Below are 57,493 nucleotides of genomic sequence, written 5' to 3'. Positions count from 1 at the left end.
GCCGTGGCAGTTCGCGCACGGATCGGGGATGTAGCTGCCGCTGCCGTGACACTTCGGGCACGTCTGCTGGATGCTGAAAAACCCTTGCGACATGCGTACCTGGCCCTGACCATGACAGGTCGGGCAGGTTTCGGGCTTCGTGCCCGGCTTCGCACCGGAGCCGTGGCAGACGTTGCAGTTCACCCAGCTCGGCACGCGAATCTGCGTGTCGTAGCCGTGCGCCGCCTGCTCCAGCGTGATTTCCATGCTGTAGCGCAAGTCCGCGCCGCGATACACCTGCGGACCGCTGCGGCCGCGCGCGCCGGCGCCACCCGCCGTCTGTCCGAAGATGTCGCCGAAGATATCGCCGAAGGCATCGGCGAAACCGCCGAAACCTTGCGCGCCCGCGCCCGCCATGTTCGGATCCACGCCCGCGTGGCCGTACTGATCGTAGGCGGCCCGCTTCTGCTGGTCGGAGAGCATTTCGTAGGCTTCCTTCGCCTCCTTGAAATTCTCTTCCGCCTTCTTGTTGTCCGGGTTGCGGTCAGGGTGATACTTCATCGCGAGCTTGCGATACGCCTTCTTGATCTCGTCGTCGCTCGCATTTTTCGCGACGCCCAGAACGTCGTAGTAATCCCGTTTCGCCATGTCGGTTCGATGCCGCCGCGCTTGAGCGCCGCGGTTCCTGTCAGATGCTGCGAGATGCTGCGGATGTCGCTCGCAACCCGCGCGTAAAACTTTTTGCGCCTCGCCAGAAGCAACGCGCCTCTAAAAACAACGTGCCCGGAGAGCCGAAAGGCTCGCCAGGCGCGCTCCACGTCAGACGCCAACGCGTCCCGGTGATACCACCGAAAAGCGCGTGAATGTCGCCACTCACGCGCCCGATTCGGCGTTAGTCCTTCTTCACTTCCTTGAAGTCGGCGTCGACGACGTCATCGTGATGCTGGCTCGCGCCCGCATCCGCCGACGCGCCCGCGCCTGCCGCACCCGCGGCCGCGCTCGCCGCGCCTTGCTGCGCCTGCATGTCGGCGTACATCTTTTCGCCGAGCTTCTGCGAAGCCTGAGCCAGCGCCTCGACCTTTGCTTCGATCGTGGCCTTGTCGCTCGAGCTGCTCTTCAGCGCCTCTTCGAGGTCCTTCAGCGCCGCTTCGATCTTTTCCTTCTCCGAAGCGTCGACCTTGTCACCGTACTCCGCGACCGCCTTCTTCGTGCTGTGAACCAGCGCATCGCCCTGGTTGCGCGCGTCGGCCAGCTCACGCAGCTTGTGATCTTCCTCGGCGTTGGCTTCGGCGTCCTTCACCATCTTGTCGATTTCCGCGTCCGTCAGACCCGAGTTCGCCTTGATGGTGATCTTGTTTTCCTTGCCCGTCGCCTTGTCCTTCGCGCCAACGTGCAGAATGCCGTTCGCGTCGATGTCGAAGGTCACTTCGATCTGCGGCACGCCGCGCGGTGCGGGCGGAATGCCTTCGAGGTTGAACTCGCCGAGCAGCTTGTTGCCGACGGCCATTTCGCGCTCGCCCTGGAACACCTTGATCGTCACGGCGCCCTGGTTGTCGTCCGCCGTCGAATACACTTGCGAGTGCTTCGTCGGGATGGTCGTGTTCTTGTTGATCATCTTCGTCATCACACCGCCGAGCGTCTCGATGCCGAGCGACAGCGGCGTCACGTCGAGCAGCAGCACGTCCTTGCGGTCGCCCGACAGAACCTGGCCTTGAATCGCGGCGCCCACGGCGACGGCTTCGTCCGGGTTCACGTCACGGCGCGGATCCTTGCCGAAGAATTCCTTCACCTTCTCCTGCACCTTCGGCATACGCGTCATGCCGCCGACGAGAATCACGTCGTCGATGTCGCCGACCTTCACGCCCGCATCCTTGATCGCGATGCGGCACGGTTCGATCGTGCGCTCGATCAGATCTTCGACGAGCGCTTCGAGCTTGGCACGCGTGAACTTGAGGTTCAGGTGCTTCGGACCGGACGCGTCCGCCGTGATGTACGGCAGGTTGATGTCGGTCTGAGCCGTCGACGACAGTTCGATCTTCGCCTTTTCAGCGGCTTCCTTCAGGCGTTGCAGCGCGAGCACGTCCTTGGACAGGTCGACGCCCTGCTCTTTCTTGAACTCGCCGATGATGTAATCGATGATGCGCTGGTCGAAGTCTTCACCGCCGAGGAACGTATCGCCGTTCGTCGACAGCACTTCGAACTGCATTTCGCCGTCCACGTCCGCGATCTCGATGATCGAGATGTCGAACGTGCCGCCGCCCAAGTCGAACACGGCGATCTTGCGGTCGCCCTTTTCGGCCTTGTCGAGACCGAACGCGAGCGCGGCCGCGGTCGGCTCGTTGATGATGCGCTTCACTTCCAGACCGGCGATGCGGCCCGCGTCCTTCGTTGCCTGACGCTGGCTGTCGTTGAAGTACGCCGGAACCGTGATGACGGCTTCCGTCACCGGCTCGCCGAGGTAGTCTTCAGCGGTCTTCTTCATCTTGCGCAGGACTTCAGCCGAAACCTGCGACGGCGCGAGGTTCTTGCCGTGCGCTTCGACCCATGCATCGCCGTTGTCGTGCTTGACGATCTTGTAGGGCATCAGGTTGATGTCCTTCTGCACTTCCTTCTCGTCGAAGCGGCGGCCGATCAGGCGCTTGACCGCGTACAGCGTGTTCTTCGGATTGGTGACCGACTGGCGCTTCGCAGGCGCGCCGACGAGGATCTCGTTGTCATCCATGTACGCGATGATCGACGGCGTGGTGCGCGCGCCTTCCGAGTTCTCGATGACCTTGACCTGATTGCCTTCCATCAGCGCCACGCACGAGTTCGTGGTGCCGAGGTCGATACCGATGATTCTGCCCATTTTTTATCCTCTCCTAGCTTTGATCGCAGTGGCGTTGCGGCCGGCCTTTCGATGCCGGCTTTTGCCGATTTACCGGGCCGAACGCCCAAAATTCATACCTGTACGCAAGATAAGAGCGTCAGTTTCGATTTCAAGACCCTGCAAACGATGCGGTCTATAAGTTTTTTTTGTGCGGCGACCGACACGGCCGGCACGTACGCCGCGAGACCGATTACTTCGGCGCGGCGACGGTCACGAGCGCCGGACGCAGCACGCGGTCGGCGATGACGTAGCCCTTCTGCAGCACCGTGACGACAGTATTCGGGTCTTGTTCCGCCGGAACCATCGAGATGGCCTGATGGCGATGCGGATCGAATTTTTCGCCGACCGGGTTCACCGCGATCACGCGGCCTTTCTCCAACGCGCCCGTCAGTTGACGCAGCGTCAGTTCGACGCCTTCGCGAACCTTGGCGACATCCGTCGACTGGTCGGCGAGCGCGGCTTCCAGGCTGTCGAGCACCGGAAGCAGGTTCTCCGCAAAATTTTCGATGGCGAATTTATGCGCCTTCGCGACATCTTCCTGACTGCGGCGGCGCACGTTCTCGGTTTCGGCCTTCGCGCGCAGGAAGTCTTCCTTGAGCGCGGCGATGGTGGCCTGCGCTTCGGCGAGCGCAGCTTCGGCCTCATTCGGCGCGGCTTGCGGCGCGGCGGCGGCATCAGCCGGTGCGCCTTGGGACGCGGGAGCCGCCGCGCTGGTCGGGTCGGCGGACTGGCGCGCGTTATCGTCGGCGGGCGTTGCGTTCTGGCTCGCTGGATTCTCTTGCGTGTTTTCCATGTCGCTGAATATGTATTGCAGTGAGTTGAATCGGCTGCGAAAGCGGCCAGACCGAAAGTCGGACGCATTTTTCGCACTAACGGCCGAAATGAGGGCGCCGAAAGCTTTTTCAAGCCTTCGAAACGGTTTTTCGGACAAATCTCGACAGCAAGGTGGCGCCGCAATGGCTCGTAATACACACTTCGCCGCGGCGCGCGATTTTCGGATTGAGGGAAAGCCCTGAGTCGCCTACACTTCAAAAAAGCAGCGCAGGACGCACGTTAACCCTAATCCTACGAATTGCTTCAAACCGCTTTCAGCCCTTGCCCGTTTCCTGATCCGGCCGCCTTCTGACCGGGCAACCCGCTTCCCGGGGATACCATGAAACTGACCTTTGCTATCGCGGTGGTCGCCCTGGTACTCGTCGCGGGAACGACCACCATCTGCATGTCCGGCGTCGTGACCGAACGTACCACCGAGTACGGCGGCGTTCACGCGACCATCGAAAGCTACTTCAATCCGAACGAGAAAATTTGTCGATAGTGCGCCGGTCGCGCTTCGTCGGCCTTCCCTGCAGTTCCGCTGCGGGCTCGCGGAAATTCTTGCGGCGCTCGGCCTCGGCCATGCGTTTCGCACGGCCTTCCCCGGTTTCGGCATAGAGCGTCTGGGCGACCGGCGCCGGGCCGCGCACATCGCATATCCCGAGCACTTCGACCTGCCACACCAGCCGTTCGATATCGATCTCGACGATATCGCCAACGCGCACGTCCTTAGACGGCTTCACATTCGCCCCGCCGATCTTCACGCGGCCTTTCTCGACCGCATCGCTCGCGAGCGAACGCGTCTTGAAGAAACGCGCTGCCCAAAGCCACTTATCGATGCGCAAACGCGCGCCAGGTTCCGTCGAAATCTTGTAGTTCATGGGTGAATGCCTGAAAAAGCCGCGCTCAGGCCACTGCGGTGAGCGGCTGCACAGTCTGCACGGGCCATCCCTGAAGATGTTGCGCGGCGATCTCGCCCAGTGCCTTGATCCACGCGGGCGCTGAGTTCAGGCAGGCAATCCGGTGAAAATGCTTGCCGCCCGCCTTCAGAAATTCGTCGCGCACCTCGATGCCGATTTCCTCGATCGTCTCGAGACAATCCGCCGTGAAGCCGGGACAGAACACGTCCACACGAGAAACGCCGCCCGCGCCGAGCTCCGCGACCGTCGGCGCGGTGTACGGCTGAAGCCACTCCGCCCGCCCAAAGCGCGACTGGAACGTCACGCGGCATTCGACCGGCGTAAGCCCGAGCGCGGCCATGAGCAACGAACCGGTCAGCTGGCACTGGTCGTGATACGGATCGCCGAGATCCATCGTGCGCTTCGGCACGCCGTGGAAGCTCAGCACAAGCTTGTCGCCCGCGGCGAAATCCGGCTGGCCGTGATGCCGCCAATAGTCGCGCACCTGCTCCGCGAGCGCCGCGATATACGCCGGATGATCGGCGTAATGGCGGATCGTGCGGATTTCCGGCTGATTGCGCACGCGCTTGAGCGCGGCGAACGCGTCGTCGAACGCGGTGGCCGTCGTGGACGACGAGTATTGCGGATACATCGGCAACAGGAGAATGCGGTCGGCGCCTTCGAGCTTCAGCTGATTGAGCATCGCGCCGATGCCCGGCGTGCCGTAGCGCATCGCATAGTCGACGATGACGTGATAGTCGTTCGCCGCGAAGAGCCGCCGCAAGCCGTCGACCTGCTTTTCCGTATGCACGCGCAGCGGCGAGCCTTCGGGCATCCACACTTGCGCGTACTTCTTCGCCGATGCGCGCCCGCGAAACGGCAGGATCAGGCCGCGCAGAATGAATTGCCACACGAATGACGGAATTTCGACGACGCGCGGATCGGACAGGAATTGCGCCAGATACTTGCGCACCGCCCGCGGCGTGGGCGCGTCCGGCGTGCCGAGATTGATCAGCAGCACCGCGACGCGATGCGAAGCGCTGGGCTGCGAGGGCAACTCGAGGTCGAAACGCATAAGGGAAGCGAGCCTGAAGATGGTCGTCGGAAAAGTTGAGGACCATTATAGCGGCGCGTTTCCGGACGCATCATTGGCCGAACGGCCTAGTGGCGCGCTCTTTCGCGGCGCGCCAAGATGGCGTCACTGATGACTGAGCGACATCGACAGCAAACGCGCGGTGATATCGACGATCGGAATCACGCGGTTGTACGCCATGCGCGTCGGGCCGATCACGCCGAGCGTGCCGACGATCTTCCCGTTGACCTCGTATGGCGCCGTCACGACGCTCATTTCCTCGATCGGCACGAGATTGCTTTCTCCGCCGATGAAAATCTGCACGCCTTGCGCGTGACTCGATACATCCAGCAATTGCAGGAGGCTCGTCTTTTGGTCGAACAAATCGAAAAGCTTGCGCAGCCGCGCCATGTCGGACGAAAGGTCCGCCACTTCGAGCAGGTTGCGCTCGCCGGAAATCAGCACGGTGTCAGTGGGGTCCGTCTCGGCGGTGCTCGCGACCACGGCCGCCTGCATGAGCGCGGTCATGTCGCCGCGCAACTGGTCGATTTCCTCGCGCAAACGGCGGCGTACTTCGTCGAAGGACAGGCCCGCGAAATGCGCGTTGATGTAATTGGAGGCTTCTACGAGTTGCGAAGGCGAATAGTCGCGTTGCGTGGCCATCATGCGGTTCTGCACGTCGCCTTCGGGCGTCACGATGATGAGCAGAATGCGCTTGTCCGACAGCCGCATGAACTCGATCTGCTTGAACATGTGGCTCCGGCGCGGCGTGAGCACGACGCCCGCGAACGAAGACAGATTGGACAGCACGCTCGCCGCCGCCGCGACGATCTTCTGCGGCTCCTCGCCTTGCAGGCGAGTCTTGACCGCGGTGGTCATGGCCTCGTCTTGCGGTGCTTCTACAGTCAGCATCGTGTCGACGAAGAGCCGGTAGCCGCGCGGCGTGGGAATGCGTCCCGCCGACGTATGCGGGCTCGCGACCAGCCCGAGGTCTTCGAGATCCGACATGACGTTGCGGATGGTCGCGGGGCTCAGTTCGAGGCCGGAATGACGTGATAACGTGCGCGAACCGACCGGCTGACCTTCGGCGATGTAGCGCTCGATCAACGTTTTGAGGAGGGTTTGTGCACGTGGGTCTAGCATGGGGAAATTTTAGCTCAACGTGTCGGATAGCGGCGAGCCGCGCCGGGTGGTCGGCATTCAACGTCCGCTCCATTCTAGCGACAAACGGCGAGCCTGCCCGCGTCATGCCGCACGGTCTCGTCGCGGCGCGCCCGGCGGCCATCGCCCACGGTTCTTTTCGCTCTCTGACTATGGTGTAATGCCGGCATGGAAATTGGCCAATTCAAGACCGTCGCCCTCGTGGGGCGCACCAACACGCCGGGCATCGAGGCGCCGCTGAGATCGCTCGCCGATCTCCTCAGAAGCCAGGGCTTCGAGGTCGTCTTCGAGGCGGGCACCGCGAAGGACGTCGGCGTGACGGAGTTCCCGGCGCTCTCCATCGCGGAGATGGGCGCGCGCGCGGACGTTGCAATCGTGCTCGGCGGCGACGGCACGATGCTTGGCATCGGACGGCAGCTCGCGCCGTATAAAACACCGCTCATCGGCGTGAATCATGGCCGGCTCGGCTTCATCACCGACATTCCGCTCAAGGCGATGCAGGAAATCGTCCCGCAAATGCTCGCCGGCCAGTTCGAGCGCGAGGAGCGCAGCCTGCTCGAAGCGCGCATCGTGCGCAACGACAAGCCGATCTACCACGCGCTCGCGTTCAACGACGTCGTGGTGAATCGCAGCGGCTTCTCCGGCATGGCGGAGCTGCGCGTGTCGGTGGACGGCCACTTCATGTACAACCAGCGTTCCGACGGACTGATCGTCGCGACGCCGACCGGCTCGACCGCCTACGCGCTGTCGTCGGCGGGGCCGATCCTGCATCCGCAATTGCAGGGCTTCGTGCTCGTGCCGATCGCGCCGCATTCGCTGTCGAACCGGCCGATCGTGCTGCCCGACGATTCGAAAGTGACCATTCAGATCATCGGCGGTCGCGACGTCAACGTGAACTTCGACATGCAGTCGTTCACCGCCGTCGAACTGAACGACGCGATTGAAGTGCGGCGCTCGAAGCATACGGTGCCGGTGCTGCATCCGGTCGGCTACAGCACGTACGCCACGCTGCGCAAGAAGCTGCACTGGAACGAGCATCCGTCGCAGGATTCGTCCGCTCTCTGATCTGCCAGAACTTCCTTCCCCGAAGCGTCCATGCTCCGTCATCTTTCCATTCGAGATTTCGTCATCGTCGCCACGCTGGATATCGATTTCGATCCAGGCTTCACGGTCTTTTCGGGTGAAACCGGCGCGGGCAAGTCGATCCTCATCGACGCCCTCGCGCTCACGCTCGGCGCGCGCGGCGACGCGAGCGTCGTGCGCGCCGGTCAGGCGCGCGCCGACATCACCGCCGAATTTTCGACGCATCCGCTCGTCGTGCGCTGGCTGGACGAACACGCGCTCACGCAGGACGCCGATTCGGTCATGCTGCGGCGGGTGATCGATTCGGGCGGCCGCTCGCGAGCGTTCATCAACGGCACGCCCGCGACGCTCGCGCAGTTGCGCGAAGTCGGCGAAATGCTCGTCGATATCCACGGCCAGCACGCGCATCAATTGTTGATGCGACCGGACGCGCAACGCGAACTCTTCGACACGCACGCGCAGTTGCTCGACACGGCCGGCGCGGTGAATCGTGCGTGGCGAGCGATGCGCGACGCGCAGCAAGCCGTCGAGACCGCCCAGAATCGCGACCGCGAGCTGCAACTGGAACGCGAGCGTCTCGCGTGGCAACTGAGCGAGTTCGACAAGCTCGCGCCGCAGCCCGGCGAATGGGAAGAAGTGAGCGCGGAGCATCATCGGCTGTCGCATTCGGCGAGTCTCATCGACGGCGTGCAGGGTGCGCTCGGCGCGCTCTCCGAATCCGACGAAGCGATGATCTCGCAGCTCGGCGCCATCATCTCGAAGCTGCGCGGCCTGGCCGATATCGATCCCGCGTTGAACGACGTGCTCGCGTCGCTCGAACCGGCGGAAATCCAGTTGCAGGAAGCGTCGTATTCGCTATCGCACTACGCGCAGCGGCTGGAGCTCGATCCTGACCGGCTCGCGCAAGTCGAAAGACGCATGGAGCAACTGCACTCGACCGCGCGCAAGTTCCGCCTTCAACCCGAAACGCTGCCGGAAGAACACGACGCGCGCCGCCGCCAGCTCGCCGAACTCGATGCCGCCGCCGATCTCGATGCGCTCAACGCCGCCGCCGAGAAAGCGAAGAGCGAATATCTCGCGCAAGCCAAGGTGCTGTCCAAGGCGCGCGCGAAGGCCGCGAAAAATCTGTCGAAAGCGGTCACGGAAGGCATGCAGGAGCTGTCGATGGCAGGCGGCAGCTTCGAGGTCGCGCTCGTGCCGCTCGCCGAAGGCGGCGCGAACGGGCTGGAGCAGATCGAATTCCGCGTCGCGGGACACGCGGGCGTCGCGCTGCGGCCGCTCGCGAAAGTCGCGTCGGGCGGCGAACTGGCGCGCATCAGTCTTGCGCTCGCCGTCATCGCGAGCACGGCGAGTCCGACGCCCACGCTCATCTTCGACGAAGTGGACACGGGCATCGGCGGCGGCGTCGCGGAAGTGGTCGGGCGTCTGTTGCATCAGCTCGGCCGCGACCGTCAGGTGCTGTGCGTCACGCACTTGCCGCAAGTGGCCGCGCGTGGCGATCAGCATTTCCAGGTCGCGAAATCGTCGGACGATGCGGGCGGCACGGTGAGCACGGTAAAGCAACTCGATCGCGCAAAACGCGTGGAAGAAGTCGCGCGCATGCTCGGCGGTCTCGAAATCACCGCGACCACCCGCAAGCACGCGAAGGAAATGCTGGCGGCTTAAGCATCCGCGTCAGCCCGCCGACGCCACTGCGAACACACGGTCCCACAGCGCCGTCACCGCGTCGCGTTCGGTCTGAACCGTGGCCGGATCGACGCGCGCCTTTTCCATACCGTCGAGCCGCAGCGTGTGCTGCAGCTTGCGGTACTGGCGATACGCCGCGCCGATCGCATCGGCTTCTGCTTCGGCGATCAATCCGCTTTTCGCGGCGATCTTCAACAGCGTGATATTCCCCGCGTTGCGCAGAAACTCGCGATGCTCGCGCGCGTGCAGCAACACCCAGTACTGAACGATGAACTCGATATCGACCATGCCGCCGCGATCGTGCTTCAGATCGAAAAGGTCGCTGCGATTCGGATGGCCATCGGCGACGCGCTGGCGCATCGACACGATCTCGCGCGCGAGCGCGGCCGCGTCGCGTTCCATGACGAGCACGTCGGCGCGAATCTGCTCGAACTCCGCGCCGATTTCGGCATCGCCCGCGCTGTAGCGTGCGCGCGAAAGCGCCTGATGCTCCCAGACCCACGCCGTGTTCGCCGCGTCGCCCTCGCGAATCTGATAGCGGCGAAACGATGCGAGGTCGGTCACGAGCAGGCCCGATTCGCCATTCGGCCGCAGACGCAAGTCGACGTCGAAGAGCGTGCCCGCGCCCGTCGCCGACGTGAGCCACGTAATGAGGCGGCGCGTGAACATCGCGTAGATGTCGGAGGCCGCGTCGTCGGGATCGTCGTACAGAAAGATGAGGTCGAGGTCCGACGCGTAGCCCAGTTCCTTGCCGCCGAGCTTTCCGTACGCGATGACCGCAAAGCGCGGCGTCTCGCGATGCCGCTTCGGGAACTGCTTCCACACGGTCTGCACGGTGACGTCGAGCACGGCGTCGGCGAGTTCGGAGAGACGGTCGCTCACGTGCTCGACGCTCAGATGCCCGGCGAGATCGATCAGCAGAATGCGAAATACTTCGGCCTGATGCGCGTGACGCAGCAGATCCATTTGATGTTCCGCGTCCTCGGCGGCATCGAGCCGTGCAATCAGCGAGCGTTTGAACGCGGCCCAGTCGAACGGGCTGGCGATGGCTTCGTCGTCGAGCAATTCATCGAGCAATTGCGGATGGCGGATCAGATAGCCCGCCGCCCAGCGCGACCCCGACAGCACCGAGAGCACGCGCGCGAGCGCCGCCGGATATTCGGTCAGCAGCGCGAGATACGCGCCGCGCTTGGCCGTCGCTTCGAGCAGATCGAAAAGCCGCATGATGGTGTCGGCGCGGCGCGGCGCATCGATCGACTGCACGGCTTCTATCGAGCGTTGCGCGACGATATCGAAGCGTTCGCGGCTCTGCGACGGCAAGCCGGCGTAACGCGCCGAATTCCACACGCCCGTCAGACGTGCGAGCACCGGCGCCGGGTCCGCGAAGCCGAGTTCCATGAGGCGCGCGGCGAGCTCTTCCTGCGCGGAATCGTCGGCGAGCGCGCCGCTCCAGATCCACGACGCCACCGAATCCTCCGCGACGCCGCAGCCGCCCTGCCCGCTCACCTTGTCGGCGAAGATCGCGTCGAACTGCTGCTCGACGAGCTCGCGATGCGCGTCGAGCGTTTCCATCAGCGCGGCGTAGTCCGCGAAGCCGAGCGATTTCGCGAGCAACGCGCGCTCGTCGTCGGCGACGGGCATCGCGTGCGTCTGTGCATCGTTGCGGTATTGCAGCCGGTGCTCGACCGTGCGCAAAAAGAGATAAGCGTCGGACAGCGCCTTGCACACCTGTGGCGCGAGCAGGCCATGCGCAGCGGCGCGTTCGAGCACCGCGAACGTCGGACGAATGCGGAAATCCGCTGCCTGTCCGCCGCGAATCAACTGAAATACTTGCGCGCTGAATTCGATCTCACGAATGCCGCCGCGCCCGAGCTTGATGTCGTCGGCCTTGTCGGGGCGCATCGACGCGCGCCGCCGCGCTTCCTGCCGAATCTGCTGATGCAGCGAGCGGATCGCGGCGATCACGCCGTAATCGAGATAGCGCCGGTAGATGAAGGGCGTCGCGATGGCTTCGAGCTGCTTCGCGAGACGCTTCGCCGAATCGCTCTTCGTCTCCGAGATGAGCCGGCCCTTGATCCACGCGTAGCGCTCCCATTCGCGGCCCTGCACGTAGAAATACTCTTCGAGCATGCCGAGACTGCACACGAGCGGGCCGGAGTCGCCGTTGGGACGCAGCCGCATGTCGACGCGAAAGACGTAGCCGTCTTGCGTCATTTCCGCGAGCGCGCCGATCAGCCGCCGGCCGAGCCGTGTGAAGAATTCCTGCGTCGGGAGCGCCGAGCGCGTGCCGCCCGAGGTTTCGCCGTCCTCTTCGTAGACGAAGATCAGATCGATATCCGACGATGCGTTCAGCTCGCGCCCGCCCAGCTTGCCCATGCCGACGACGCCGAGCGTGAGCCGCTCGCCGTCCGGTCCGCGCGGCTCGCCGAAGAGCGCTTCGAGATCGGCCGACAGCACCGCCAGCGCGCGCTGCACCGTGACTTCGGCGAGATCGGTCATCGCGCCGGTGACTTCGGCGACATCGGCGGTGCCCGCGAGATCGCGCTCCATCACCGTGCAGAAGACTTCGGTCCGCAAGCGGCGCAACGCGGTCTTGAGCGCGGCTTCATCGAGCACGCCGCTTTCGGTGCAAGGCGTGCAGTGCGCGTCCAGCCGCGCTTCGATCCACCCACGCGTGATGCGCGTCTGCGCCCATTGCGCGACATTCGACGCCAGTTCGGGACGCGCCGAGTACGCGCGCGCCGCATAGTTGGAATAATCGGAACTGAGAAGAGTTGCGTCGGTCATGAAAGGTTAGGTTCGCTCATTGCTTCCGGAAAGGCATCGCGGTATAACACCGCGCCGCAAGTCTTGCCGGGCGCGGCTCAGCGAGCCTCCACGAGTGCGCAGGCAGCGGCCGTCGCCGCAATGCCCGTGTTACATTTCAGCGTCAAACACGCAAAACTACCATATCGCCGAACAGCAGCAGCATGTCCGACAGCAGACGATCCGTCGACCCGACCGAAGTTGGACAAGCCAGGCCCAGCGGCAACGCCGAGCGCGTGCTTGCGCGCGTCTTCAAATTCCTTCTCGTCATTGCGGCCATCGCGTATTTCGCGGTGGCGGGCGTGTATGTCGGCCTGCGCTATATCGTCATGCCGCAGGTCGATTCGTTCCGGCCGCGGATCGAGCAACTCGTCTCATCGCAGATTCACGCCCAGTTGCGCATCGGCAGGATTTCCGCGCGATGGTCCGGGCTCTCGCCGACGATCGATATTGACAACCTGCGCATCGACGCCGCCGATGGCTCGCCGGGCCTCGCCGTGCCGCACGCGAGCGCGAGCATCGCGTGGGGATCGCTGCTGCATCTGCGGCCCAAGCTCGCCGATCTGACCGTCGACGGACCCGATGTCATCATCGCGCGCAACGCCGATGGCGCGGTTACTGTCGCGGGCGTGCCGATTCCCACGCATCGCACCGGTTCGAACGCATTCACGACCTGGCTGCTCGGCCAGGACCGCATTCTTCTGCGCGATGGCACGCTGCGCTGGCGCGACGCGCAGCGCGCCGCGCCCGAGATCGCGTTCAAGCGCCTGCACCTCGCGATCGTCAACGACGGCGCGCGTCATCGGCTTGCGCTCAAGGCGCCCGCCGATGGCGACGTGCTGCACGGCCCGCTCGATTTCCGCGCGGACTTCCGTCATCAACCCTTCTCGGCGATGGGCGCGCCCGCGAACTGGACCGGCCGTCTCTACGTTTCGACCGGTCCCGTCGATCTGCCGACGCTCGCGCGCTACGTGAAGCTGCCGTTCCAGATGTACAGCGGCCGCATCAACAACCAGATCTGGCTGAACTTCGCGGGCGGCCAATTGCAGAACGCGACCGGCGACCTGACCGGCGCGAACGTCGCGCTGCGCACGCGCCCGACGCAGCCGCGCCTCGATCTTCCGATCGCCAGCTTCAACTGGAACATCGACAAAAGCGACAACGCGTACACGCTCGATCTGCGCGACCTGCACGCGGAGTTCGGCCAGTTGCCGCTCGACGACGGCACGCCGGTCGCGCGTCTGCTCGTGTCGCGCGCGCTGACGGCCACGTACCGGCTGCCTTCGGTCGGCAAGGGGCAATTGCTGCGGCTGACGGGCGATAGCGTCGATATCGGCATCCTCGCGGAATTCGCGCGCGCACTGCCGCTGCCGGCGAAGATCCTCAACGAGCTCGTGCGCTTCAATCCGCGCGGCCAGGTGTCCGATTACACGATCTACACCGAGCGCGCCGCGCCGAAGACCGAGGAAGAAGCGCAGCAGCAGCGCAAGAAGGGCGACGCGCCGCTTCTGCACTACGCGTTCAAGGGCGATCTCAACGGCCTGAGCGTGCAGGCGCAGGAGCCGCCGCCCGGGCTCACGATCAACAACCATCCGCGCGCCGGCATTCCGGGCGTCGAGAATCTGTGGGGCAGCGTCGACGCGAACGAGAAAGGCGGCCACATCACGATCGACACGAAGAACGTCGCCGTCACCGTTCCCGGCGCGTTCGACGATCCGCGCCTCGTCTTCGATTCGCTGCAAGGCCGCGCGCGCTGGACCGTCGCCGATGCGATCGCGCCCGGCGAACTGCGCCGCGCGTTCACGCTGCATCTGGAGACGCTGCGCGTGAAGAACGCGGATGCCGAAGGCGAGGCCACCGCGGACTACTGGAATCAGGGCCACGGGCGCGGCAATCTCGATCTGAAGGCGAAGGTCTCGCATCTGAAAGTGACGAGTCTCGTGCGCTATCTGCCGACGAGCCTCAACGAGCGCGTGCGCGTCTATCTCGGCCATGCGCTGCAGGCGGGCGTCGCGAAGAACGGGACGATCGAAGTGCACGGCGATCTCACGCGCTTTCCGTACGCGAAATTTCCCGATGCGGGCATCTTCCGCATCGAGGCGCCGTTCACCGGTGGCAAGTTCGATCCCACGCCCTTCCCGCCGCGCAAGATGGCCAACGGCCTGCCGAACTTCTGGCCGGCGTTCGAGGGTATCGACGGGACGTTCACGCTCGCGCAGAACAAGCTCGGCTTCGATATCGGCCGCGGGCATTATCGTGGCGTGAAGGTCTCGAAGGTCGTCGGGCGCATCGACGATACGGGCAATCGCGAAACCAAGCTGTGGATCGACGGCAAGGCGCGCGGCCCGCTCGCCGACATGCTGAAGTACGTCGACGACAGCTCGCTCGGCCTGATGGCGAAGCACGCGACCCGCAAGATCGACGCAAAAGGCAACGCGGATCTCGCGCTCACGCTCGGCATTCCGCGCTATCGGCCGCCCGCGCCGCAGCCGCCGATCAAGCCGGAGTACAAAGGCTCGCTCACCTTCGCCGACAACGAAGTCAGGTACGCCAATCTGCCGCCGCTCTCGCATCTGCGCGGCCGTGCCGATTTCGCCGCGAAAACCGTCACGCTCAATGGCCTCTCGGCGCAATTGCTCGGCGGCGATGTGCGCGCCAAGGGCGGCGTGCAGGCGGACGGCAGCTATGCGTTCGACGTGAACGGACGCATCGGCGCGGATGCCGCGGGCCGCCTCAACAAGCCGATGACGCCGCAAGTCGCGGCTTTCATGAAGCGCATCGACGGCGCCGCGCCTTACGAGATGCACGTTCACGGCGTCAAGAACGCGCTGCCGGTCGTGCAGGCGAGTTCGGATCTGACCGGACTCGGCATCGATCTGCCCGCGCCGTTCGGCAAGGCGAAAGGCGCGCCGATGCCGCTCACCTTCAGCTTCCAGCCATCATCGGGCGGCGCGCCGGATCTGCATGACGCGCAGTTGAACGTCGGCCCGGTGGCCGCGCATTACGTGTTTCAGCAGATCGGCAAGGCTCAGGTCAAGATCGATCCGCAGAACGTCGCCGAGCCGATGAACATGCGCGCGCGCGTGAAGGTCGTGCGCGGCGCGATCGGCCTGAACAAGCCGGCGGATTTGCCGGCCGAAGGCGTGAGCGCGACCGCCGATCTGAACGAATTCGATGCCGATGCCTGGCGCAAGACTTTCGCCGAACTCAGCGCCGCGATGCCTGACTCGCCCGCCGACTCGCCCGCCGACGCGAACGCGCCGCGCGCACCGATGAGCGAGAACGTGAAGCAATTCATCCCAACGCGCGCCGCCATCCATTTCACGACGCTCAATCTGCTCGACCGGCGCTGGGAGAACGTCGCGATTGCCGCGAGTGAAAGCGAGACCGATCGCACATGGCAAGCGAACATCGCGTCGAATCAGATTTTGGGCGATGTCTCGTGGACGCCCGGCGCGAAGAAGGAAAGCCCCGGCGCGTTGCAGGCGCGCTTCGCGAAGATCGTGATTCCGGAGAAGAAGGAGCACGATGCCGCCGGCAAGCTCGTGATGAAGCCGCCGCGCAACATGCCGACGATCGATCTCATCGTGAACGAGATCGTGTTCCGCGACCACGACCTCGGCCGGCTCGAAGTCGACGCACATAACGAAGTCATCGCCGATGAGCCGATCTGGACGCTCGACAAACTCGAACTCGCGAACCCCGACGCGACGCTCACCGCGAACGCGACGTGGCGCACGCTGCCGGGCGGCGTCGTGCAGGCCGCCGCGCAACCGGACGCGATGCGCAGTCAGGCCGATGACGTCACTCCGCGCCGCACGTCGCTCAACTTCAAGCTCGACGTGAAGAACGGCGGCCAGTTGATCGACCGTTTCGGCGCGCCGCACGTGGTCGGTTCGGGCAGCGGAACCGTGTCGGGTCACGCGGCGTGGAACGGCGGGCCGACGGCCGTCGACGTGAACACGCTCGATGGCAACGTCGCCGTCGATCTGCGTCACGGGCAGATTCTGCGTGCGCCGGGCTCGGCGAAGTGGCTCGGCGTCTTCAGCCTGCGCAGTCTCGCGAGCCTGTTGACGCTGCATTTCGAGGATGTCGTCGGCAAGGGCCTGCCGTTCGAGAAGATCACCGGCAACGCGACGATCGTCGATGGCATCAGCCGCACGGACGACTTCCTGATGGTCACGTCGCCGGCGCGCGTGCAGATGCAGGGCATCGTCGATATGCCGAAGCAGACGCAAGACCTCCACGTCAAGGTGATTCCGACCGTCGGCGCCGGCGCGGTCGCACTGGGCGCGGCGGTCATCAATCCGCTGCTCGGCCTCGGCGCGCTCGCCGCCGATCTCGCGCTGTCGGCGTCGATTCAGAAAGCGTTCGCGCTCGACTATTCGATCACCGGCTCGTGGAGCAAACCCGTCGTTAAGCGGCTCACTGGCGATCAGGGTAAGATCGAAACACCCCCCGCCGCCGTGGCTCCGGCCGCTGCCCGCTGAAAACGGGCGTTCGGCGGCGCGGTTTTCGTCCCCTTTTTAGACAGCGCACCCAAGACATGAGCGAAAGATCGAGCGAAAGCGCGGCCCCGTTTCAGGTCGCCGCGCTGCAGATGGTCAGCGCGCCGGACCGCGACCGGAATCTCGCGGACGCCGGACGGCTTATCGCCCAGGCTGCGCGAAGCGGCGCGCAACTGGTGCTCCTGCCCGAATATTTCTGCTACATGGGTTTCAAGGACACCGATAAGCTCGCGATACGCGAAACGCCGGGCGACGGGCCGATCCAGCGGTTCCTTTCCGACGCGGCGCGCGAACACGGCGTATGGATCATCGGCGGGACGTTGCCGTTGCAGTCGCCGGAACCGGATCGCGTGATGAACACGACGCTCGTCTTCGATCCGCGCGGCCAGCAGGTCGCGCGCTACGACAAGATTCATCTGTTCAATTTCGAAAAGGGCGAGGAATCGTTCGACGAAGCGCGCACGATCTGTCCGGGGAACGAAGTACGCTCATTCGACGCGCCGTTCGGACGCGTGGGATTGTCGGTGTGCTACGACCTGCGCTTTCCGGAGTTGTATCGAAAGCTCGGCGATTGCGCGCTGATGGTCGTGCCATCCGCGTTCACTTACACGACCGGCCGCGCGCACTGGCAGACGCTGCTCACGGCGCGCGCCGTCGAGAATCAGTGTTACGTGCTCGCGGCGGCGCAAGGCGGCAATCACGAGAACGGACGGCGCACGTGGGGTCACAGCATGCTGATCGATCCGTGGGGCGAAATCGTCGATGTGGAGGATGAAGGACCGGGCGTCGTGATCGGCGGCATCGATCTGAAGCGCATCGCCGCCGTGCGACAGAGTTTGCCGGCTTACCGGCATCGCGTGCTCCGTTGAAGCACGCGCGAACTTGAAGACGCGGGTTTCTCCCCGCACATGATGTGAGCGAATCGGAACGTAGAATAGGCTGCAAATCGTCTGCAAATATCATCGAACTCGTCACAGAACACGCAATAGGCACCGCATGAATATCATCGAACCCGGCATTCGTAACCTGGTCACGGCGAAGGACGTTTTGCTCACGCCCTACGGCCTCGACGAAGGCCTGATCACCCGCACGCTGGCGGAAATCTTCACGCATCGCGTCGATTACGCGGATCTCTATTTCCAGTCCACGCGCAGCGAAGCGTGGAGTCTCGAAGAAGGCATCGTCAAATCGGGCAGTTTCAGCATCGATCAGGGCGTCGGCGTGCGCGCCGTGTCGGGCGAGCGCACCGCGTTCGCGTATTCCGATGACCTCTCGCCCGAATCCATCCGTCAGGCCGCGATCGCCACGCGCGCGATCGCCAAGGCGGGCGGCGGCAAGCACAAGATCAAGCCGGCGAGCACGCTTACGGGCGTGTCGGGCCGCGATCTTTATCTCGCCGCCGATCCGCTGCATTCGCTCGACGCCACCGCCAAGGTGAAATTGCTGGAACGCGTCGAGCAAATGGCGCGGGCGAAAGATCCGCGCATTACGCAAGTGATGGCCGGCATGGCCGGCGAATACGATGTCGTGCTGGTCGCGCGCAGCGACGGCGCGCTCGCGGCGGATGTGCGCCCGCTCGTGCGCGTCTCCGTGACGGTGATCGCCGAGCAGAACGGCCGGCGCGAAATCGGCACCGGCGGCGGCGGCGGGCGTTTCGACTACGGCTATTTCACCGACGCGATCCTCCAGAAGTACGTCGACGATGCCGTGCATGCCGCGCTCGTCAATCTCGAAGCGCGCCCTGCTCCGGCCGGCGCGATGACCGTCGTGCTCGGGCCGGGCTGGCCCGGCGTGTTGCTGCACGAGGCGGTCGGACACGGCCTGGAGGGCGATTTCAACCGCAAGGGCTCGTCGGCGTTCGCGGGACGCATCGGCGAGCAGGTCGCGGCGAAGGGCGTCACCGTCGTCGATGACGGCACGCTGCCGAATCGGCGCGGCTCGCTCAATATCGACGACGAAGGCAATCCGACGCAGTGCACGACGCTGATCGAAGACGGCATTCTCAAGGGCTACATTCAGGATTCGCTGAACGCGCGCCTGATGAAGATGCCGGTGACGGGCAACGCGCGCCGCGAATCGTACGCCGCGCTGCCGATGCCGCGCATGACCAACACGTACATGCTCAACGGCGACAAGGATCCGCAGGAGATTCTGGCGTCGGTGAAGAACGGCCTGTATGCGGTGAACTTCGGCGGCGGTCAGGTCGATATCACCAACGGCAAGTTCGTGTTCTCGGCGTCCGAGGCGTACATGATCGAGAACGGCAAGATCACGTATCCGGTGAAGGGCGCAACGCTGATCGGCAGCGGGCCTGAGTCGCTCAAGTACGTGACGATGATCGGCAACGACATGTCGCTGGATAGCGGCGTCGGCGTCTGCGGCAAGGAAGGACAGAGCGTGCCGGTGGGCGTCGGTCAGCCGACGTTGCGTATCGAGAAGATGACGGTCGGCGGCACGGTCTGATCGCCCACCGCGTGCATGCGGGATTTCCGCATCGATCGGGCGTGGACGTAGCGTCTTCGTTTCGTTCGATGCGGATTGTCCGCGTTTTTGCGTGTGCAGGGTTGTCAGCGCTGCACGTTTGAGGTTATAAAAGCAGTCACAACTTTTTTCGACCGACGTCCGGTTTCTTTTTCGATCCATCATGTCCGCCAAGTTTTATTTTTATTTCTTTTGGCATCTCAGACCGCTGGCGGATCGAGAGGGTGAGTCGTACACAGGTTGAACAAACCGAATTCCCGAAAAAACCGCCAGCGAGTCTGGCGGTTTTTTTTCGTCTCATAGTTTGATTCGCACGCTGCCGCTGGAGAACCGACATGCCCCCGCACAATACCGATGACGTTCGTATCCGTGAACTGAAAGAGCTGACCCCGCCCGCGCATCTGATCCGCGAATTCCCTTGCGCCGAGCCGGTTTCGGAGCTGATCTATAACGCGCGGCAGTCGATGCACCGCATTCTTCATGGGATGGATGACCGGCTGATCGTCATCATCGGGCCTTGCTCGATTCATGATCCCAAGGCCGCTATGGAATACGCGGGGAGGCTGATCGAGCAGCGTCGTCGCTTTGCGGGTGAGCTTGAGATCGTGATGCGCGTGTACTTCGAAAAGCCGCGTACCACCGTTGGATGGAAGGGGCTCATCAACGATCCGTATATGGATAACAGCTTCAAGATCAATGATGGATTGAGGGCTGCGCGGGAATTGCTCATGCATGTCAACGAGCTTGGGCTGCCGGCCGGGACCGAATACCTCGACATGATTAGCCCACAGTACATCGCCGATTTGATTTCGTGGGGGGCGATTGGGGCTAGGACGACGGAATCGCAGGTTCATCGGGAATTGGCTTCGGGGCTGTCCTGTCCTGTTGGGTTCAAGAATGGCACTGACGGAAATGTAAAGATCGCCGTCGATGCGATTAAGGCGGCTTCCCAGCCGCATCATTTTCTTTCAGTGACCAAGGGCGGGCATTCGGCGATCGTTTCTACCGCGGGGAATGAGGATTGCCATATCATTTTGCGCGGAGGGAAAGCGCCTAATTATGATGCTGCGAGTGTGGATGCGGCTTGCTCGGATATCGGGAAGGCGGGGTTGGCGGCGCGGTTAATGATCGATGCGAGTCATGCTAATAGCTCGAAGAAGCATGAAAATCAGGTTCCGGTTTGTGAGGATATTGGTAAGCAGCTTGCGGCTGGAGATGACCGGATCGTCGGCGTGATGGTGGAATCGCATCTCGTTGCCGGGCGGCAGGATTTGAAGGAAGGGTGCGAGTTGACGTACGGGCAGAGTATTACCGATGCCTGTATCGGGTGGGATGAGAGTGTCGGCGTGCTTGAAGGACTGGCGGAAGCGGTGAAGCAGCGGCGGGTTGTGAGGGGTGGAGGAAACTAGTAACTCTACTCTTGCGGAGGTGCGGAAAAAGATAATTCGCACCTCGCCTAAAGATCCTTTTTCAAAACGGGATCTGATGCCTCAATCGCGCCTTAAAGTTAGTTAAATAAATCGCATGATCTTCGTACAGTTTGATTTTTATGCGCGACTCAACTGTCCGGAGAGTTGATTTTCGGCAATCTTGGCAGAGTGCAACATTAATATTTGCCTTCAACGATACAAGGACGAAGAATTTTTCTTGACTGAGCAAGACCCAGCCAATCTGAAAAAACGCTCACTGCCCCGCGAAGCTAACATGCCAAGTATTTCCGCATAGGTGAAGCGCAAATCAGCATGCAGTTGATTCGCCCGCTCCGCTTCATGAATCGATAGATGAACTGGTAACGAGGTACGTACATGCTCAAGACCTAGCGCCGCCACAACGCATCCTCGCCACCGTCAGCACGGTTTAAGATCCTCGCCAGTACGAACATCAAATCCGACAACCGATTCACATACCTCCGCGGCGCCTCATTAACCCCAGCAGTTTCAATGCGCCCCAACGCGACAATAGCCCTCTCTGCCCGACGGCAGACAGTGCGCGCAACATGCGCCAGCGCCGCCGCCCTTGACCCACCCGGCAAAATAAATTCCTTGAGCGGCGGCAATGTCGCGTTGTACTCCTCCAGCCACGCGTCTAATTGAGCAAGATGCGATTCCTGAATCATCGAATGCCCCGGAATCGACAACTCCCCGCCCAAATCAAACAAATCGTTCTGGATCCGAGTTAAAGCATCGCGCACATCTGAAGGCATCGGCTCACACAGAAGGACGCCGATACACGAATTCAACTCATCCACATCCCCGATTGCAGCAATCCTCGCATCGTCCTTGGAAACGCGGCTTCCATCGCCAAGACCCGTCGTTCCATCATCGCCGGTACGCGTGGCGATCTTGCTCAAGCGGTGACCCATCATCGACTCCTGAAAAGCGGACAAAAACCCCGACCCATTATAGGCACGCGCCTCCGCGCGAAGCCCGCGGCGCCGACCGGCTCCTCGACGGCGTAAAATGAGATAGAAAGCCACGCCCAGAACAGAAACCAAAGCCGCACCGCCCGGAGACACGCACGTGAATCACCCCACCGAACATCAGGCGCTTCAGAAACGCCCCTTCGCCGCCGCGCTTCTCGATGCCCTGAAGCAGCAATTCGCCGACCGCGTCTCCACTGCGCAAGCGGTGCGGGAACACCACGGCCGCGACGAATCGCCGTTCGATCCGCAACTTCCCGATGCCGTCGTCTTCGCGCGCAGCACCGACGAAGTGCAAGCCATCGTCAAGCTCTGCGCCGAACACGACGTCCCGATCATCCCCTACGGCAACGGCTCGTCGCTCGAAGGCCATCTCCTCGCGGTGCAAGGCGGCGTCTCCATCGATTTGTCGGAGATGAACCAGGTCGTCTCGATCAACGCCGAAGACCTCACCGTCACCGTGCAGCCCGGCATCTCGCGCAAGCAACTGAACGAAGCGCTCAAAGACACCGGCCTCTTCTTTCCGATCGATCCGGGCGCGGACGCGAGCATCGGCGGCATGTCCGCGACGCGCGCCTCCGGCACCAACGCCGTGCGCTACGGCTCGATGCGCGAGAACGTCCTCGCGCTCACCGTCGTCCTCGCCGATGGCCGCGTCATCAAAACCGGCACGCGCGCGCGCAAATCGTCGGCGGGCTATGACCTCACGCGTCTTTTCGTCGGCTCGGAAGGCACGCTCGGCGTCATCACCGAAATCACCGTGCGCCTCTATCCGCAGCCCGAAGCGATTTCGGCGGCCGTGTGCGCGTTTCCGTCGATGGGCGACGCCGTGCGCGCCGTCATCGAAACCATTCAGATGGGCGTGCCGATCGCGCGCGTCGAATTCGTCGACAAGCTCGCCGTGCGCGCCATCAACAAGCATTCGAATCTGACGCTGCGCGAATCGCCGATGCTGTTCTTCGAATTCCACGGCACCGAATCCGGCGTCGCGGAACAGGCGCAGACGGTGCAGGACATCGTCGCGGAAAACAAAGGCGAGGACTTCGAGTGGGCGACGCGCCCCGAAGATCGCAGCCGTCTCTGGAACGCGCGCCATTCCGCCTACTTCGCGATGCTGCAACTGAAGCCCGGCTGCCGCGCCGTCACGACCGACGTCTGCGTGCCGATCTCGCGCCTCGCCGAATGCGTCGAGGAAACGGAGAAGGACCTGCAAGGCTCGTACTTGCCGAGTCCGATCGTCGGGCATGTGGGCGACGGCAATTTCCACGTCGCGATGCTGCTCGATCCGGCCAAGCCCGAAGAGCTCGAAGAAGCCGAGCGTATCAATCGGCTCATCGTCGGACGCGCGCTGAGGATGGGCGGCACCTGCACCGGCGAACACGGCGTCGGGCTGCACAAGATGGGCTTTCTGATCGACGAACACGGCGAGGACGCCGTCGACACGATGCGTGCCATCAAGCAGGCGCTCGATCCGAAGAATCTGATGAATCCGGGGAAAATCTTCGCTTTCGAAGGCTGACGAAGTCGCGCAAGATGCACGCATGAAGACGCGGCGCCGACCGCGCGGTCATCGAACAAGGAGGAGACGTGAACGCACCCGACGAGCTCAAAGCCGAGCAGATGTCGCCGAATCTGCCGCACGAAGACGCGCCCGCGCTGACCGAAGATCAGCTCGCCGCGCGTCAGCGTGAAGTCGTGCAGGCGCTGATGGCCGTGCTGCCGACGCACTGTCTGCTCTTTCGCGAGGAAGACACGGCCGCGTACGAATGCGACGGCCTCGCCGCGTATCGGCGTTTGCCGCTCGCCGTCGCGCTGCCTGAAACTGAAGCGCAGGTGCAGCGCGTCGTGCAGATCTGCGCGCGTCTCGCCGTGCCGATCGTTCCGCGCGGCGCGGGCACCGGCCTCTCCGGCGGCGCGATGCCGATCCGCCACGGCATCGTGCTGTCGCTCGCGCGCTTCCGGAAGATCATCGAGGTCGATCCGTACGCGCGCACGGCGACCGTGCAACCGGGCGTCCGCAATCTCGCCATTTCGGAAGCCGCCGCGCCGTTCGGCCTCTACTACGCGCCCGATCCGTCGTCGCAGATTGCGTGCACGATCGGCGGCAACGTCTCCGAAAACTCGGGCGGCGTGCACTGCCTGAAATACGGGCTCACGGTTCACAACGTCCTGCGCGTGCGCGCGGTGACGATGGACGGCGATGTCATCGAATTCGGCTCGCTCGGCCCCGATGCGCCCGGCCTCGATCTGCTCGCGGTGATGATCGGCAGTGAAGGCATGTTCGCGATCGTCACGGAGATCACCGTCAAGCTGATTCCGAAGCCGCAGACCGCGCAAGTCATCATGGCGAGCTTCGACGATGTCGTGAAAGGCGGCAACGCGGTTGCCGCGATCATCGCGGCGGGCATCATCCCGGCCGGACTCGAAATGATGGACAAGCCCGCGACGCGCGCCGTCGAGGAATTCGTCAACGCGGGCTACGATCTCGACGCCGCCGCGATCCTGCTATGCGAATCCGACGGCACGCACGATGAAGTCGCCGAGGAAATCGTCCGCATGACGGCGGTGCTGCGCGAACACGGCGCATCGCGCATCCAGATCTCGCGTTCAGAAGCCGAGCGCCTCAAGTTCTGGTCGGGCCGCAAGAACGCCTTTCCGGCGGCGGGCCGCATCTCGCCGGACTATTACTGCATGGACGGCACCGTGCCGCGCCGCGCGATTGGGCCGCTGCTCGCGCGCATCGAAGAGATGGAGAAGAAGTACGCGCTGCGTTGCATCAATGTGTTCCATGCGGGCGACGGCAACATGCATCCGCTGATTCTCTTCAACGGCAACGATCTCGACGAGTGGCATCGCGCGGAAGCGTTCGGCTGCGACATCCTGGAGGCGTGCGTCGAACTCGGCGGCACGGTGACGGGCGAGCATGGCGTCGGCATCGAGAAGATCAATTCGATGTGCGTGCAATTCTCGCCCGAAGAGCGCGACGCGTTCTTCGCCGTGAAGCGCGCGTTCGATCCGCCGGGTCTGCTCAACCCCGACAAGGGCATTCCGACGCGCGCGCGCTGCGCCGAATACGGCAAGATGCACGTGCGCGGCGGCCTGTTGCCGCACCCCGAGTTGCCGCGCTTCTAGCCGGGAGAACGCGTTCCGCTATCCACGTTTCCCCGCGTGTGGCGCCGTTAAGCGGCCGGTACAATCGACCGGACTGCCATAGAAAACCAGAATTCGAGAGCGGAACACCCATGGAACAGGACGACGTCGTCGCCGGCTGGTCGGAGAGGATCGCCCGGGCCACAGAAACCGGCACGCTGCTGCGTATTCGCGGCGGCGGCACGAAGGACTGGTACGGTCAAACGCTCCAGGGAGAGATCCTCGACACGCGGGCGTATCGCGGCATCATCGCGTACGATCCGGCGGAGCTCGTCATCACCGCTCGAAGCGGCACGCCGCTCGCCGAAATCGAAGCCGCGCTGCGTGAGCACAATCAGATGCTGCCGTTCGAGCCGCCGCATTTCGGGCGCAACGCGACGCTCGGCGGCTGCATCGCCGCGGGGCTTGCGGGCCCGCGACGCGCATGGACCGGCGCGCCGCGCGACTTCGTGCTCGGCGCGGTCGTCATGAACGGCCACGGACAAGTGCTGCACTTCGGCGGGCAAGTCGTGAAGAATGTCGCGGGCTATGACGTGTCGCGCCTGCTCGCCGGATCGCTCGGCACGCTTGGCCTGATTCTCGAACTGTCGATCAAGGTGCTGCCGCGCCCCGTCGCCGAAGCCACGCTGAAATTCGACATGCACGCGACAGACGGCGTGCGCAAGCTCAACGAATGGGGCGGGCATCCGCTGCCGATCTGCGGCAGCGCGTGGCGCGACGGCACGCTCGCGCTGCGTCTCGCGGGCGCCGAAGCCGCCGTGAAAACCGCGCGCAACACGCTCGGCGGCGAGGTCGTCGATGCGGTCGAAGCCGACCGATTCTGGATCGGCATGCGCGAACAGACCGATCCGTTCTTCGCTGTCATCGAACCGCGTTCGGCGCTGTGGCGGCTCGCTTTGCCGTCGATCGCCGAGCCGCTGCATCTGCCGGGCGCGCAACTGATGGAATGGGGCGGCGCGCAACGCTGGTGGATCACCGACACCGATCCGCAAACCGTGCGCATCAGCGCGAAACAGGCGGGCGGCCACGCGACGATCTTCCGCGCCGGCTCCGCCTACGATCGCAATGCAGGCGTTTTCACGCCGCTGCCCGCGCCGCTCATGAAAATTCACCGTGGATTGAAAGTTGCGTTCGATCCGGCGCGCATCTTCAATCGCGCGCGTTTGTATCCAGACTTCTAGGCGCATCGATGCAAACCAATCTCGCCGATTTCATCCGCGGCACGGCCGATGGCGACGAAGCCGACGCCATTCTGCGCAAGTGCGTGCACTGCGGCTTCTGCACGGCGACCTGCCCGACGTATCAGTTGCTCGGCGACGAGCTCGACGGGCCGCGCGGGCGCATCTATCTGATGAAGCAGATGTTCGAAGGCGCGCCCGTCACGCGCAGCACGCAACTGCATCTGGACCGCTGCCTCACCTGCCGCAATTGCGAAAGCACGTGTCCGTCCGGCGTGCAATACGGCAAGCTCGTCGAGATCGGGCGCAAGGTCGTCGAAGAAAAGGTCGAGCGGCCGATGCGTCAGCGTCTGCAACGGCGTCTGCTCGCAAGCTTCCTGCCGAACAGCACGCTCTTCACGCCCGCGATGAAGCTCGGTCAGCAGTTCCGCGGCATTCTTCCGCGAAAGCTGCGCGCGAAGATTCCGCTGCCCGAGCGCCCGCTCGCCGCGCCGACCAACAAGCACGAACGCAAGATGCTGATGCTCGCCGGATGCGTCCAGCCGGCGATGATGCCCAACGTCAACACCGCGACGGCGCGCGTGTTCGACGCGCTCGGCATCGAGATCGTCACGGCGCCGGGCGCGGGCTGCTGCGGCGCGATCCGCCTGCATCTCGGCTACAACGACGACGCGCTCGACGACGTGCGCAACAACATCGACGCATGGTGGCCGTATGTCGAAAACGGCGTCGAGGCGATCGTGATGAACGCGTCGGGCTGCGGCGCGACCGTCAAGGAATACGCGCATCTGCTGCGCAACGATCCGGCGTACTCGGCGAAGGCGCAAAAGATCGTCGATCTCACGCGCGATCTCGCCGAAATCCTGCCGATGTACGAAGAAGAGCTGGTCGCGCTCGCGCGGCGGCGCGGCGTGCATACGGTCGCATTTCATCCGCCGTGCACGCTGCAGCACGGGCAGCAGATTCGCGGACGCGTCGAGCATCTGCTGACCGCGCTCGGCCTCGAAGTGCGCCTGCCTGCGGACAGCCATCTGTGCTGCGGATCGGCGGGCACGTATTCGGTCTTGCAGCCGAAGCTCTCGTACACGCTGCGCAATCAGAAGCTCGACCGGCTGGAAAAGCTGGAACCGCAGATGATCGTGTCGGCGAATGTCGGCTGCATCGCGCATCTGCAAAGCGGCACGTCGACGCCCGTCACGCACTGGATTCAACTGCTGGAACATCTGCTGTACGGTTGAGGCCGCTTCGTATAATGAGCGGCTCGACCGTCCCGAGCCTCAAGCATGTCCATCGCCCAACATCTCGAAGAAGTCCGGCAACGCATCGCGAAGGCGGCGCACGAAGCGTCGCGCGATGCGGATTCCGTCAAGCTGCTCGCCGTGTCCAAGACCTTTCCCGCCGACGACGTGCGCGCCGCCTTCGAAGCCGGCCAGCGCGCGTTCGGCGAGAACTACGTGCAGGAAGGCATCGCGAAGATCGCCGAGCTCGCGGATCTGCGCGGCGAAATCGAATGGCATTTCATCGGGCCGCTGCAATCGAACAAGACGAAGGTCGTCGCCGAGCAGTTCGACTGGGTGCATTCCATCGATCGCCTGAAGATCGCCGAACGTCTTTCCGCACAACGTCCGCCAAGCGCGCCCGCGCTCAACGTATGCGTGCAGGTGAACGTGAGCGGCGAGGCATCGAAGAGCGGCGTCGAACCGGATGAGGCCGCCGCGCTCGCGCATGCGGTCGCCGCCCTGCCGGGCTTGCGTCTGCGCGGCCTGATGGCGATTCCCGAACCCGCCGAAACACTCGACGCGCAACGCGAACCGCACGCGCGCCTGCGCGAACTGATGAACGCGCTGCGCGCCGACGGCCTCGATCTCGACACGCTGTCGATGGGCATGTCCGCCGATCTCGAAGCGGCCGTGCTCGAAGGCGCGACGATGGTCCGCATCGGCACCGCGATTTTCGGCGCGCGCAATTACACCAACTGACTTCGTCATCAACCATGAAAATTGCATTCATCGGCGGCGGCAACATGGCCGCGGCGCTCATCGGCGGTCTCATCAAGCGCGGCACGGCGCCCGCTGACATCTATGCCATCGACATCAACGACGAAGCGCGCGCGCGCACGGCGAAGCAGTTCGGCATCGCGACGGGCGCGGCTGTCGACGAAGCGCTCGCCGGCTACGACGCGATCGTGCTCGCGGTGAAGCCGCAAGTGCTCAAGAGCGTGGCCGAAGCGCTCGCGCCGCATCTGTCGAAGCAGACGATCATCAGCATCGCGGCCGGCATTCGCGCGACGGATCTTTCGCGCTGGCTGAACGGCTACGCGCAGATCGTGCGCACGATGCCGAACACGCCCGCGCTGATCGGCATGGGCGTGACGGGGCTCGCCGCGCTGCCTGGCGTCGCCGATGCGGCGAAGGCGCTCGCGTCGCGAGTGCTGGAAGCGGTCGGCACGGCCGTCTGGTTCGACGACGAAGCGAAGCTCGACGCCGTCACCGCGATCTCCGGCAGCGGCCCGGCCTACGTGTTCTATTTCATCGAAGCGATGCAGGAAGCCGCGCGCCAGCTCGGTATGGATGAGGAGCAAGGGCGCGCGCTCGCGGTCGCGACCTTCACCGGCGCGGCGCAACTGGCCGCGCAATCGGGCGAGCCGGCGAGCGTGCTGCGCGAGCGCGTGACGTCGAAGGGCGGCACGACGGCGGCGGCGCTCGCATCGTTCGAGGCGCAAGGCGTGAAGGATGCGATCGTGCGCGGCGCGCTCGCGGCAGAAGCGCGGGCGAGAGAGATGGGGGATGAGTTGGGCGGGGCTTGAGGGCGCCGCGCTCTCAAAGTTTCTGCACGACGAATTCTATGCCGCATTCCGAGAATGCGGTGCGCGTCTGATCGTAGCGCTCCATGCCGTGCAGGAAACTGTGATCCAGAAGCTCGACCTTCTTGATGCTGACTTCGCGCTCGAAACTGCGCAGCAAATCCACAACGTTGATCGAAACGGGCGACCAGCTTTCCCGCTTGTATAGGGTGAACGTGTGCTTGTGGTCGCCGTTGAACGTCGACGGCCACATGCCCTGCTCGTAGAGATCCTCGTCCGGCACGGTGATGACGAGATGGCCGCCCGGCTTGAGCACGCGCAACCAGTGGCGCATCGCGACACGCGGGTCGATCATGTGTTCGAGGCAGTGCCCGGAATAGACGAAATCGAAGCTGTCGTCCTGAACGTTCTCGAGATATTGCGCGTCGCCCTGCTCCCACTCGTAGACCGTCACCCTGTCGATACGCGGAAACAACGATCGATACAGCGCGATGCTGTCATTGCCGCCGCCGATATCGAGCCCATTGCCCACGAGCCAGCGATTGCTGAAACGAGCGTCGAGCAAGCGGCGGTTGAGCGAGATGCAGGTCGTGCCGGGAACGCCTAGGGTGAGCGCGAACGGCTGCGTCTGGTCGCCGGGCATCACCCATTTTTTCAGCGCGTATTCGCCCCATGCGCGCGGCCACAGGACCGCGTAGCCCGTATCCTCGGAATGCCAGTGCAGCGTGTGCGAGGAGTCGAACGACGCAAGCAATTCGAGAAACGCCGCTTCCTGATCGAAGCCGTTTTCGGCCCAATCCGGAAGCGTCCCGCAGCTTGTCTGAAACTCGCGCCGGTAGATGCGTACATCGTCCAGCACGATAAGCGCGTCACTGGCCCGCCCGCGCATGAGTTCAAGTTCCGCGAGCAACGGCAGGCGCTCGGTCGGAGAGTGTTCCTGACTCATGTAACTCTTGCCGCCATGGTCCGCGCCCGGATAGTGTGCGTCGAGAAACACGAGGCAGCGCTGTTCGGCGAGCACGCCGGTCACCGAATCGGAGCGCAGGAAGGTGAGACTGTCCGCGTTCACCACATTGAGCCGCTCGCTTTGCTCCGCTTCGGCGAAGAGCGGTTCGAAGATTTCGCAGGACAGCGCTTTCGCGAAACCCGCGCCCAAGGCGGCACGGCACGAGTCGCCTCGTCCATAGCCGGTCTCGATGAGATGCGTGACTCCGTTTCGGGATGCGAGTCCGGCTAGATCGAAGCGAGCGAGAAAACCCATGACTGACACATTGGAAGTAAAGCAAACGAACGAATGCAGCCGCGCGGAAATACCCCGCGGCGTTCGGTTGGCTTGTCGAAGGAAGGCCGGCGCATTCGCAATCGAATTGCCGGGCGGTGTATAACGCGTCTTTCAGACGCGCCCAAAGGATTAGCTAGTTGCCTAACTTGGCGAACTTATCAAAAGATAAGACCGCGAGACTTCAATGTGAACAAATTTGTCGTTCTCAGACCATTTCGCAGGCCGGAATAAAACAGCGGGCGGCGCGATGTCGCAACGTGCGTTGCACACGTTGCGGCACCCGATCCACGCGAACGGGATCAGTTCGACAGTGCATACTGCAACGCAATCCCCGCAAACAACATCCCGCCGAGCCAGTTGTTATGCCTGAACGCGGCGAAGCACGCCATGCGCTCACGATTGCGGATCAGCCCATAGTGATAAACCGCGCAGCCCGCCGCTGCGAGCCAGCCGAGCCAGTAGGGCCAGCGGAAGCCCAGCGCGACGCCGATGCCCACGTAAATCGCGAGCGTTATCGCGTAGCAGAGCATGACGGCAAGCACGTCGTATCGCCCGAAGGTGAGCGCGGACGTGCGAATGCCGATCTTGATGTCGTCGTCGCGATCGACCATCGCGTATTCGGTGTCGTACGCGACCGACCAAAACACGTTCGCCGCGAGCATGATCCACGCGAGCATCGGCACCTGGTTCTGCACGGCGGCGAAGGCCATCGGAATGCCGAAGCCGAACGCGATGCCGAGATACGCCTGCGGGATCGCGAAGAAACGCTTGGTGAACGGATACGAACCCGCCACGAACAGCGCGAACACCGACAGTTCCTTCGTGAGCGTGTTGAGCGGCAGGATCAGCAGGAACGCGACGAGCGAGAGCGCCGCCGCGAGCGCCACGGCTTCCCACGCCTTGATCTTGCCCGATGTGATCGGCCGCTCCGCCGTGCGCTTCACGTAGCGGTCGAAATCGCGATCCGCGTAGTCGTTTATCGCGCAGCCCGCCGAGCGCATCAATATCGTGCCGACGATGAAAATGACGAGCAGCATCGGCGACGGACGGCCGCTCGACGCGATCCACAACGCATTGAGCGTCGGCCACAAGAGCAGCAGGCTGCCGATAGGCTTGTCGAGGCGCACGAGGCGCATGTAGAGCGGAAAACGGGCGAACATGGCGGACCTGGGAGCGAAAATTCACGACGAGCTATTTTAGATCAGCCCGAAAAGCAAAAACCCCGCGTGAAAGCGGGGTTTCGTCATGTCGAGGCCGAGCGCTTCAGGCCAGCATCGCGCGCAGCATCCACGCGGTCTTCTCGTGCGTCTGCATGCGTTGCGTGAGCAGGTCGGCGGTCGGCTCGTCGTTCGCGGCTTCCGTCGCCGGGAAGATCTCGCGCGCGGTGCGGACGACGGCTTCCTGGCCTTCCACGAGTTGGCGGATCATGTCTTCGGCGGCCGGCACGCCGTCCGCTTCCGGAATCGACGACAGCTTCGCGAAGTCCTTGTAGCTGCCCGGCGCGTGCACGCCCAGTGCGCGAATGCGTTCGGCGATCGAATCGACGGCGAGCGCCAGTTCGTTGTACTGGGTCTCGAACATCAGATGCAGCGTGTTGAACATCGGACCCGTGACGTTCCAGTGAAAGTTGTGGGTCTTCAGATACAGCGTGTACGTGTCGGCCAGCAGGCGGGACAGCCCGTCGGCGATCTTCTTGCGGTCTTTGTCGCTGATGCCGATATTGACGGCGGGTGCAATGCCTTTCTTCGCCATGATGACTCCGAGAGAGAGTTGATTCGAAAGGTGCGAACGCCGCGCGCAAGAGCTTGCCGCGCGGCGTTTCGAGCGTTCGACAGTTTATCGTATAAACGGGGAACGATTCATTGCACGGCGACGCTATCACGCGCCCGCGACACCGCCCGCGACGATCAGCCCGTATCCCGCCGCGACGATCCCGAACGCGATCGCGACGCGCACGCCGCGCGATGCCCGAACGCTCGTTGCGTCGATCTGCTCGACGGCCTGTGCGATGTGATGCAACGCCTGAGACATGATGTGTTCTCCCGTGTTTCCGAAAGCGCCGCCGTCAGACGGCTGCGGTGTCCTGCTCTTCGATCGTCTGCCCGAGCGTCGCGAGCGCATCGATCACGCCTTGCGCATACGCCGGATCGATACGGCGGAAATGCCCGATCTGCCGCGCGACGATCTCGTTCGGCACGCCATGAATGTGCCGCGCGATGTTGCCGAAGAAGCGTTCGCGCTGGGCTTCGTCGAAGAGTCTGAAAAGCGCTGCCGGCTGGCTGTAGTAATCGTCGTCCTCGCGATGGTCGTAGCGATGCACCATCCCGCCCGCTTGCGGCGGCTCGTTTGCGTTCACGTCCTGCGCGAATTCGCCGTAACGGTTCGGCTCGTAGTTCACGCGGCCGCCGAGGTTGCCGTCGGTCCGCATCGCGCCATCGCGATGAAACGTGTTCGCGACCGAGGTACGCGGCGCATTCACCGGAATCTGATGATGGTTGACGCCGAGCCGATAGCGCTGCGTGTCCCCATAGGAGAAAAGACGCCCCTGCAACAGCCGGTCCGGCGAGAAGCCAATGCCCGGCACCACGTTCGCCGGCGTGAAGGCGGCCTGCTCGACGTCCGCGAAGTAGTTCTGCGCATTGCGATTCAGCTCGATCACGCCGACGTCGATCAGCGGATAGTCCTTGTGCGACCACACTTTCGTGATGTCGAAGGGATTCACCTTCGACTTCGCAGCCTCGTCTTCCGTCATCACCTGAATGCGGAAATTCCAGCGCGGGAAATTGCCTTTGTCGATGTTGTCGACGAGATCGCGCTGCGCGCTCTCGCGATCGGCGGCGATCGCGGCGGCGGCTTCGGCGTCGGTATAGTTCTCGAGCGGCTGCTGCGACTTGAAATGGAACTTCACATAGAAGCGCTCACCGTCGGCATTGATGAACGAGAACGTGTGCGATCCGAAGCCGTGCATTTGACGGTAGTTCTTCGGGATGCCGCGGTCGCTCATGAGAATCGTCACCTGATGCAGCGATTCCGGATGACGCGACCAGAAGTCCCACGCCGCGACATTGCTGCGCATATTCGTGTACGGATCGCGCTTTTGCGTGTGGATGAAGTCGGGAAACTTCAGCGGATCGCGGATGAAAAACACCGGCGTGTTGTTGCCGACGACGTCCCAGTTGCCCTCTTCCGTGTAGAACTTGATCGAGAAGCCGCGCACGTCGCGTTCGGCGTCCGCGGCGCCGCGCTCGCCCGCGACTGTGGAAAAGCGCATGAAGATCGGCGTTTCCTTGCCGATGTCGGCGAACAGCTTCGCCTTCGTGTAGCGCGAGATATCGTGGGTGACGCGGAACGTGCCGAAAGCGCCCGAGCCCTTCGCGTGCACGCGGCGCTCGGGAATCACTTCGCGGTCGAAGTGCGCGAGCTTTTCGACGAGCCAGAAGTCTTGCAGCGTGACCGGGCCGCGCGGACCTGCGGTCTGCGAGTTCTGGTTGTCGCCGACGGGTGCGCCTGCTGCGGTCGTGAGTCGTTGAGTCGTCATCGTGATGCTCCTGTTTTGGTTCGGCGTGAGATGAATGCGGATCGGCCGCGCGTCATGCGGCGCTTGCGAAATCGGCGAGGATCGAGACCGCCATCTGGCGAAGGTCACTCCAGCGGTCGAAGAAGGTCGCGGCGGTCATGAAATCCTCTCTGTGTCGTCATGTGAGAAGGATCGTAACTCAAGCTATCGGTTTTTATAATTCGATTAAATTTATATATGCGATAGATCAAGCGAAGTGCCGGTTTCGCTTGCGCGCGCTACCGCAAAAAAGAAAACGCCGCGCTCCGTTGCCAGAGCGCGGCGTTTCGTGGGGACAGCCGAGTCAGTTCACGGCGACCGGCATATCGAGCTTTTTCACGCCCGGCAGATCGCAATTGGCGATTGCGTCGCAGATGGCGTCGATCGCGGGCATGCGCGTGAAGCTCTTGCGCCACGCGAGCACGACGCGCCGGTCCGGCACGGGTTCGTCGAACGGTACGTAGCTGAGCAGACCCGAATCGATGCCCGCCGCGTGCGGCTTCACCTCGCTCACCGACATGCGCGGCAACACGGTAATGCCGACGCCGCTCGCGACCATATGGCGGATCGTTTCCAGCGACGAGCCTTCGAACGTCTTCTGGATGCCGTCCGCGTTCTGCGAGAAGCGCATCAGTTCCGGGCACACGCCGAGGACGTGATCGCGGAAGCAATGGCCGCTGCCGAGCAGCAGCATGGTTTCCTGCTTGAGATCGTCCGGATCGATCTTCGCACGGTTCTCCCACGCGTGCCCCGACGGCATCGCGACGACGAACGGCTCGTCGTAGAGCGCGCGCACCATCAGGCCGGTTTCAGGGAACGGCAGCGCCATGATCGCGACATCGATTTCGCCTTGCTTCAGAAGCTCGATCAGTTTGAGCGTGTAGTTCTCCTGGAGCATGAGCGGCATCTGCGGAACGGACTTGATCATCTGCTTGACGAGCGTCGGCAGAAGGTACGGTCCGATCGTATAGATCACGCCCAGACGCAGCGGTCCGACGAGCGGATCCTTGCCCTGCTTGGCGATTTCCTTGATTGCGAGCGTCTGTTCGAGCACGCGCTGCGCCTGCGTCACGATCTGCTCGCCGATCGGCGTTACGCTGACTTCGCTCGTGCCGCGCTCGAAGATCTGCACGTTCAGTTCGTCTTCGAGCTTCTTGATTGCCACCGACAAGGTCGGCTGGCTGACGAAGCACGCCTCGGCCGCGCGGCCGAAATGCCGTTCACGCGCGACCGCGACGATGTACTTCAATTCGGTGAGGGTCATTGGAGGCCAATGAAATACATTGATTCGATAGGTTTGAGTTATACACCCGCCGGCTGCCGTTCGACAACTTTTGCCGATTCGCCGGTCCGCGCAGGTTAAATAGGGACCGACATGGCCCGCGCGAGTTCAGTCAAGCCTTCAAATAGTGCTCCCGCGCGCCGAGCCAGCGCGCCAGATGGCGCGTGACGGCGTCGGGAAACTGCGCAAGCATCTGATCGGCGGCGGCGCGCGCCGGTTCGATCAGCCAGCCGTCGTTTTCAAGACTCGCGAATCGCAGCATCGCTTCGCCCGATTGCCGCGCGCCGAGAAACTCGCCGGGACCGCGAATTTCCAGGTCGCGCCGGGCGATCTCGAAGCCATCGGTCGTTTCGCGCATCGTTTGCAGCCGCGCACGCGCCGTCTGCGACAACGGATTCGAGTACATCAGCACGCAGATGGACGCCGCGCTGCCCCGCCCCACGCGTCCGCGCAACTGATGCAACTGCGCGAGGCCGAAGCGCTCGGCATGCTCGATCACCATCAGCGATGCGTTCGGCACGTCCACGCCGACTTCGATCACCGTCGTCGCGACGAGCAATTGCACTTCGTTGCGCGAGAACGCGTCCATCACGGCGGCTTTTTCGGCGGGTGCGAGCCGGCCATGAACCAGCCCGACGCGCAGTTCCGGCAGCGCGGCGACGAGCGTCTCGTAAGTTTCAACGGCCGTCTGAAGCTGAAGTGTCTCGCTTTCTTCGATCAGCGGACAGACCCAATACACTTGCCTTCCGGTCAGCGCCGCCTCGCGCACGCGGCCGATGATCTCGTCGCGCCGTCCGTCGGACACTACTTTGGTGAGAATCGGCGTGCGGCCGGGCGGCAGTTCGTCGATGGTCGAGACATCGAGATCGGCGTAGTACGTCATGGCGAGCGTGCGCGGGATCGGCGTCGCGGACATCATCAGTTGATGCGGCTGGAAATCGGCTTTTCCGTCAGCCGCGTTCAGCGCCTTCGCGCGCAACGCGAGCCGCTGCGCGACGCCGAAGCGATGCTGCTCGTCGACGATCACGAGCCCGAGCCGCGCGAATTCGACCGCGTCCTGAATGATCGCGTGCGTGCCGATGACGAGTTTCGCCGTGCCGAGCGCCGCTGCTTCGAGCGCGGAACGCTTGTCCTTCGCCTTGAGACTGCCCGCGAGCCACGCGACCGTGACCCCGAGCGGCTCTAGCCAGCCGCGCAGCTTGCGCGCGTGCTGCTCCGCGAGAATTTCGGTCGGCGCCATGAGCGCGGCCTGATAACCCGCGTCGATGGCCTGCGCCGCCGCGAGTGCCGCGACGATCGTCTTGCCGCTGCCGACATCGCCCTGAAGCAGACGCTGCATCGGATGCGCGAGCGTCAGTTCGCCCGCGATTTCCGCGACCACGCGCTGCTGCGCGCCAGTCAGCGCGAACGGCAGCGCGCGCAACAGACGCACGACGAGCGACGCGTCGTCGTCCGGCGCACGGCGCGGCATCGCGGGCGCGGCGCGCGTGCGGCGCTCTTCGTGCGCGCGCTTGAGCGACAACTGCTGCGCGAGCAGTTCCTCGAACTTGATGCGCGTCCACGCCGGATGCGTGCCGTCGATCAGCGCGGTTTCGTCGGAATCGGCGCGCGGATGATGGAGCGTCTTCACGGCGTCGAGCAGACCGGGCACGTTGAGCGGCTGCAAATGCGCCTTCGCGATCGGCGCCGGCAGCAGTTCGGGCAGATCGACGCGCGTGATCGCGTTGTCGATCGCCTTGCGCAAATACGCCTGCGAAATTCCCGCCGTCGACGGATAAACCGGCGTCAGCGCTTGCGGCAGCGGCGTGTCGTCATCGACGGGACGTACCGCCGGATGCACCATCTCCAGCCCGAAAAAGCCGCCGCGCACATCGCCGCGTACGCGCAGACGCACGCCGATCGCCATTTGCTTGACCTGCGAGCCGTAGAAGTTGAGAAAGCGCAGCGTGAGTTCGTCGCCGGAATCGTCGTGGATTTTCACGAGCAACTGACGGCGCGGCCGATACGCGATCTCGTTGTCGAAAACGACGCCTTCGGTCTGCGCGATGTCGCCCGGAATCAGCTCGCCGATGGGCGTGATCTGCGTTTCGTCCTCATAGCGCATTGGCAGATGAAGGACGAGATCGATGTCGGATTTCAGGCCGAGCTTGGCGAGCTTGTCCGCCGTCTTGACGACGGTTTTCGGCTTTTCGTCCGCTTTCGCCTTCTTTTTCGCCGGCGCGGCGGCACGCGGCGCGTCCCTTTCCTCCAGGGTCAGCGGATCGGTCGTGGCGGCGGCGCGGCGGTCGGACAAGGGCATTGACTCTCTTCGCAAGTACAATATGAGGTTTGTTCGGCGCGATTGCACTTCGTTCGCGCCCGTTCGCGCTACGTTCAAGCCATGTTCACGCTTTCCGATTTCGATTTTAATCTGCCGCCCGAGCTGATCGCGCAGATCGCGCTCGCCGAGCGCAGCGCGAGCCGTCTGCTCGAGGTGTCCGATGGCGCGCTCGTCGACCGCCGATTCTCCGAGCTGCCGAACCTGCTCGCACCCGGCGATCTGCTGGTGTTCAACGATACCAAAGTCCTGAAGGCGCGCTTTCCAGGCCAGAAGGCCAGCGGCGGGCGCGTCGAGGTGCTGGTCGAGCGGCTGACCGGCGCGACCACGGCGCTCGCGCAGATCCGCGCGAGCAAGAGCCCGGCCGAAGGCACGACGATCCGCCTCGCGGATGCGTTCGACGTGACCGTCGGCGAACGCGTCGAGCCGTTCTACACGCTGCACTTCCCTGCCGAATGCCTGACGCTCATCGAGCAATACGGGCGCTTGCCGCTGCCGCCGTACATCGAGCACGACGCCGACGCCTACGACGAAACGCGCTATCAGACCGTTTATGCGGCAAATCCGGGCGCGGTCGCCGCGCCGACCGCCGGCCTGCACTTCGACGACGCGCTGTTCGCCGAACTCGAAAAACGCGGCGTCGAGCGCGCGACGCTGACGCTGCACGTCGGCGCGGGCACGTTCCAGCCGGTGCGCGTCGAGAACATCGCGGAGCACAAGATGCATAGCGAGTGGTACGACCTGCCGCAATCGCTCGTCGATCGCATCGCGGCGGTGAAGGCGCGCGGCAACAAGGTGATCGCGGTCGGCACGACGTCGATGCGCGCGCTCGAAGCCGCCGCGCGCGACGCCGCGCAAGCGAACCGCCCGCTCTCGGCGACGCAGGCCGAAACCGATATCTTCATCACGCCGGGCTACGCGTTTCGCGTCGTCGACCGGCTCGTGACGAATTTCCATCTGCCGAAGTCGACGCTGCTGATGCTCGTCTCCGCGTTCGCCGGCATGGATACGATTCGCGATGCATATCGTCACGCAATCGAGCAAAAGTACCGATTCTTCAGCTACGGCGACGCAATGCTTCTGACTCGCCGCGACTAGTTTTCTCAACCGATGCGCTGGACTGTTTTCCAGTGGCAGGAACTCAAATGACCGCAACCCACACTCCGCCCGACAACGGGCTCAAGTTCGAACTGCTGACGACCGATGGCCAGGCGCGCCGTGGCCGTCTGACGCTCAATCACGGCGTCGTCGAAACGCCGATCTTCATGCCGGTCGGCACTTACGGCACCGTCAAGGCAATCCAGCCGCGCGAACTCGAAGAGATCCGCGCGCAGATCATCCTCGGCAACACATTCCATTTGTGGCTGCGTCCCGGTCTCGAAGTGATCGGCGCGCACGGCGGCCTGCACAAGTTCATGGGATGGAACCGGCCGATCTTGACTGACTCCGGCGGCTTCCAGGTGTTTTCGCTCGGCGATCTGCGCAAGATCACCGAAGATGGCGTCACGTTCGCGTCGCCGATCAATGGCGACAAACTCTTCCTGTCGCCGGAAGTATCGATGCAGATTCAGAAGGTGCTGAACTCCGACATCGTCATGCAGTTCGACGAATGCACGCCCTACTCGACCAACGGCATTCCCACCTCGCACAAGGACGCCGCCGATTCCATGCGCATGTCGATGCGCTGGGCGAAGCGCTCCATCGACGAGTTCAACCGGCTAGGCAATCCGAACGCGCTCTTCGGCATCGTGCAGGGCGGCATGTTCGAAGACCTGCGCGACGAATCGCTCGCGGGCCTCTCGGACATCGGTTTCCACGGCCTCGCGATCGGCGGGCTGTCGGTCGGCGAGCCGAAGGAAGACATGATGCGCGTGCTGAATCACATCGGCCCGAAGCTGCCCGCCGACAAGCCGCATTACCTGATGGGCGTCGGCACGCCGGAGGATCTCGTCGCGGGCGTCGCGGCGGGCGTCGACATGTTCGACTGCGTGATGCCCACGCGCAACGCGCGCAACGGCTGGCTCTTCACGCGTTTCGGCGATCTGAAGATCAAGAACGCGACGCACAAGAACTCGATGAAGCCGCTCGACGAATCCTGCGGCTGCTACACGTGCCGGAACTTCACGCGCGGCTATCTGCATCATCTGCATCGCGTCGGCGAGATTCTCGGCGCGCAATTGAACACGATTCACAACCTGCACTATTACCTGCAACTCATTGGCGAAGTGCGCGAATCGATCGAAAATCATACGTTCGAGGCGTTTCGCAAGACGTTCGCGGAGAATCGCGCGCGCGGCGTGGATTGAAAACGCGCGGCTTCGTTGCGCCAAGCTTTACAATCTGCTTTCTACTGCTTGCGATAAGGCCCGCGAATCGTCCGTAACGGCTTGATGGCAAAGCGCATTCGGGCATTTTCGGGCAGGTGCGGGTGGTAGAATGCCGGGCTGACTTCCAGTCAATTATTTCGATGTAACAACGGAGAGACCAACGTGTCGTTCATTTCCAATGCCTTTGCACAAGGCGCAACCGGTGGCGCGGAATCGAGCCTGATGAGCTTCCTGCCGCTGATCCTGATGTTCGCGGTGCTGTACTTCATCATGATCCGTCCGCAGATGAAGCGTCAGAAGGAGCATCGCAACATGCTCGCCGCCATGGCCAAGGGCGACGAAGTGGTGACGAATGGCGGCATCGTCGGCAAGATCACGAAGGTGACGGACGCCTACGTCGGCGTGGAAATCGCCGAAGGCACGGAAATCACCATCCAGAAGGCGGCAGTGACGACCATTCTCCCGAAGGGCACGATCAAGTCGCTGTAAGGCCACTCGTTCCACCGCGTCCGGCGCGGCCTCGCTCACCGAGCCATCCGGGTCTTCAGACCGGCTCGTCGCGCATATCGCCGGACGCCCTCTCCTCCGAAGCCAACTTTCCGGTCGGCCATTCCCATGAATCGTTATCCCCTCTGGAAGTATGTCGTGATGCTGGTGGCGCTCGTCATCGGCCTCGTGTACACGCTCCCCAACTTCTTCGGCGAAGCGCCCGCAGTTCAGGTGTCGAGCGGCAAGGCGACGGTCAAGCTCGACTCGACCACGCTTTCGAACGTCGAAGCCGCGCTCGCCGCGAGCAACATCAAGGCCGACGAAGTCACCTTCGACAATTCGCAGCTGAACGCGAACATCCGCGTGCGTCTGAAAGACACGGACACGCAGCTGCATGTGAAGGATCTGCTTTCGAAGGCGCTGAACACCGATCCGAGCGATCCGCAGTACATCGTCGCGCTGAATCTGCAGAGCGCCTCGCCGCGCTGGCTGACGGCCCTGCACGCACTGCCGATGTACCTCGGTCTCGATCTGCGCGGCGGCGTGCACTTCCTGCTGCAGGTCGACATGGCCGGCGCGCTCAACAAGAAGCTCGACTCCGACGCCGCCGATGCGCGCACCTATCTGCGCGACCGCAATATCCGCGATGGCGGCGTGAACCGGGTCGGGCAATCGGTCGTCGTGAGTTTCTCGGATCAGGCGGGCGCGGACAACGCGCGCACGCTGCTCCAGACGGGCGTGTCCGAACTGCAATGGACGACGCGCCAGGGCGGTGATGGCTTTCAGGTCGTCGGCACGTTCTCGCCCGCCGCGCAGAAAGTCGTCGAGGACAGCGCGCTCAAGCAGAACATCACCACGCTGCATAACCGCGTGAACGAACTCGGCGTCGCGGAGCCGGTGATCCAGCAGCAAGGCTCCGACCGCATCGTGGTCGAGCTGCCGGGCGTGCAGGACACAGCGAAGGCGAAGGACATCATCGGCCGCACGGCGACGCTCGAAGCGCGTCTCGCGGATCCGGTCAACACCTATATCGGCCCGAACGACGCGGTGCCGCCCGGCGACGAAGCGTTCAAGCAGGGCGATCGCATCGTGCTGCTGCGCAAGCAGGTGATCTTCACCGGCGACCGCATCATCGACGCGTCCGCGGGCTTCGACGACCATCAACGACCTTCGGTCAATATCCGTCTGGATTCTGCGGGCGGACGCGCGGTGTCGTCCGTGTCGCGCGACAACATCGGCAAGCCGATGGCGATGGTGCTGTTCGAAAAGGGCAAGGGCGAAGTGCTGACGGTCGCGACCATTCAGTCCGAACTCGGCGACCGCTTCTCGATCACCGGCCAGCCGACGCCGCAAGCCGCAACCGATCTCGCGCTGCTCCTGCGCGCGGGTTCGCTCGCCGCGCCGATGGACATCATCGAGGAACGCACGGTCGGCCCGAGCCTCGGCGCGGACAACATCAAGAAGGGCTTCGATTCGGTCACGTACGGTTTCGCCGCGATCGCCGTCTTCATGATCGCGTACTACCTGCTCTTCGGCGTGTTCTCCATGCTGGCGCTGTCGGTGAACCTGCTGCTGCTCGTCGCCGTGCTGTCGTTGCTTCAGGCGACGCTGACCTTGCCGGGTATCGCGGCTATCGCGCTCGCGCTCGGTATGGCGATCGACGCGAACGTGCTGATCAACGAACGTATCCGCGAGGAACTGCGTAACGGCGCGCCGCCGCAGACCGCGATTCAGGAAGGCTTCAAGCACGCGTGGGCGACGATTCTCGACTCGAACGTCACGACACTGATCGCCGGCCTCGCGCTGCTCGCGTTCGGTTCGGGTCCGGTGCGCGGCTTCGCGGTGGTGCACTGTATCGGCATTCTGACGTCGATGTTCTCGGCGGTGTTCTTCTCGCGCGGCCTCGTGAACCTGTGGTACGGCGGCAAGAAGAAGCTGAAGTCGCTCGCGATCGGTCAGGTGTGGCGTCCGGAAGGCACGAATGCCGAAGCGGCCGCGGCGGCTTATCTCGCGGCGCAACGCGGCGATGAATCGCCCGTCGACGAAATCGTGAAAACGGCCAAGGGCAAGACGAAGACCGCAGTGGCCGCGCCGCGCCAGACCGAACAAGCGCCGGCGCGCACGGGCAAGCCGACGGTGCGCCGTCGTTCGGGCCCCGGCATCGATCAACAGAAACCGGGCGAGTCCCGCTGAATCCGCTGAGTCCGGAGCAATAGACAATGGAATTCTTCCGCATTCGCCGCGATTTGCCGTTCATGGAGCGCGCGTTGATTTTCAACGTGATTTCGCTCGTGACGTTCCTCGTGGCCGTATTTTTCCTCGTGCATCGCGGGCTGCATCTGTCGGTGGAATTCACCGGCGGCACGGTCGTCGAGGTGCAGTATCCGCAAGCCGCGCAACTCGAACCGGTGCGCGCGTCGATGTCGAAGCTCGGCTATCCCGACGCGCAGGTGCAGAACTTCGGCACATCGCAGGACGTGTTGATCCGTCTGCCGCTCAAGCAGGGTTTGACGTCCGCGCAGCAGAGCGATCAGGTGATGACCGCGCTCAAGGCCGACAACGCTGCCGTGAAGCTGCAGCGCGTCGAGTTCGTCGGTCCGCAGGTCGGCAAGGAACTCGTGACGAACGGCCTGCTCGCGCTCGCGTGCGTGGTCATCGGCATCGTGATTTACCTGTCGTTCCGCTTCGAGTGGAAGTACGCGGTCGCGGGCATCATCGCGAACCTGCACGACGTGGTCATCATTCTCGGCTTCTTCGCCTATTTCCAGTGGGAGTTCTCGCTGTCCGTTCTGGCGGCGATTCTCGCGGTGCTCGGCTATTCGGTGAACGAGTCGGTGGTTATCTTCGACCGGATCCGCGAAACGTTCCGCAAGCAACGCAAGATGAGCGTGAAGGAAGTGATCGACCACGCGATCACGAGCACGATGTCGCGAACCATCATCACCCACGGCTGTACGGAAATGATGGTGCTGTCGATGTTCTTCTTCGGCGGCCCGACGCTGCATTACTTCGCGCTGGCGCTGACCGTCGGTATTCTGTTCGGCATTTACTCGTCGGTGTTCGTCGCGGCGGCGCTCGCGATGTGGTTCGGCGTGAAGCGCGAGGATCTCGTGAAGGACAAGAAAGACAAGTACGATCCGAACGATCCGAATGCGGGTGCGCAGGTTTGAGCGTTGCGGCGCACTGAAAGCTGAAACCAAAACGGGCCAGTCATCGTGACTGGCCCGTTTGCTTTTCCGGCTCCTGAATTTCATCAAATTTCGACGCAAGAACAAAAGACAACCTCGACTTCGACTAGGCTCGAATCCGCACGCAATGCGCTGCCGAGCAAATCAGTCCGTTCCAACCGTACGTTATGTCGTCCTCACAGAAAAACAAAATCGGGATTTTCATCCCGACTTACAATCGCCCGGAATTGCTACGGAGTTGTGTCCTGCAACTGCTCGCCCAAACGCGACGCCCGGATATCATTTGCGTGCATCAGAACGGAGCCGGAGACAACTACGCATGGTGCGTCATGGATCTCGGCGCACCCGTAGTATGGATGTACACGCCCCAGAGCATTCCCCAAAACGACTGGTATCGGATTCCGTTGAATCATCTCATCCAGGAGGACTGCACTCATTTTTTCTGGATGGATCACGACGACATCTATCTCACCAATCACATCGAAACCTGCGTCGCCGAACTCGATAGCGGCTACGACTTCAGGATCTCAAAACATTGCGGCATCCTTATTTCCCGTTCGGAGAAATACGAGTACCTACCGCATGCTTTATTCAAGGACATTCACGCCACGGGCGGAATGAGCGCTTCGATGGCGTTCACCATGCCGTTCGCGACGGCGCTGTCCGCCGACCTGAGCAATCCCGAGTTCAACCACGTCTTTTCGGACGAAGTTCTAGCGCGCCATACCATGCCGCGTTTCCGCTGCCTGCAGTCGACAGAGAGAACAACCATTTACTTTTCTCATGCGATGTCGCTGTCGTCCGCACATTGGGTTCGTGAGGAAACGTCTTTCCCCGAGTATCGAAGCAATGCGTGAAATACGTCGAGCCGATAAGAACGACCGGGCCTGTCTTCGCGGACAGGCCCGTTTTCATTTCAGGCGATGAAGCGCTCAGGAGCCTCCGCCCATCGCGCCGCCTCGCGCAATCGATCTTCGCAAAATGAAATGCACAGTTGCGACACCGCGGCGGAAAAGCCGCAGTCAGTCAACGTATCCCTGATATGTTCCGCGCTTACCGTCTCCCGCATGCGGGCATACAGGATCTGCGCCGTCGCGACGTTCTGGGTGCCAACATAGTTGCCATATAGCGCGATCATGGCCCGCCCCGAAATCGTGCTCGGATGCGCGATCTGAAGCAGTTCGATCAATTCCGCCTCGCTGATATAGCGGTGCATATTGTGTGGCGAGTGAAAACCGAATGTCGGTCCGCTCGGCTGGGTGTTTTCGTATGAGAATCGATCGGCGACGTTGCCAAACCCAAAACTCGATCCACAAAAAAGGCTTCGCGCATGACACGCGAAGCCTTCTCTAAGCAGCAATGGAGCGCGAGTTACTGCTTCACGCCCTCAGCCTGAATATGCAGCACCGTCGTCAGGCTGAAACCATACGACTTGCCGTAATCCATCCCGAAGTCGCCGCGATCGAAGGTCGCCGTCGCTTCGACGCCGCACACTTCCTTCTTCATCATCGGGTTCATGAAGCACTTGAAGCTCTCGATCTTCAGGTTCATCGGCTTCGTCACGCCGTGCATCGTCAACGTGCCGATCACTTCGGAAGGCTTGTCGCCGTCGAATTTGATCGACGTGCCCTTGTACTCGGCTGTCGGATACTTCGCGACGTCGAAGAACTCGGCCTTTTGCAGATGCTCGTCCAGCTTCGCATTGCCGGTGTTGACCGAAGCGATGTCGATCGTCACGTTCACCGTGCCGGTCTTCGCCGCGCGGTCGAGCGTGACTTCACCGCTGCTCTTGTTGAACTTGCCGCGCCACGTCGACACGCCACCGAAGTGGTCCGCCTCGAAGCTCGGATAAGTGTGGTTCGGGTCGAGCTTGTACGTGTCGGCGGCGAATGCGCTCACCGAGGCGCCGAACGACAGTCCCAATGCGAGCGCGCTCGCGGCAATGATCGAAAGCTTTTTCAAGTTCTTCTCCTGACTAACCAGATACGCTGACTATGCGTCGTGTGTGACAAAAACGCCGCTCACTTCTTCGCGGCAACGATGTGAAACTTGATGACGACGTCGTCCGCGACGATCGACGTATCTTTCCATTCGCCCGTTCCGACATCGAACTGGGTGCGCTTGATCGGCAGCGCGCCGTCGAAGGTTTCCGTCGCGCCCTGCTGCGTGACCGTCACCGGCACCGTGACCGTCTGCGACTTGCCCTTGATCGTGATCTTGCCGGTCACGTTGTACTTGTTGCCGCCCGCCGGGGCGATCGCGCTGGAGACGAACGTCGCGCTCGGATACTTGCCCGCGTCGAACCATTCCGCGCCGCGCACCTGCTTGTTGTAATCGTCGTCGCCGAGGTCGTAGCTGCCGGTGTCGATCGTGATGTTCGCCGAGCCCGCCGTCGGCTTCGCCGGATCGAACGCAATCTGCGCGCTGAACTTGTTGAACTTGCCGTCGGTGGGCACGTTCATCTGCTTCGACGTGGCTGTCACCGTGCTCTTGCTCATGTCTACCTGCGCATGCGCGCCCGCGATCATCGCGAACGAAGCAGCGGCTGCCATCCAACGGTTGAGTTTCACTTTCATGTGTGCCCTATTCAAACGGTTCGAATGAACAAACCGGTATTGGAAATCATAAGTACGCGATCACAATCAGCCGCCGGGAAACGCCTTGCCAACGGCGAGGAAACAATGACACGCGTTCATCTGAGAAACGGCAGCATGCGGCCGAGCAGGCCGTCGCGATCGACGAAATGATGCTTCAGCGCAGCCAGAACGTGCATCACGACGAAGAACAGCAACGTGTAGTTCAACGCGATGTGCACGATGCGCAGCGTCGCCTTCAGCGCCTTGTCCGGTCCGATGATCGTCGGCAGCGGCAGCACGCCGAGATACACGACCTGAATGCCGGCCGCCGAGCTGTACAGATAACCCGACACGGGAATGACGAGCATCAGCGCGTAAAGCAGAATATGCGTGAGATGCGCCGCGCCCTGTTGCCAGCGCGGCATGCCATCGGGCATCGACGGCGCCTGGTGCGTGGCGCGCCAGACGACGCGCAGCAGCGCGAGCGCGAACACCGTTACGCCGATCCACTTGTGCCACGAGAAGTATTTGAGCTTCGTCGGCGTGAAGCCCGGAATGTCCGTCATGATCCAGCCGAGCCAGAAGCCGCCCACGATCAACAACGCGATCAGCCAGTGCAGACCGATCGCCGTGGCGCTGTATCGTTGCGCCGGCGCGCTCGCCGTGATGCCAGCGGTGCTTTCCATATTGCTCTCACCCAAGTGTTCGATGTCGCACGGCCTGCCGCCGCCTGACGACAAGTGTTCAAGGCCGCCATGCTACCTCAACGATAACGAATTGCCAGCGCGCGCAAAAAGGCCCGCGCCGAACCGGCAAACCCAGTCCCGACGCGGCTTTGCGGGCTTTCGAGCCGGCTCGGCGAGCCTCGTGTGCCGCCCATGCAACGAACTATTCCATGCGTGCAACGGTCGATGAAGGCGCGAACCGCGACCGATTCCGGCATCGATGTATTAACGGGCGGCCTGGCAGTTTAATTCCGCTTGTAAAGAAGCGTTCTGTCCAAATTCGCCCGCCCCGCGCCATTTGATACCATGCTGCTACCAATCTCGCTGGCCCGCCGTTTGCTATGCCCGGTCGGAGCCGGTCTCGCGGCGCCCGACCAATACGCTCGACAAGCCTCGGGCCTCGACCATGAACGCGAATGAACGCGAACGAATCCGATGACCTGATCGCGTGTCACGAATGCGACGCGCTCTTCCATAAACGTGCATTGCCTCGACGCACCTCGGCGAAATGCCCTCGCTGCGGATCGCTGCTCTATCGAAGCATCTCGTCGAACCTCGACAAGATCTCGGCGATGACGCTCGCCGCGCTCTTCACGTTCCTGATCGCGCAAGGCTTTCCCATCGTCGAGCTGGAGGCGAACGGCCTCACGTCGGAGACGACGCTCATCGGCGCGATCCTCGCGTTGTGGAACGAGCAGATGGAAATCATGGCGGTGCTCGTCTTCTGCTCGACCATCCTGTTTCCGTTGTGCGAACTCGTTGCCCTGCTCTACGTGCTGCTTCCGCTGCGTTCCGGTTACGTGCCGCCTGGCTTCAACGCAATCCTGCGGGGCATTCAGCTCGTGCGTCCGTGGGGCATGATCGAAGTCTTCATGCTCGGCGTGCTCGTCACGCTCGTGAAGATGGTGAGCATCGCGCGCGTGATTCCCGAAGCGGCGCTCTTCGCGTTCGGCGCGCTGACGCTCATGTTCGCCGTCGTCGTGAGCTTCGATCCGCGCGCGTTGTGGGACATCGCGGCAAGGCTCGGTCCGCGCGAATCGAAGCGCGTCACAACCACGGCGAGGCAAAAATCGTGAGCGATTCCATCGATCCGAAAACCGGCGAAGCGGCGCGCGAAACGCAGTTCATCACGGCGTCGCACGCGAATGTCGTGTCGTGTCATGCGTGCGGACTCGTGCAGCCGCTCGCGCACACCGTCGAGAAACAGCGCTGCACGCGCTGCGACGCCGTCGTGCACCGGCGTCATCCGGACAGCATCGCGCGTACGTGGGCACTGCTCATCAGCGCGGCGATTCTCTACATTCCGGCGAACCTCTTTCCGATCATGCATACGTCGTCGATTCTCGGTTCCGAGGACGACACCATCATGAGCGGTGTCGCGCTCTTCTGGAACGACGGCGACTATCCGCTCGCGGCGGTGATTTTCATCGCCAGCATTCTCGTGCCGATGCTCAAGCTCGTCACGCTCGCCTTTCTTACCATCAGCGTGCAGCGGCGCTCCACATGGCAGCCGCGTCAGCGCACGACGCTCTTTCGCATCGTCGAGGGCATCGGGCGCTGGTCGATGCTCGACGTCTTCGTCATCACGCTCACCATCGCGCTCGTGCGCTTCAAGTCGCTCGCCGTCATCACGCCGGGTCCGGGCGCGCTCGCGTTCGCGTCGGTGGTCGTGCTGACGATGATCGCGTCCATGCAATTCGACCCGCGCCTCATGTGGGACAACATCGAACCGTCAGGAAAGAAACATGACTAGTGCCCAAGGTCCGAACGACCCGAAGCAGCCCGCGCCGCCCGCCAGCAACGCCGGCAGCGGTAACGGGGACAAGGGCGGCCTCCCGCCGAACCTCCCCGAACCCGTGATCGAGCCGCGCAGCCGCTGGCTGCCCTCGCTCGTGTGGGTGATTCCGCTCGTCGCGGCGCTGATCGGCGTGATTCTCGTCGTGAAGACGGTGTCGAGCCGCGGACCGACCGTGACGATCAGCTTCGTTTCCGCGGAAGGCCTCGAGCCCGGCAAGACGAAAGTGAAGTTCAAGGACGTGGATATCGGCACGGTGAAGACGATCACGCTGTCGAAGGATCACGCGCGCGTGCTCGTCGACGTGCAGCTCACCAAGGAAGCCACCGATTTCGCCGTCAAGGACACGCGCTTCTGGATCGTGCGTCCGCGCGTTGCGGCAAGCGGCGTGACCGGCCTGTCGACGCTTTTGTCCGGCGCGTATATCGGCGTCGATGCGGGCAAGTCGACCGACGATGAGACTTATTTCGTCGGGCTCGAAACGCCACCCGCCGTCACCGGCGATCAGAAAGGCCATACCTTCACGCTGCACGGCGAATCGCTCGGCTCGCTCGATATCGGCTCGCCCGTCTATTACCGGCGCGTGCAGGTCGGCCAGGTCGTCGCGTTCTCGCTCGACAAGGACGGCACCGGCGTCACGCTGCAGGTATTCGTCACCGCGCCTTACGATCAGTACGTCGGCACCAACTCGCGCTGGTGGCATGCGAGCGGCGTCGATCTGCGGCTCGATTCGAGCGGCTTCACGCTCAACACGCAATCGCTCGCAACGGTCGTGCTCGGCGGCATCGCGTTCCAGACGCCGCCGAACCAGCAATCCGGCCCGCAGGCGCAAAACAACGCGACCTTCCGTCTGGCCGGCGATCAGTCCGACGCGATGCGCGATCCGGATGGCGAGGCCGTGCACGTCGTGATGAACTTCAATCAGTCGCTGCGCGGCCTGTCGGTCGGCGCGCCGGTCGATTTCCGCGGCATCGTGCTGGGGCAGGTCACGGGCATCGGCGTGCAATACGATCAGAAATCGCATTCGTTCATGATGCCGGTCACGATCGACCTCTACCCGGATCGCCTCGGCAAGCGCGCGCGTCAGGCGCTGCCGGAGCAAGGTTCGGTGGCGAGCCAGGACATGCTGCAACTGCTCGTGAAGCGCGGGCTGCGCGGACAGTTGCGCACCGGCAACCTGCTGACGAGCCAGTTGTATGTCGCGCTCGACTTCTTCCCGAAAGCGCCGCCCGCGAAGGTCAGCGTTGGCAACGATCCGATCGAACTGCCGACCGTGCCGAACACGCTCGACGAGCTGCAGCTGCAGATCGCCGACATCGCGCGCAAGATCGACAAGATTCCGTTCGACGAGATCGGCACGAATCTGAACGGCTCGCTCAAGAACGCCAACGCGCTCTTCGACAAGATGGACAAGGAAGTCCTGCCGGAAATGCGCGACACGCTCACGCAGGCCAAGCAGACGTTCGGTCAGGCGCAATCGACGTTGCAGTCGGATTCGCCGCTTCAGTCGGACGTGCATCAGGCGCTGCAGGAACTCACGCGCACGCTGCAATCGCTCAACTCGCTCGCGGATTACCTGGAGCGCCATCCGGAATCGCTCTTGCGCGGAAAATCGGGAGATAAACCATGAAGTTCGGCTCGTTGATGTTGACTCTGAGCGCAGCGGCGATGCTCGCTGCCTGCGCCTCGCCGACGAGCCGTTTCTACACGCTCGGCGGCGACGACGCGCGGCCCGTGCCGTCGACGCAGGCTTCGTTCTATTTCGAGCTTGCGCCCGTCGACATGCCGCAGCAGGTCGCGAAGAATCAGTTGGTGGTGCAGACGAGTCCCGCGCAGGTGCGCGTGCTCGAAGAGGAACGCTGGGCGTCGCTGCCGGGCGACGAAGTGCGGCGCGCACTCTCCGCCGATCTCACGCAGCAGCTCGGTGCGATCGACGTCTACGGCACGCCGCATCCGGAATCGGTGCCGGTGTATCGCGTGAAGGTGAACGTGCAGCGCTTCGAATCGTGGCCGGGCGCGCAAGCGGTGATCGACGCCGTGTGGAGCGTGCGCGCCGCCGGATCCGATACGGTGCTGACATGCCGGACGCTCGCGCAGGAACGCGTCGGCTCCGGTTACGACGCGCTCGTCGACGGCCATCGCAAGGCGGTCGACGAACTCGCCGCCGCGATCTCCGCAGGTGTGCGCAGCCTCGGTTCCTTGCCGCACGCGACGGCGAGCGCGCCTTCGGCATCCGCGAAGGGCAAGAGCGGCGCCAGTTCCAAACCCGCCGCGGCGCCGGTGCTGCCGTGTCCGCCAATGGGCGCGGCAACCACTGCCAGCGCGCAGTGATCCATGACGCCCGGCGCGCGCCGGGCGCGCTTCATGTTGTCGGCAGGCGACATTGTCGGCCGCCGCTATCTCTAATTCGCCGATGGTTCGCGCGCGCCGGTTAAGATCGTCGACGCCCGCATTTCGAATCAACGTGAAAATTAGATGATGAAACTGATCGGTTCGCACCCCAGCCCATTCGTCCGCAAGGTGCGGATCGTCATGGCGGAAAAGAAGATCGACTGCGAACTGGTGCTCGAAGACGTCTGGGCATCCGATTCGAAGATCCACGACTACAACCCGCTCGGTAAAGTGCCGTGCCTCATTCTCGACGACGGCGAAGCGGTATTCGATTCGCGCGTCATCTGCGAGTTCGTGGACACGCTCACGCCGGTCGGCAAGCTGCTGCCGCAGGAGCGGCGCGAGCGCACCGAAGTGCGCTGCTGGGAAGCGCTCGCCGACGGCATGCTCGACGCCGCCGTGCTGATCCGTCTCGAAGGCGTGTTGCGCGAAGAGGAACATCGCAGCGACAAATGGATCGCGCGGCAACGTCACAAGATCGAAGACGGCTTGCGCGCGATGGCGCGCGGCATCGGCTCGAAGCAATGGTGCTCGGCGAATCGCTTCACGCTTGCGGATATCGCCTGCGGCTGCGCACTGGGCTATCTCGATTTCCGTATGCCCGATCTGAACTGGCGCGACGCACATCCGAATCTCGACAAGTATTACGCGCGTATTTCGCAGCGTCAGTCGTTCGTGGATACCGCGCCGGTCTGATTCCTTTCTTGGACCAAGCTCCCGCGCGCGGCGGGAGCTTCCGGCGCACTCGGAAGCGCAAAGTGAGATCGAAGATTATCTACTGCTAGATAGATCACCGGCGAAGGGCGCGATCGACCGATTCTCTCCCAAACCCCTTTTCTTCCTGAAACCATCGGTCCGCGTGCGGCGACATGGTTCGAACGACGAATCGGGTCAGAGAAATGCTCTATTCCGCCAAAATCTATCTACTCAACGGTAGATAATCAACGCCCGGTTCAGGGGTTTTTCACAAGGTTATCCACAGGCTTATCTACCGCCGAAATGCGTCTGCGACCTCTTCAAGCCGCGACCGCGTCTGAAACAGGCGGCATGCAAGCAAACTCCCCTGAAACGCCGCATACAAGGTGCGTGCCGCCGCTTCAGGCTTTCCGCCAGCGTCGAGCGTGTCTTGCGCTTCGCCTTCGGCCAGAACTTTCGCCAGCCAGGTTTCATTCGCCTTGTAGAACGATTGCACCGCGTGCCGTACTTTCTCCGGCAGCGACTCGATATCCGACGCAAGCATGCCGCACAGACAGATCTGATTGCCGTCGCCGATGATCCTTCCAAATAGCTTCCTATAGCGGTCGAGTTTCTTGTCGGCCGGGGCGGAGCTGTCGATCGCGTAGATCGTCGACATCACGTCGGCGCTATACGCATTCACCGCTTCGAGCGCGAGATCTTCCTTGGTCGGGAAATAATAGTGAATGCTCGACGTTTTCACGCCGACCAGTTCGGACAAATCCCGAAAACTGAAGCCGTTGTACCCGCGCGTCATCAACAGCGTCTGAGCGTGATCCAGTAGAGCGTCGCGTACCGTGTTCTTGTCCATTTCGCGTATCTCTGCAATTGTCCCTGCATTCGGTGTGCGTTAATTATCTACTACTAGATAGACGATCAAGCGACTGTTTCAAAAAAGTTTTTATCGGATCGATAGAAAAAAGCCCCGACCGAAGTCGGGGCTGATCGCTCGCTTGCCGCCGGCGATGCTCAACGCGCCGCAGCGAGCGCCGCAACTTGCGGCGACTCGTGCCCAGCCGCCGCGTGTTCGATGATTCCGCCACCCAGACACACGTCTTCCTGATACAGCACGGCGGATTGTCCCGGCGTCACGGCCCACTGTGCGTCGTCGAAATGAAGCGCGAAACGGCCATCGTCCGCGTTGGCGAAGCGGCACGCCGCATCCTGCTGCCGATAGCGCGTCTTCGCGCCGCACGCCGCGCCCTCTTTCGGCGCGAAACCCGCGACCCAGCTCGTGTTTCCGGCCACGAGCGTCGGCGACAGCAGCCACGGATGATCGTGCCCCTGCACGACGTAGAGCGTGTTCGACGCCATGTCCTTGCCCGCGACGAACCACGGTTCGCCGCTGCCGTCTTTCGCGCCGCCGATGCCGATGCCCTTTCTCTGCCCGAATGTGTAGAACGCAAGCCCGATATGCTCGCCGACGATCTTGCCTTCGGCCGTCTTCATGGGGCCGGGCTTTGTCGGCAGATAGCGGTTCAGGAATTCGCGGAACGGCCGCTCGCCGATGAAGCAGATGCCGGTCGAATCCTTCTTTTTGGCGTTCGGCAGGCCGATTTGCACGGCGATCTCGCGCACTTTCGTCTTCGGGATTTCGCCGAGCGGAAAGAGCGTCTTCGACAGTTGCGCCTGATTCAATCGATGCAAAAAGTACGACTGATCCTTCGTCGAATCCGTTGCCTTGAGCAACTGGAAAAGTCCATCGCTCTCGCGCACGCGCGCGTAATGTCCCGTCGCGATGGTTTCCGCGCCGAGCGACATCGCGTGATCGAGGAACGCCTTGAACTTGATTTCGGCGTTGCAAAGCACGTCCGGATTGGGCGTGCGGCCGGCCGAATATTCGCGCAGAAACTCGGCGAACACGCGGTCCTTGTATTCGGCGGCGAAGTTGACCGCTTCGACGTCGATGCCGATCAAATCCGCGACGGAAACGACGTCGATCCAGTCCTGACGGGTCGAACAGTATTCGCCGTCGTCGTCGTCTTCCCAGTTCTTCATGAAGAGGCCGACGACGTCGTAACCCTGTTCCTTGAGAAGCCATGCCGTTACGGACGAATCCACGCCGCCCGACATGCCCACCACTACTCGTTTCTTGCTCATAGGGATATCACGCCCGCACCACCGGCGCGACCGAATGCGTATGGATGAAATCGAGCGGGACGCGCCGCCCGGATAAATAATCGTCGACACACTTCATCACGAGCGGCGTCCGATGCCGGTCGACCGATGCGCGCAATTCGTCCGCGCTGAGCCACATCGCGCGCACGATGCCTTCGTCGAGCGCGCGGCCTGCTTCTTCGCCGAGCGACTTGCCGCAAAACGTGAAACGCAAATACGTGACGTCGCGCCCCGGCCGCGCGAAGTGCGTCATATACGCGCCGACGATTGCCTCCGGCTCGAAGCGATGCGCCGTTTCTTCGAGCGCCTCGCGGACCACGGCATCGACGAGCGTTTCGCCCGCTTCGAGATGACCGGCCGGTTGGTTGATTCGCAGCCCTGCCGACGTGTGCTCCTCGATGACGAGGAAACGACCATCCTTTTCGATGATGGCAGCCACCGTAACGTGGGGGGCCCAAGTGTCTGATTTCATGGTGAGATATTTTACCGTCCTCGCACAGATCTCGCGCACGCGGACTAAGGGAAAGCGCTGACTGTGGCAAAACGGAACGGGTGCCGGATCGGATTCTTGCGCGTGCAATCTTCGGTTACAGTTGAGATAGCCGTCAGTTCCAGCATTTGAAATAAAACTCAGCCTTAAGCCTTCCTAAGCCTTGCCCGGGCGAAAAAGGCAACAAAGACAGGAGGATTACAAGATGCACATTGGAGTGCCTGCTGAAACGCGGGCGAACGAGGCGCGCGTCGCCGCCACGCCCGAAACGGTCAAAAAGCTCGTCACGCAAGGACATCGTGTTTCTGTCCAGAGCGGCGCGGGCTTGCCGGCAAGCTATATCGACGATGCGTTCGCGCAAGCAGGCGCGGATCTCGTCGATGCCGCCACGGCCTTTTCCGCCGAGATCGTCCTCAAGGTGCAATCGCCGAGCGAAAGCGAACTGGCGATGCTCAAGCCGGGCGCCGTGCTCATCGGCATGCTCGATCCTTTCAATACAGAGAACACCGCGCGGCTCGCGTCGGCGGGCGTCACTGCGTTCGCGCTCGAAGCCGCGCCACGCACGACGCGCGCGCAGAGTCTCGACGTGCTGTCTTCGCAGGCGAACATCGCCGGATACAAGGCCGTGCTGATGGCCTGCCAGTATTACCAGCGCTTCATGCCTATGCTGATGACCGCCGCCGGCACCGTGAAAGCGGCGCGCGTGCTCGTGCTCGGCGCAGGCGTCGCGGGCTTGCAGGCAATCGCGACGGCCAAGCGTCTGGGCGCGGTCGTCGAAGCATCCGATGTGCGTCCGGCGGTGAAGGAGCAGATCGAATCGCTCGGCGCGAAGTTCGTCGACGTGCCGTTCGAAACCGATGAGGAACGCGAAGCGGCGGAAGGCGTCGGCGGTTACGCGCGCCCGATGCCGCCGAGCTGGCTCGCGCGGCAATCGGCGCAGGTGCACGAACGTGCGAAGGCGGCGGACATTGTCATCTCGACGGCGCTGATTCCCGGCCGCCCCGCGCCGACGCTGATTTCTGTCGAAACGGTGAAGCACATGAAGCCGGGCTCCGTGATCGTCGATCTCGCCGCCGGACGCGGACCCGAGTTCGAGGGCAGGAAAGGCGGCAACTGTCCGCTCACCGAAGTCGACACGGTGGTGATGAAGCACGGCGTGCATATCGTCGGCCACACGAATCTCGCTTCGATGGTCGGCGCCGATGCCTCCGCGCTCTACGCCCGCAATCTTCTCGACTTCCTGAAGCTGATCATCACGAAGGAAGGCACGCTCAACATCGATCTCGCGGACGATATCGTCGCGGCCACGCTCCAGTGCCGCGACGGACAACTCGCCCGCGCCACGGCCTGAACGGAGACGCACATGGATGTCATCAATCACACGGTGATCAACCTCATCATCTTCGTGCTGGCCATTTACGTCGGCTACCACGTCGTGTGGAACGTCACGCCCGCGCTGCATACGCCGCTCATGGCCGTGACCAACGCGATTTCGGCGATCGTCATCGTCGGCGCGATGCTGGCTGTCGGCCTGACGGTCGGCGCGGCGGGCAAGTTCTTCGGCACGCTCGCGGTGCTGCTCGCGGCCGTGAACGTGTTCGGCGGCTTTCTCGTCACACGGCGAATGCTCGAGATGTTCAAGAAGAAAGAGCCCAAGAAGATCACGAGCAAGGAGGGCGCGTAAATGAGCCTTAACGTCGTTACTCTCCTGTATCTCATCGCCTCGGTGTGCTTCATTCAGGCGTTGAAGGGCTTGTCGAATCCGAAGACCGCGCGCATCGGCAATACGTTCGGCATGGCGGGCATGGCGATCGCCATTCTCACCACGCTCGCGCTGATCGTGAAGCAGGCCGCGTTTCTCGAAGCGAATCTCGCGCTCGGGCTGTCGCTGCTGTTCGTCGCGCTGATCATCGGCGGCGGCGCGGGCGCGTACATCGCGGCAAAAGTCGAGATGACGAAGATGCCCGAGCTCGTCGCGGCGATGCACTCGCTGATCGGTCTCGCGGCTGTCTGCATCGCCTATGGTGTCGTGGCGGAGCCCGCCGCGTTCGGGCTCGCACCGCTCGGCGAGCCGATTCCGTATGGCAATCGGGTCGAGTTGTTCATCGGCACGTTTGTCGGCGCGATCACGTTCTCGGGCTCGGTCATCGCGTTCGGGAAGCTCTCGGGCAAGTACAAGTTCCGGCTCTTTCAGGGCGCGCCGGTCACGTACTCGGGACAGCATCTGATCAACCTGCTGCTCGCCATCGCGATGATCGGCTTCGGCGTGATCTTCATGCTCACCGAATCGTGGCTGCCGTTCATCATCATGACGATCATCGCGTTCGCGCTGGGCGTGCTCATCATCATTCCGATCGGCGGCGCGGACATGCCCGTGGTCGTGTCGATGCTGAACTCGTACTCGGGCTGGGCGGCGGCGGGCATCGGCTTCTCGCTGAACAATCCGATGCTGATCATCGCCGGCTCGCTCGTCGGCTCGTCGGGTGCGATTCTGTCGTACATCATGTGCAAGGCAATGAACCGCTCGTTCTTCAACGTGATTCTCGGCGGCTTCGGCGGCGAGGCGGGCGGTGCGGCGGCGGGCGGATCGACGGAGCAGCGCCCCGTCAAATCCGGTTCCGCCGATGACGCCGCGTTCATGCTCGGCAACGCGGAAAGCGTGGTGATCGTGCCGGGTTACGGCCTCGCGGTCGCGCGCGCGCAGCACGCGTTGAAGGAGCTGACCGACAAGCTCGTCGAGAAAGGCATCGATGTGCGGTACGCGATTCACCCCGTCGCGGGGCGGATGCCGGGGCACATGAACGTGCTGCTGGCGGAAGCCGAAGTGCCGTACGAGATGGTTCAGGAGATGGAGGACATCAATAGCGAGTTCGGTCAGACGGACGTGGTGCTCGTGCTCGGCGCGAACGACGTCGTGAACCCGGCCGCGAAGACCGATCCGAAATCGCCGATCGCGGGGATGCCGATTCTCGAAGCGTACAAGGCTCGGACGATCATCGTGAACAAACGGTCGATGGCGGCAGGTTACGCCGGCCTCGACAACGAACTGTTCTATATGGACAAGACGATGATGGTCTTCGGGGACGCGAAGAAGGTGGTCGAGGAGATGATGAAGGCGGTGGATTAGGCACGCTGCTGATTTCCATCATCGCGTGGGGGGGGGGGGGCCCCCCCCCCCCCCCCCCCCCCCCCCCCGCCCCCCCCCCCCCCCCCCCCCCCCCCCCCCCCCCCCCCCCCCCCCCGCCGCCCGATCCGGCCCGCTTGCGGTAAGTAATGTTTCACCCCTACAGTTCTACGTTGTTGCAACCCTCCTCGG

50 protein-coding genes (1 of these 50 cut by a window edge) are annotated in these 57,493 nt (G+C 63.0%); 27 read left to right on the top strand and 23 right to left on the bottom strand.

The features are described 5' to 3' along the window. The 3 genes from dnaJ to grpE form a co-directional block, all read right to left on the bottom strand. Positions 1 to 627, bottom strand: partial view of a molecular chaperone DnaJ gene (gene dnaJ, locus NCR93_RS02330; protein ID WP_008351467.1) — the 5' portion only. It extends 510 nt beyond the left edge of the window; 627 of the gene's 1,137 nt are visible here — the first part of the coding sequence; its start codon is at positions 625 to 627; its stop codon lies off the left edge, out of view. A gap of 244 nt (positions 628 to 871) precedes the next feature. Beyond that, entirely contained in the window at positions 872 to 2,827 is a 1,956-nt protein-coding gene (gene dnaK, locus NCR93_RS02325; RefSeq protein WP_250532163.1) for a molecular chaperone DnaK, read from the bottom strand. A gap of 211 nt (positions 2,828 to 3,038) precedes the next feature. Then, complete coding sequence (gene grpE, locus NCR93_RS02320; RefSeq protein ID WP_008351471.1) at positions 3,039 to 3,641, bottom strand: nucleotide exchange factor GrpE; 603 nt, start codon at positions 3,639 to 3,641, stop codon at positions 3,039 to 3,041. 360 nt (positions 3,642 to 4,001) lie between these two features. On the opposite strand from grpE, the gene NCR93_RS02315 reads away from it, so the two are divergent. Further along, positions 4,002 to 4,163, top strand: coding sequence for a hypothetical protein (locus NCR93_RS02315; RefSeq protein WP_008351472.1), 162 nt, complete (start codon positions 4,002 to 4,004; stop codon positions 4,161 to 4,163). Here the strand turns inward: NCR93_RS02315 and NCR93_RS02310 are convergent. The 3 genes from NCR93_RS02310 to hrcA form a co-directional block, all read right to left on the bottom strand. Then, positions 4,135 to 4,542, bottom strand: coding sequence for an RNA-binding S4 domain-containing protein (locus tag NCR93_RS02310; protein ID WP_008351473.1), 408 nt, complete (start codon positions 4,540 to 4,542; stop codon positions 4,135 to 4,137). The genes NCR93_RS02315 and NCR93_RS02310 overlap by 29 nt on opposite strands. A 25-nt stretch (positions 4,543 to 4,567) precedes the next feature. Continuing rightward, entirely contained in the window at positions 4,568 to 5,635 is a 1,068-nt protein-coding gene (hemH, locus tag NCR93_RS02305) for a ferrochelatase (RefSeq protein WP_250433715.1), read from the bottom strand. A gap of 123 nt (positions 5,636 to 5,758) precedes the next feature. Next, the gene (gene hrcA / locus NCR93_RS02300; protein ID WP_008351475.1) at positions 5,759 to 6,775 is read right to left on the bottom strand and encodes a heat-inducible transcriptional repressor HrcA; all 1,017 of its coding nucleotides are present in this window, start codon (positions 6,773 to 6,775) and stop codon (positions 5,759 to 5,761) included. Between the two features lie 186 nt (positions 6,776 to 6,961). Here hrcA and NCR93_RS02295 point away from each other — a divergent pair, with 186 nt between their 5' ends. Further along, positions 6,962 to 7,858 carry an NAD kinase gene (locus NCR93_RS02295; protein WP_008351476.1) on the top strand — a complete coding sequence of 299 codons (897 nt, stop codon included), beginning with the start codon at positions 6,962 to 6,964 and terminating at the stop codon, positions 7,856 to 7,858. Positions 7,859 to 7,888: 30 nt separating this feature from the next. After that, entirely contained in the window at positions 7,889 to 9,541 is a 1,653-nt protein-coding gene (recN, locus tag NCR93_RS02290; RefSeq protein WP_250532162.1) for a DNA repair protein RecN, read from the top strand. A gap of 9 nt (positions 9,542 to 9,550) precedes the next feature. Here recN and glnE read toward each other — a convergent pair whose 3' ends face one another. Next, entirely contained in the window at positions 9,551 to 12,349 is a 2,799-nt protein-coding gene (glnE, locus tag NCR93_RS02285; RefSeq protein WP_250532161.1) for a bifunctional [glutamate--ammonia ligase]-adenylyl-L-tyrosine phosphorylase/[glutamate--ammonia-ligase] adenylyltransferase, read from the bottom strand. A gap of 182 nt (positions 12,350 to 12,531) precedes the next feature. Between glnE and NCR93_RS02280 the strand changes: the two genes are divergently transcribed. From NCR93_RS02280 to aroG, 4 genes are all read left to right on the top strand, one after another. After that, positions 12,532 to 16,857, top strand: coding sequence for a YhdP family phospholipid transporter (locus tag NCR93_RS02280; protein ID WP_250532160.1), 4,326 nt, complete (start codon positions 12,532 to 12,534; stop codon positions 16,855 to 16,857). Between the two features lie 56 nt (positions 16,858 to 16,913). Next, on the top strand, positions 16,914 to 17,744 hold the full coding sequence (locus NCR93_RS02275) for a carbon-nitrogen hydrolase family protein (protein ID WP_250532159.1): 831 nt from the start codon (positions 16,914 to 16,916) through the stop codon (positions 17,742 to 17,744). Positions 17,745 to 17,871: 127 nt separating this feature from the next. Beyond that, positions 17,872 to 19,338, top strand: a complete 1,467-nt coding sequence (gene tldD, locus NCR93_RS02270; protein WP_008351481.1) for a metalloprotease TldD — start codon at positions 17,872 to 17,874, stop codon at positions 19,336 to 19,338. Between the two features lie 353 nt (positions 19,339 to 19,691). Continuing rightward, a complete protein-coding gene (aroG, locus tag NCR93_RS02265) occupies positions 19,692 to 20,765 on the top strand; it encodes a 3-deoxy-7-phosphoheptulonate synthase AroG (RefSeq protein ID WP_250532158.1) in 1,074 nt (357 codons plus the stop codon). A gap of 407 nt (positions 20,766 to 21,172) precedes the next feature. On the opposite strand, the gene NCR93_RS02260 is transcribed toward aroG, so the two are convergent. Continuing rightward, complete coding sequence (locus NCR93_RS02260) at positions 21,173 to 21,718, bottom strand: cob(I)yrinic acid a,c-diamide adenosyltransferase (RefSeq protein WP_008351484.1); 546 nt, start codon at positions 21,716 to 21,718, stop codon at positions 21,173 to 21,175. A 157-nt stretch (positions 21,719 to 21,875) separates the two neighbouring features. Here NCR93_RS02260 and NCR93_RS02255 point away from each other — a divergent pair, with 157 nt between their 5' ends. The 6 genes from NCR93_RS02255 to proC all read left to right on the top strand — a co-directional run bounded on the left by NCR93_RS02255 (position 21,876) and on the right by proC (position 28,909). Continuing rightward, positions 21,876 to 23,294, top strand: coding sequence for an FAD-binding oxidoreductase (locus NCR93_RS02255; protein ID WP_250532157.1), 1,419 nt, complete (start codon positions 21,876 to 21,878; stop codon positions 23,292 to 23,294). A 101-nt stretch (positions 23,295 to 23,395) separates the two neighbouring features. Then, positions 23,396 to 24,907 (top strand): FAD-linked oxidase C-terminal domain-containing protein, encoded by a 1,512-nt coding sequence (locus NCR93_RS02250; protein ID WP_033536577.1) that lies wholly within the window; start codon positions 23,396 to 23,398, stop codon positions 24,905 to 24,907. Positions 24,908 to 25,017: 110 nt separating this feature from the next. Continuing rightward, a complete protein-coding gene (glcE, locus tag NCR93_RS02245) occupies positions 25,018 to 26,106 on the top strand; it encodes a glycolate oxidase subunit GlcE (RefSeq protein WP_008351489.1) in 1,089 nt (362 codons plus the stop codon). An 8-nt stretch (positions 26,107 to 26,114) separates the two neighbouring features. Beyond that, on the top strand, positions 26,115 to 27,341 hold the full coding sequence (gene glcF / locus NCR93_RS02240) for a glycolate oxidase subunit GlcF (RefSeq protein ID WP_008351491.1): 1,227 nt from the start codon (positions 26,115 to 26,117) through the stop codon (positions 27,339 to 27,341). Between the two features lie 45 nt (positions 27,342 to 27,386). Next, the gene (locus NCR93_RS02235; protein WP_034470643.1) at positions 27,387 to 28,082 is read left to right on the top strand and encodes a YggS family pyridoxal phosphate-dependent enzyme; all 696 of its coding nucleotides are present in this window, start codon (positions 27,387 to 27,389) and stop codon (positions 28,080 to 28,082) included. 14 nt (positions 28,083 to 28,096) lie between these two features. Continuing rightward, positions 28,097 to 28,909, top strand: a complete 813-nt coding sequence (proC, locus tag NCR93_RS02230; RefSeq protein ID WP_250532156.1) for a pyrroline-5-carboxylate reductase — start codon at positions 28,097 to 28,099, stop codon at positions 28,907 to 28,909. A gap of 13 nt (positions 28,910 to 28,922) precedes the next feature. On the opposite strand, the gene NCR93_RS02225 is transcribed toward proC, so the two are convergent. From NCR93_RS02225 to recG, 7 genes are all read right to left on the bottom strand, one after another. Further along, positions 28,923 to 30,167: a methyltransferase domain-containing protein gene (locus tag NCR93_RS02225; protein ID WP_008351496.1), complete on the bottom strand. Its 1,245-nt coding sequence runs from the start codon at positions 30,165 to 30,167 to the stop codon at positions 28,923 to 28,925. A gap of 320 nt (positions 30,168 to 30,487) precedes the next feature. Then, positions 30,488 to 31,348, bottom strand: a complete 861-nt coding sequence (gene ubiA / locus NCR93_RS02220; RefSeq protein WP_250532155.1) for a 4-hydroxybenzoate octaprenyltransferase — start codon at positions 31,346 to 31,348, stop codon at positions 30,488 to 30,490. 103 nt (positions 31,349 to 31,451) lie between these two features. Then, positions 31,452 to 31,940, bottom strand: coding sequence for a Dps family protein (locus NCR93_RS02215; RefSeq protein WP_008351500.1), 489 nt, complete (start codon positions 31,938 to 31,940; stop codon positions 31,452 to 31,454). Between the two features lie 126 nt (positions 31,941 to 32,066). Continuing rightward, a complete protein-coding gene (locus NCR93_RS02210) occupies positions 32,067 to 32,219 on the bottom strand; it encodes a hypothetical protein (protein ID WP_160172877.1) in 153 nt (50 codons plus the stop codon). A gap of 34 nt (positions 32,220 to 32,253) precedes the next feature. Next, positions 32,254 to 33,726 carry a catalase gene (locus NCR93_RS02205; protein ID WP_250532154.1) on the bottom strand — a complete coding sequence of 491 codons (1,473 nt, stop codon included), beginning with the start codon at positions 33,724 to 33,726 and terminating at the stop codon, positions 32,254 to 32,256. Positions 33,727 to 34,048: 322 nt separating this feature from the next. Next, entirely contained in the window at positions 34,049 to 35,008 is a 960-nt protein-coding gene (locus NCR93_RS02200) for a hydrogen peroxide-inducible genes activator (RefSeq protein ID WP_008351503.1), read from the bottom strand. A 130-nt stretch (positions 35,009 to 35,138) separates the two neighbouring features. Further along, positions 35,139 to 37,325, bottom strand: coding sequence for an ATP-dependent DNA helicase RecG (recG, locus tag NCR93_RS02195; protein ID WP_034470637.1), 2,187 nt, complete (start codon positions 37,323 to 37,325; stop codon positions 35,139 to 35,141). Between the two features lie 81 nt (positions 37,326 to 37,406). Here recG and queA point away from each other — a divergent pair, with 81 nt between their 5' ends. The 6 genes from queA (at position 37,407) to NCR93_RS02165 (ending at position 44,204) form a co-directional block, all read left to right on the top strand. After that, positions 37,407 to 38,441 (top strand): tRNA preQ1(34) S-adenosylmethionine ribosyltransferase-isomerase QueA, encoded by a 1,035-nt coding sequence (queA, locus tag NCR93_RS02190; protein WP_250532153.1) that lies wholly within the window; start codon positions 37,407 to 37,409, stop codon positions 38,439 to 38,441. A gap of 47 nt (positions 38,442 to 38,488) precedes the next feature. Beyond that, positions 38,489 to 39,649: a tRNA guanosine(34) transglycosylase Tgt gene (gene tgt, locus NCR93_RS02185; RefSeq protein ID WP_034470631.1), complete on the top strand. Its 1,161-nt coding sequence runs from the start codon at positions 38,489 to 38,491 to the stop codon at positions 39,647 to 39,649. A 183-nt stretch (positions 39,650 to 39,832) separates the two neighbouring features. Continuing rightward, the gene (gene yajC / locus NCR93_RS02180; RefSeq protein ID WP_008351510.1) at positions 39,833 to 40,159 is read left to right on the top strand and encodes a preprotein translocase subunit YajC; all 327 of its coding nucleotides are present in this window, start codon (positions 39,833 to 39,835) and stop codon (positions 40,157 to 40,159) included. Positions 40,160 to 40,285: 126 nt separating this feature from the next. After that, a complete protein-coding gene (secD, locus tag NCR93_RS02175; RefSeq protein WP_008351512.1) occupies positions 40,286 to 42,352 on the top strand; it encodes a protein translocase subunit SecD in 2,067 nt (688 codons plus the stop codon). A 26-nt stretch (positions 42,353 to 42,378) separates the two neighbouring features. Next, positions 42,379 to 43,329, top strand: coding sequence for a protein translocase subunit SecF (secF, locus tag NCR93_RS02170; RefSeq protein WP_008351514.1), 951 nt, complete (start codon positions 42,379 to 42,381; stop codon positions 43,327 to 43,329). 305 nt (positions 43,330 to 43,634) lie between these two features. Continuing rightward, on the top strand, positions 43,635 to 44,204 hold the full coding sequence (locus NCR93_RS02165; protein ID WP_250532152.1) for a hypothetical protein: 570 nt from the start codon (positions 43,635 to 43,637) through the stop codon (positions 44,202 to 44,204). Positions 44,205 to 44,263: 59 nt separating this feature from the next. Here the strand turns inward: NCR93_RS02165 and NCR93_RS02160 are convergent, their stop codons facing one another. The 4 genes from NCR93_RS02160 to NCR93_RS02145 all read right to left on the bottom strand — a co-directional run bounded on the left by NCR93_RS02160 (position 44,264) and on the right by NCR93_RS02145 (position 46,609). Further along, complete coding sequence (locus tag NCR93_RS02160) at positions 44,264 to 44,563, bottom strand: hypothetical protein (protein WP_250456597.1); 300 nt, start codon at positions 44,561 to 44,563, stop codon at positions 44,264 to 44,266. A gap of 155 nt (positions 44,564 to 44,718) precedes the next feature. Continuing rightward, entirely contained in the window at positions 44,719 to 45,309 is a 591-nt protein-coding gene (locus NCR93_RS02155) for a YceI family protein (RefSeq protein ID WP_008351520.1), read from the bottom strand. A 59-nt stretch (positions 45,310 to 45,368) separates the two neighbouring features. Continuing rightward, a complete protein-coding gene (locus tag NCR93_RS02150) occupies positions 45,369 to 45,923 on the bottom strand; it encodes a YceI family protein (protein ID WP_008351522.1) in 555 nt (184 codons plus the stop codon). A 116-nt stretch (positions 45,924 to 46,039) separates the two neighbouring features. Then, entirely contained in the window at positions 46,040 to 46,609 is a 570-nt protein-coding gene (locus NCR93_RS02145; RefSeq protein WP_008351524.1) for a cytochrome b, read from the bottom strand. Positions 46,610 to 47,064: 455 nt separating this feature from the next. Between NCR93_RS02145 and NCR93_RS02140 the strand changes: the two genes are divergently transcribed. From NCR93_RS02140 to NCR93_RS02120, 5 genes are all read left to right on the top strand, one after another. Beyond that, the gene (locus NCR93_RS02140; RefSeq protein ID WP_175979801.1) at positions 47,065 to 47,724 is read left to right on the top strand and encodes a paraquat-inducible protein A; all 660 of its coding nucleotides are present in this window, start codon (positions 47,065 to 47,067) and stop codon (positions 47,722 to 47,724) included. Next, entirely contained in the window at positions 47,721 to 48,401 is a 681-nt protein-coding gene (locus NCR93_RS02135) for a paraquat-inducible protein A (RefSeq protein WP_008351528.1), read from the top strand. Before NCR93_RS02140 ends, NCR93_RS02135 begins: the two co-directional genes overlap by 4 nt. After that, positions 48,394 to 50,073 carry a PqiB family protein gene (locus tag NCR93_RS02130; protein WP_250518049.1) on the top strand — a complete coding sequence of 560 codons (1,680 nt, stop codon included), beginning with the start codon at positions 48,394 to 48,396 and terminating at the stop codon, positions 50,071 to 50,073. Before NCR93_RS02135 ends, NCR93_RS02130 begins: the two co-directional genes overlap by 8 nt. Next, positions 50,070 to 50,774, top strand: a complete 705-nt coding sequence (locus NCR93_RS02125; protein WP_175979800.1) for a PqiC family protein — start codon at positions 50,070 to 50,072, stop codon at positions 50,772 to 50,774. The genes NCR93_RS02130 and NCR93_RS02125 overlap by 4 nt, the downstream gene beginning before the upstream one ends. 144 nt (positions 50,775 to 50,918) lie before the next feature. Next, the gene (locus NCR93_RS02120; protein WP_174447708.1) at positions 50,919 to 51,530 is read left to right on the top strand and encodes a glutathione S-transferase C-terminal domain-containing protein; all 612 of its coding nucleotides are present in this window, start codon (positions 50,919 to 50,921) and stop codon (positions 51,528 to 51,530) included. A 292-nt stretch (positions 51,531 to 51,822) separates the two neighbouring features. On the opposite strand, the gene NCR93_RS02115 is transcribed toward NCR93_RS02120, so the two are convergent. From NCR93_RS02115 to NCR93_RS02105, 3 genes are all read right to left on the bottom strand, one after another. Beyond that, a complete protein-coding gene (locus NCR93_RS02115) occupies positions 51,823 to 52,380 on the bottom strand; it encodes a TetR/AcrR family transcriptional regulator (protein WP_250532151.1) in 558 nt (185 codons plus the stop codon). A gap of 158 nt (positions 52,381 to 52,538) precedes the next feature. After that, positions 52,539 to 53,669, bottom strand: coding sequence for a tRNA 2-thiouridine(34) synthase MnmA (gene mnmA, locus NCR93_RS02110; protein ID WP_250532150.1), 1,131 nt, complete (start codon positions 53,667 to 53,669; stop codon positions 52,539 to 52,541). Positions 53,670 to 53,676: 7 nt separating this feature from the next. Then, positions 53,677 to 54,159: an NUDIX hydrolase gene (locus NCR93_RS02105; RefSeq protein ID WP_175979798.1), complete on the bottom strand. Its 483-nt coding sequence runs from the start codon at positions 54,157 to 54,159 to the stop codon at positions 53,677 to 53,679. A 223-nt stretch (positions 54,160 to 54,382) separates the two neighbouring features. Here NCR93_RS02105 and NCR93_RS02100 point away from each other — a divergent pair, with 223 nt between their 5' ends. From NCR93_RS02100 to NCR93_RS02090, 3 genes are read left to right on the top strand one after another with little or no spacing between them, the layout of a single operon-like run. After that, positions 54,383 to 55,528: a Re/Si-specific NAD(P)(+) transhydrogenase subunit alpha gene (locus NCR93_RS02100; RefSeq protein ID WP_034470619.1), complete on the top strand. Its 1,146-nt coding sequence runs from the start codon at positions 54,383 to 54,385 to the stop codon at positions 55,526 to 55,528. Between the two features lie 12 nt (positions 55,529 to 55,540). Further along, positions 55,541 to 55,861, top strand: a complete 321-nt coding sequence (locus tag NCR93_RS02095; RefSeq protein ID WP_008351539.1) for an NAD(P) transhydrogenase subunit alpha part 2 — start codon at positions 55,541 to 55,543, stop codon at positions 55,859 to 55,861. After that, entirely contained in the window at positions 55,862 to 57,304 is a 1,443-nt protein-coding gene (locus NCR93_RS02090; RefSeq protein ID WP_008351540.1) for an NAD(P)(+) transhydrogenase (Re/Si-specific) subunit beta, read from the top strand. Here the strand turns inward: NCR93_RS02090 and NCR93_RS02085 are convergent. Continuing rightward, positions 57,301 to 57,459, bottom strand: coding sequence for a hypothetical protein (locus NCR93_RS02085; protein WP_250532149.1), 159 nt, complete (start codon positions 57,457 to 57,459; stop codon positions 57,301 to 57,303). The two genes, NCR93_RS02090 and NCR93_RS02085, sit on opposite strands and share 4 nt — an antisense overlap. Positions 57,460 to 57,493 lie beyond the last annotated feature (34 nt).

The organism is Caballeronia sp. ATUFL_F1_KS39, from assembly GCF_023630985.1.
Classification (GTDB): Bacteria; Pseudomonadota; Gammaproteobacteria; order Burkholderiales; family Burkholderiaceae; genus Caballeronia; species Caballeronia zhejiangensis.
This window is presented reverse-complemented; position numbering and strand designations above follow the sequence as displayed.

Coding starts and splice junctions, on each gene's coding strand:
- dnaK (WP_250532163.1), bottom strand. CDS start 2,827: ATGGGCAGAATCATCGGTATCGACCTCGGCACCACGAACTCGTGCGTG.
- grpE (WP_008351471.1), bottom strand. CDS start 3,641: ATGGAAAACACGCAAGAGAATCCAGCGAGCCAGAACGCAACGCCCGCC.
- NCR93_RS02315 (WP_008351472.1), top strand. CDS start 4,002: ATGAAACTGACCTTTGCTATCGCGGTGGTCGCCCTGGTACTCGTCGCG.
- NCR93_RS02310 (WP_008351473.1), bottom strand. CDS start 4,542: ATGAACTACAAGATTTCGACGGAACCTGGCGCGCGTTTGCGCATCGAT.
- hemH (WP_250433715.1), bottom strand. CDS start 5,635: ATGCGTTTCGACCTCGAGTTGCCCTCGCAGCCCAGCGCTTCGCATCGC.
- hrcA (WP_008351475.1), bottom strand. CDS start 6,775: ATGCTAGACCCACGTGCACAAACCCTCCTCAAAACGTTGATCGAGCGC.
- NCR93_RS02295 (WP_008351476.1), top strand. CDS start 6,962: ATGGAAATTGGCCAATTCAAGACCGTCGCCCTCGTGGGGCGCACCAAC.
- recN (WP_250532162.1), top strand. CDS start 7,889: ATGCTCCGTCATCTTTCCATTCGAGATTTCGTCATCGTCGCCACGCTG.
- glnE (WP_250532161.1), bottom strand. CDS start 12,349: ATGACCGACGCAACTCTTCTCAGTTCCGATTATTCCAACTATGCGGCG.
- NCR93_RS02280 (WP_250532160.1), top strand. CDS start 12,532: ATGTCCGACAGCAGACGATCCGTCGACCCGACCGAAGTTGGACAAGCC.
- NCR93_RS02275 (WP_250532159.1), top strand. CDS start 16,914: ATGAGCGAAAGATCGAGCGAAAGCGCGGCCCCGTTTCAGGTCGCCGCG.
- tldD (WP_008351481.1), top strand. CDS start 17,872: ATGAATATCATCGAACCCGGCATTCGTAACCTGGTCACGGCGAAGGAC.
- aroG (WP_250532158.1), top strand. CDS start 19,692: ATGCCCCCGCACAATACCGATGACGTTCGTATCCGTGAACTGAAAGAG.
- NCR93_RS02260 (WP_008351484.1), bottom strand. CDS start 21,718: ATGGGTCACCGCTTGAGCAAGATCGCCACGCGTACCGGCGATGATGGA.
- NCR93_RS02250 (WP_033536577.1), top strand. CDS start 23,396: ATGTCGCCGAATCTGCCGCACGAAGACGCGCCCGCGCTGACCGAAGAT.
- glcE (WP_008351489.1), top strand. CDS start 25,018: ATGGAACAGGACGACGTCGTCGCCGGCTGGTCGGAGAGGATCGCCCGG.
- glcF (WP_008351491.1), top strand. CDS start 26,115: ATGCAAACCAATCTCGCCGATTTCATCCGCGGCACGGCCGATGGCGAC.
- NCR93_RS02235 (WP_034470643.1), top strand. CDS start 27,387: ATGTCCATCGCCCAACATCTCGAAGAAGTCCGGCAACGCATCGCGAAG.
- proC (WP_250532156.1), top strand. CDS start 28,097: ATGAAAATTGCATTCATCGGCGGCGGCAACATGGCCGCGGCGCTCATC.
- NCR93_RS02225 (WP_008351496.1), bottom strand. CDS start 30,167: ATGGGTTTTCTCGCTCGCTTCGATCTAGCCGGACTCGCATCCCGAAAC.
- ubiA (WP_250532155.1), bottom strand. CDS start 31,348: ATGTTCGCCCGTTTTCCGCTCTACATGCGCCTCGTGCGCCTCGACAAG.
- NCR93_RS02215 (WP_008351500.1), bottom strand. CDS start 31,940: ATGGCGAAGAAAGGCATTGCACCCGCCGTCAATATCGGCATCAGCGAC.
- NCR93_RS02210 (WP_160172877.1), bottom strand. CDS start 32,219: ATGTCTCAGGCGTTGCATCACATCGCACAGGCCGTCGAGCAGATCGAC.
- NCR93_RS02205 (WP_250532154.1), bottom strand. CDS start 33,726: ATGACGACTCAACGACTCACGACCGCAGCAGGCGCACCCGTCGGCGAC.
- NCR93_RS02200 (WP_008351503.1), bottom strand. CDS start 35,008: ATGACCCTCACCGAATTGAAGTACATCGTCGCGGTCGCGCGTGAACGG.
- recG (WP_034470637.1), bottom strand. CDS start 37,325: ATGCCCTTGTCCGACCGCCGCGCCGCCGCCACGACCGATCCGCTGACC.
- queA (WP_250532153.1), top strand. CDS start 37,407: ATGTTCACGCTTTCCGATTTCGATTTTAATCTGCCGCCCGAGCTGATC.
- tgt (WP_034470631.1), top strand. CDS start 38,489: ATGACCGCAACCCACACTCCGCCCGACAACGGGCTCAAGTTCGAACTG.
- secD (WP_008351512.1), top strand. CDS start 40,286: ATGAATCGTTATCCCCTCTGGAAGTATGTCGTGATGCTGGTGGCGCTC.
- secF (WP_008351514.1), top strand. CDS start 42,379: ATGGAATTCTTCCGCATTCGCCGCGATTTGCCGTTCATGGAGCGCGCG.
- NCR93_RS02160 (WP_250456597.1), bottom strand. CDS start 44,563: ATGCACCGCTATATCAGCGAGGCGGAATTGATCGAACTGCTTCAGATC.
- NCR93_RS02150 (WP_008351522.1), bottom strand. CDS start 45,923: ATGAAAGTGAAACTCAACCGTTGGATGGCAGCCGCTGCTTCGTTCGCG.
- NCR93_RS02145 (WP_008351524.1), bottom strand. CDS start 46,609: ATGGAAAGCACCGCTGGCATCACGGCGAGCGCGCCGGCGCAACGATAC.
- NCR93_RS02140 (WP_175979801.1), top strand. CDS start 47,065: ATGAACGCGAACGAATCCGATGACCTGATCGCGTGTCACGAATGCGAC.
- NCR93_RS02130 (WP_250518049.1), top strand. CDS start 48,394: ATGACTAGTGCCCAAGGTCCGAACGACCCGAAGCAGCCCGCGCCGCCC.
- NCR93_RS02125 (WP_175979800.1), top strand. CDS start 50,070: ATGAAGTTCGGCTCGTTGATGTTGACTCTGAGCGCAGCGGCGATGCTC.
- NCR93_RS02120 (WP_174447708.1), top strand. CDS start 50,919: ATGATGAAACTGATCGGTTCGCACCCCAGCCCATTCGTCCGCAAGGTG.
- NCR93_RS02115 (WP_250532151.1), bottom strand. CDS start 52,380: ATGGACAAGAACACGGTACGCGACGCTCTACTGGATCACGCTCAGACG.
- mnmA (WP_250532150.1), bottom strand. CDS start 53,669: ATGAGCAAGAAACGAGTAGTGGTGGGCATGTCGGGCGGCGTGGATTCG.
- NCR93_RS02105 (WP_175979798.1), bottom strand. CDS start 54,159: ATGAAATCAGACACTTGGGCCCCCCACGTTACGGTGGCTGCCATCATC.
- NCR93_RS02100 (WP_034470619.1), top strand. CDS start 54,383: ATGCACATTGGAGTGCCTGCTGAAACGCGGGCGAACGAGGCGCGCGTC.
- NCR93_RS02095 (WP_008351539.1), top strand. CDS start 55,541: ATGGATGTCATCAATCACACGGTGATCAACCTCATCATCTTCGTGCTG.
- NCR93_RS02090 (WP_008351540.1), top strand. CDS start 55,862: ATGAGCCTTAACGTCGTTACTCTCCTGTATCTCATCGCCTCGGTGTGC.